This is a genomic window from Numidum massiliense (assembly GCF_001375555.1).
Taxonomy (GTDB): Bacteria; Bacillota; Bacilli; order Thermoactinomycetales; family Novibacillaceae; genus Numidum; species Numidum massiliense.
Genome location: NZ_CTDZ01000009.1, coordinates 862650 through 920320 on the forward strand (window position 1 = coordinate 862650; position 57671 = coordinate 920320).

A 57671-nucleotide genomic window follows, 5' to 3' on the forward strand; every position below is an offset into this window, starting at 1 on the left:
TTCAGTTTCACGTCGAACGCGTTTTACACGGCGAGGAAATCGGTATTCCGAGCAAGGCGGCGAAGATGTCGTTCATTTCCGCTGACGAGGCGGCGGCGTTCTTACATTGGTTAGGGATGTCGGAGTTACGTGGACCGGTAAACGCGGCGGCGCACACGCCGTTAACAGCGCAGGAAGTCGTCGACATTGTTGCTGGCGTCGTCGGCAAGGTGCCCGTCGTTAGCGACAGTGGTGCGGACGGGGTGCGTTCCCCGTACGATACGCCGGTTAACTTTACCTTAAATTTAGCGAAAGCGACAGCACATGGCTACCGTTTTTCGAGCAGTCGTGACTGGCTACCGGAAGTGACGGCGCGCGTCTTAGCTAATCTGCATACGTAAGTGAAACGAGTGCCCTCCTGTAAAGCGCAGGAGGGTTTTGTTCGCGTTTGTTTATTCGTTCTCGACCGTGCACAGCAAGTACAACTGGCAGCAAGCCACGGACGGAAGGCGTTTAATGCGGCTTGGAGAGTGAATAGTTGGGGCGGTCATGGTATGATAAGGAAAGCATTTGAACAGGGAGGAGCATGTGCAAGTGGCTAAAGAATCTTCATTCGATATCGTGTCAAAAGTTGACGTGAGTGAAGTCGACAACGCGGTAAACATCGCGAATAAAGAAATCCAAAACCGCTACGATTTCAAAAACAGCGTCAGTACGATTGAACTGCAAGATGAGGAGCTGGTGGTTCTCGCCGACGATGACTTTAAATTAGAGCAAGTGAAAGATATTTTAGCGAGCAAACTCATTCGGCGCGGCGTGTCGCTTAAAAGCGTACAGTACGGCAAAGTAGAGCCGGCGAGTGGCGGCAATGTCCGGCAGCGGGCGACACTCCTGCAAGGGATCGACCAAGACAACGCGAAAAAGATTAACAAAGCGATTCGCGACAGCAAGTTGAAGGTGAAAGGGCAAATTCAAGGTGATCAATTGCGCGTGAGCGGCAAAAGTAAGGACGACCTGCAAAAAGTGATTGCCCTCGTCAAAGAAATGGACTTGCCGATCGACGTGCAGTTCGTCAACATGCGTTAGGGAACATGCGCTAAGAATAGGAACGAAGGGCCGCGTACCGAGGTACGAAAAAAAGTAATACATACTATGTCATGCCACACGGCGGAAATGCGACGGAATAAGTGAGAAATTCAATAAAAAAACCGACTAGAACAGGAACTTTTTTATATGTGTGCCATATATTAAGACTGTGCGCAAGTCGAGCGCTATCACTTGTTTGGTAAGCACACAGCCGAAGGAGGCATGGTCATGAGTTTCCGTTCCGAAGCGAAAGTGCGTGCATCGATGCCGCGCATCGGGGATGCGGCGCCCTTGTTTCAAGCGAAAAGCACACACGGGGATCTGTATTTGTCCGATTACCGCGGCGAGTGGGTGTTGCTATTTTCCCACCCCGCCGACTTTACACCGGTCTGTACGACCGAATTTATCGCGCTTGCGAAGCGGTATGACGATTTTAAACAGCGCAACGTACAGCTCATCGGGCTAAGTATTGACAGTTTGTCCGCGCATTTAGCTTGGGTTCGCAACATCGAAGAAAAAATGGGCGTCACCATTCCGTTTCCAGTGATCGCCGATTTGACGGGAGAAGTCGCGCAGCAGTACGGGATGATCCACGCCCAAGCGAGTGACACGGCGACAGTGCGCTGCGTATTCCTCATCGATGACCGGCAAACGGTGCGCGCCGTCATTTATTACCCACTCAATGTCGGTCGCAATGTCGACGAACTGTTGCGCCTCATCGACGCTTTACAGACGGTGGACGCGTACAGTGTCGCTACGCCAGCAAATTGGCACCCTGGCGACAAAATTGTCGAACCGGCGCCACTAACGGTTGCTGCCCTAAATGAGCGGTTAGCGACTTGTGACTTAGAAGGTAGCGATTGGTACTTACAGCGGCGGCAGTTGTAGAAATCGTTCGAGAAAGTCCGTATTGCCTTTCGTCGCTCGATTAGCAACATTTATTTTCGACAGCCTCTAGCCAACTGTCGCCAGACAGAAGGTGGGGCTTTTTTTAAATCGGCGGCAACCGAATGTGCGACCGATTTTCGACAGAGAAAAAAACTAAAAAAACGACCATTTGGAAAAACTGCAACAAGTTATCGACGAACAGCGAAAAAAAAGGGCGCTCCCGTAAGCGACGAACTTCGCTCGGGAGCGCATTGGAGCCTCAACCGAGTTTGTGCCCAGATATTTTGTTGACGACGAGGGCGATCGCCCCGTCGCCAGTAACGTTGCAGGCGGTGCCAAAGCTGTCTTGCGCGATGTACAGCGCCATCATTAAGGCGAGCATCGTCTCGTCAAAATGGAGCATCGAGCCGATGATACCGAGCGCGGCCACGATCGCACCTCCGGGGACGCCAGGTGCGGCGACCATCGTCACCCCGAGGGCGAGAATGAACGGAAACATCGTCGCGAACGACGTCGACATGCCACCCAGCATCATGACAGCGAGCGAACAGCTGACGATCGTAATCGTACTGCCCGAGAGGTGGATGGTCGCCCCGAGCGGGATGACAAAGTCAGCTACCCTTTCGTTGACTCCCATTTTTTTCGTCCGCTCCAGCGTGACTGGAATGGTTGCTGCAGACGATTGCGTACCGATCGCGGTCACATAGGCGTGCACCATGTTTTTCAGCAGTTTAAAAGGGTTCGCCCCTGACAGACTGCCGCCGACGGTGTATTGCAGCAACAAGTAAAGTAAGTGTAAGCAAATGATGACGATGAACACTTTGGAAAACGTGACGAGAATGTCGGCGACTTGACCGGCATACGTCATATTGGCGAAAATTCCTAAAATGTGCAGCGGTAACAATGGAATAATAATGAACGTAATCGTCTTTTCTACGATTTGCTGGAAATCGCCCATCACGCGTTTCAGTGTATCTCCTTGAATGACTGCAATGCCGATCCCGATTGTAAACGCCAATAAAAGAGCGGTGAACACATCCATGAGCGGTGTGATTTCTATTTCAAAAAATGGCTTCACAAGCGCGCTTTCCGGGTTAGCAGCACTGTCGTTGAAGTTGTCCGTGTTTAACAACCGCGGGAATAAAGCCGAACCGGTGACGTAGGCGAGTGTCCCGGCGACGATCGTCGACAAATAGGCGATGCCGGTTGTCAATGCCAATAATTTACCGGCGCCCCGCCCTAATTCGCCGATACCTGGAGCGATAAACCCGAGAATGATCAGCGGAATCACAAAGCCGAGAAACGCACTGAACACGTTGTTAAAGCTAGCCAACACTTTAACGACTACTTCTGGGCTGAATGCTCCGATGAGGCACCCGAGTGCAATGGCCAACAGGAGCCTCGGCAACAGTCCAAACTTCTTCATACAATCCCTCCTGGGAAGTGTCAATAAGTAAAAATTAAGCCTTTTAGCTGTAGTAAATAAAAGTATATCTTGTTTGCCATAATAAGTACAGGTGATCTTCATGGAAATTATATTTCGTCGGCTAGCACGCTGTCGGTTAGCTACACAAAAAAAGCGGTGGCAACATCGCACACCGCGGAAGGGGAATGGGGAATTGAAACTGTACGCTTTCAGTCCGCCGTTTGTGTGACGATTTGCAAGGCGCGAAAGGCGTTAACGAGTCCGTGTCCTGCAGCTGTTTTGTCTCCAGCGAGTCGGTATGTGGTACGGATGAGGGCGTTTTTCACTTCGTCGGGGGTTAAGTTGGGGCGTTTTTGTAGCAGTTGTGCGGCGATCCCGGCAACGATCGGCGTGGCCATCGAGGTGCCAGACATACGGGTATAATAGTGATCGACGATGTTTTCTGCGGCGACCTCGTCTAAGTAACTGCCTTTGACGCGGAGTGAAACGATCGCCGTGCCGGGTGCGACGAGATCCGGTTTTGCGACGCCCTCGTGCGTCGGTCCTCTGCCCGAGAAGTTAGCGACCGCAACGTTCGCTCGTTTGGCTGTTTTGCCACTTTTGCGATTGTCCGCCCTTGTGCAACGATTGCAATCGTCCACAGCGCCAACGGTGATGATTTCTGGAACGATGCCCGGGCTGGCAATCGTACCGTGTTCGGGGCCGAAGTTACCGGCGGCAGCCACGACGACGAGGCCGCTGTGCCAAGCCTTTTGGACGACGCGCGCGAGTGGGTCGCTAGCGACTGGGGCTAGGGCATGTGTCCCTAATGACACGGATAAGATGCGGATGCGGTACTTGTTGCAGTTTTTAATGCACCAATCGATGCCTGCTACGAGATCGGATAACTTGCCGTCACCTATCTCATTGAGCACTTTTATCCCAATGAGGTGGGACTCGTACGCGGGTCCGCGACACTTTCCGGCGGACGCGTACCCGTTGCCTGCCGCGTCCCCGGCACAGTGTGTCCCGTGGCCGTTATCGTCGTACGGTGTGGTCTTATTGGCGACAAAGTCTTTAAATGCGACGATGCGGTTAGTTGGTAGCGTGAGGTCGGGGTGCGGTGCGATCCCTGTATCGATAATGGCGATGCCGATCCCTTTACCGGATGCACCGCCCTCCCACAGCAGCGGGCTACGGACGGCAGGGGTGGCGACGTCGAGGAATATTGTGACAGGTCGATCCACACGAAAGTTGGCAACGTGTCCAGGAGTAGCTGATTGGCGTAATAGGCGCGGTGACTTCACAGTTTGCTGCATCTTACACCCCTCCTACTAAGGCTTGCTCTATTTTATGAGCCGCCAATAGTAGGAGGAAGTGCGTGAAACTATGTGAGGGGCAATAATTTTAAATTGTTCTTAAAAAAATCGTTAAATATCCTGCTTAAAAAAGACCTACTGCTTTCCCGTCGTCCGTCACATCCATGTTTAACGCGGCGGGCTGCTTCGGCAAGCCAGGCATTGTCATGACGTCTCCGGTAAGGGCGACGATGAAGCCGGCACCGAGCGATGGACGCAATTCGCGCACCGTAATCGTAAACCCTTCCGGTCGCCCGAGCAATTTCGGATCGTCGGAGAGCGAGTACTGCGTTTTTGCCATACAAATCGGCAAGTTGTCCCACCCAGCGTCCGCGAATTCAGTCAGTTGACGCTCAGCTTTTGCAGTAAAGGCGACGTCTTTCGCCCCGTATACTTTTTGTGCGATACAAGTGATCTTTTCACGGATCGGCTCATTGAGTGCGTAAAGCGGGGTGAAACGACCTTCCGACTGTTCGACGAGCTGTACGACTTTTTCCGCGAGATCTTCGCCGCCGCGGCCACCCTTCTCCCACACTTCCGTTAACGATACGGGGATGCCTTGGCTTTCGCACCACTGTTCGACAAAGGCGAGTTCCCGTTCGCTGTCGTGGACGAAACGGTTAATCGCGACGACGAGCGGTAGCCCGAACGCTTGGATGGTTTCGATGTGCTTATTTAAGTTGGCGATTCCTTTGCGCAAAGCAGCGACGTTTTCTTCTGCTAGCTCGTTTTGCGGGAGACCGCCGTTCATTTTTAAGGCGCGAATCGTCGCCACGATCACGACGGCACTCGGCGCCGTGTTCGCCGTGCGCATTTTAATATGTAAAAACTTTTCTGCACCGAGATCCGCGCCGAACCCCGCCTCGGTGACGACGTAATCGGCTAGCTTGCTCGCCATTTTCGTCGCGATTAAACTGTTGCACCCGTGGGCAATGTTCGCAAACGGCCCGCCGTGAACGAGTGCAGGCGTATTTTCCAACGTTTGCACGAGATTGGGGCGAACGGCGTCTTTTAGCAATAAGGTGAGGGCGCCTTCCACACCGAGATCGCGCACCGTCACGGGTTGTTTGTCGAATGTGTAGCCGATGACCATGCGTGCGAGGCGTTTTTTAAGGTCGTCGATGCCGTCTGCGAGGCACAGGACGGCCATAATTTCTGACGCGACGGTAATGTCAAAGCCGTCTTCGCGCGGTACCCCGTGGGCAGGTCCGCCTAGTCCTACGACGATGTGGCGCAAGGCACGGTCGTTAAAGTCGAGGACGCGTTTCCAAATAATGCGCCGCGGGTCGATTTGCAAGTCATTTCCTTGGTGGATGTGGTTGTCGATTAAGGCGGCGAGGGCGTTGTGCGCCGTCGTAATCGCGTGCATGTCGCCAGTAAAGTGGAGATTAATGTCTTCCATCGGTACGACTTGCGCATAACCGCCGCCGGCAGCGCCGCCCTTTTTCCCCATGTTCGGCCCGAGCGACGGTTCGCGTACGGCGACGATCGCCTGTTTGCCAATGCGGTTCATCGCTTGTCCCAATCCGACGGTGACCGTTGACTTTCCTTCGCCAGCCGGCGTCGGGTTAATTGAAGTAACTAAAATAATTTTTCCGTCCGGTCTCGTTTGCCGCTTTTGAAAGACGTCTAGGGATATTTTCCCTTTGTAGCGGCCATAAGGCTCCCAATCGGCGGTGTCGAGCCCTAGGCCATCAGCAATTTGTTCAATCGGTTGCAATGTCGCCGCTTGGGCTATGTCAATGTCTGATTTCACGAGTGGTGCTTTCATCGTAGGCAGTGACCTCCGTGTTGTAATTTGGAAAAAGTGGTGTGTCGTATTGTGTGGAACTAATGATTCGTGCCGAAATTGGTTCGTTCTTTCAAACATAGCGAGGGTCGCCTTTGAATAAGGATGGTACATAAGAAGAATAACAAAATACGTGGGACAAAGCCAACCGCTCAAAGCGGCAAGTTGCCCTCGAGTATACAGGGGGTAACGGGCAATTGACTGTTACAAGAAAACGATAGGGGGAAGGACTCACGTGGAGCCCGAACAATATGTAGCGCAGCTCGTCGGGCAAGATGATCCGATATTGGCGCGCGTGCGCGAGCGCATGGCGGCGGCGAACATGCCGATGATTTCAGTAGCACCGGAGTGGGGAACGCTTTTGACGATGCTCGTGCGGATGGTGCGGGCGCAGCGCGTGTTGGAAATTGGCGCGCTTGGCGGGTACAGTGGGATCTGCCTAGCGCGTGGACTTGTGCCGTCCGGTAAGCTCGTATCGTTAGAAATTGAGCAGCGGTATGCGGACATTGCGCGCGACAGTTTGGCTGAAGCAGGATTCGCGCATCTCGTCGAATATCGCATCGGTCACGCACGGGACTCGCTCGCACAGCTGGCGCGTGAAGGTGTACTCTTCGATCTTATTTTTATCGATGCCGATAAAGAGAACTACCCACATTACTTGGAGGGAGCGATTGCCTTATCACATGCGGGGAGTGTGATTGTCGCCGATAATACGATGCTCGGCGGGCGCGTCTACGATTCGACCGACGTCAGTAGTGCCGCGCTAGCGATGCGAAAATTTAACGAAATGATCGTACACGATGGGCGTTTGGAGGGTATCGTCGTACCACACCGCGACGGGTTAGCCATCGCTTGCGTGAAATAGCATGAAAAAACATGTTGTCTTTTGCTCACATTTTCGGTAAAATAAAAGCAACCAAATAAGAACGATCCCACAAAAGGGGAGTAGCTTTAACAGCAGAGTCGTCATGACAGGAGACCGTTCTCCTCGGCTTTGTTGGCGGCCGCGGTTGCTAGCGAGACCTTTTGCCTATACTACCATAGGCAAAAGGTCTTTTTATTTGGAAACAGATACAGGAGGAATTAGCGAATGTTTGACCTAACGTTTTTCACAGGACTATTGTCGATCATAATGATTGATATCGTATTAGGGGGCGACAACGCTGTCGTCATTGCGATGGCGAGTCGTCGGCTGCCAAAAAAAAAGCGCAACCAGGCGATCTTTTGGGGGACGGGAGCGGCTATTATCGTGCGTGTCGGTCTGACGTTTCTCGCTGTCTATTTGCTAAAAATCCCCTTACTACACTTTTTAGGGGGATTGCTACTCATATGGATCGCTTATAAGCTGCTCGTCACTCACGACGAACACGCCGAGGTGAAGGAAGGCGACAGTTTGTTTCAAGCGATTCGTACGATTGTCGTCGCCGACGTCGTCATGGGGCTGGACAATGTGTTGGCGATCGCGGGCGCGGCGCGAGGAAATTTTGTCCTCGTCATCCTCGGTCTGTTAATTAGTGTGCCAGTGATCATTTGGGGTAGCAAAATCATTTTGTCACTCATTGACCGTTTTCCGATCATTACGTATATCGGTTCTGGGATCTTAGCGTGGACGGCGGGGACGATGATCGTAGAGGACCGGATCGTATACCCTTACTTGGCGGCAATTCCTTTTGTCGAGATTGTCTTGCCCATGGCGCTCATCGTTCTCATCTTAGGATTGGGAAAACTGCAGAACACTCGGGTTGCCAATAGTTAGAAACCGCAAATAAACAGCTGCGCTAGCGTTCCTTTGTTATAATAAGTAGATAGTATCCCCTAAGGTGTTTACGTGGAAACTATGTTATTTTTATTTTGGTGAAAACTTTTTGCTCAACGTTACGTCTATATATATAGGGGATACGAAAGATAAAAAGGTGTTTAAGATTTTATTTGGGGGGAGAATCGTACAATGAGATATAAATACAATATTCTCATTTCAACAGCGAATTACGGCGAAGGGCATAAACAAGCGGCACGTGCCTTACAACAGGCGTTTGGACAATACAAAGATACGTTCGACGTCGACGTGCTTGATTTTGCGAACATGGTGCATCCGGTGTTCAGTTCGGTCACGCAGTACTGTTATGAACAGAGTGTAAAAAAAGCACCGAAATTATACGGGTTGCTCTATAAACAGACGGAACGGTTTACGCCAACCTCCCGATTCCACCGACGCGTCAGCATGCTCGGCGTGGAAAAGATGAAAGCTTATTTGCGAGACAAGCAGCCGGATGCGATCGTCAACACATTTCCTTTTCCGGCGGGCTCTGCTTCTTTGTTGAAAGAACACGGGTTACTAGACGTACCGACGACGACGGTCATTACGGATCACGCGTTGCATCCGCAGTGGATTCATAAACGGACGGATTTTTATTTTGTCGGATCGGAACGCGTTAAACGCGGCTTGATCAACTACGGCATTCCCGCAGAAAACGTACAAATTACGGGCATTCCGATTAGGCAAGGTTTTCATGAAACGTATGATCGGCAAGCGTTGAAACAGAAATACGATCTCGACGAACGTCCGACCGTGTTAGTGATGGGCGGGTGGCACGGCGTGTTCAACGCTGCATTATGCGAATGGCTCGTAAAGGCGAGCGACCGCGTGCAAGTCATCTTTGTGTGTGGGCGCGATCAAAAGTTGCAACATAAACTGTGGCCGTTGCAAGTAAATTACGCAGATCGGGTGCGCGTCTTCGGGTTCGTAAACAACATTCCTGAACTGATGGCCGTGTCTGACTTTATAATGACGAAGGCGGGCGGACTGACGACGTCTGAAGCGCTGGCGATGGGACTGCCGATGCTCCTTTTCCGGCCGATTCCCGGTCAGGAGGAAGAGAACGCGCGCTACTTGATCGGCGAGGGCGCGGCGTACATTGCCCGTAACCAACAACAGTTAATGCGCACTTATTCTATGTTATGCAACAGCCCAGAGACTCTCGCAAGTATGAAAAAAAATGTGGAGCGTATTAAACCATTCAATTGCTCTGATAAAATTATACGCAGTACGCTCAAACTCATCCATGCGCGCGAAAAAGCTGCCGTTCCGTTCTAACGCGTCTTTAATCCCCATATCATGTCCTTAGGGACAAGATTGGGGGTTTTTATTTTGAAAACGGATTGGAAAACCGTGTTTAAAATTGCGTTTACGTACATCGGGACGGTCGTCGGTGCCGGCTTTGCTTCTGGGCAGGAGATCGTGCAATTTTTTACTTCCAAAGGTCCGTTTAGTTTCATCGCCATCGCGCTAGCGTCGGGTGGCTTCGCTTGGCTAGGGAACCGCATGATGTTGATCGGCGCGAGGCTTGAGGCAAGTTCATACGAAGCGTTTAACGATTATTTGTTCGGGAAGCGATTCGGGCGGATCATGAACGGGTTTGTGACGATCATTTTGTTTGGGGTAACGACGGCGATGATTTCCGGGACGGGGGCGATGGCAGAGGAGCAAGTCGGGGTGTCCTTTCACTTCGGTGTACTGTTCACGCTTTTGCTCGCATACATCACGATTGTACGCGGTTTGGACGGCATCCTTGCCGTCAATTCGCTCGTCGTACCGATGATGGTCGTTTTTTGCGCCGTGCTCGGCATTAGCAGTTTCCTCACGTGGAGCGAAACGACAGCACTACCCGCAACTCCGTCTGCGGCGGTCCCCCCTCTTGCGTGGCTCGTTTCCGCCGTCACCTATTTGTCCTACAATTTAGCGATGGCGCAATGTGTATTAGTGCCGATGGGCAGCGAAATTGCCGATGAACGTACGATCAAAAAAGGTGGGCTAATCGGCGGCATCGGTTTAGGGTTAATGTTATTGACGACTAATTTTGCGTTATCACTCGAAAATTCCGCGGTGACACAATTGGAAATTCCGCTCGCACCGATTATTGCCGAATTGGGCACGTTCGTGAAAGTGTTGTTTTTGGCGGTCATGTGGGCAGAGATTTTTACGACGTTAATTGGGAATGTGTACGGGTTAGCCGCCAATTTAGAGACCGTGTTTGTGCTTGGTCACAATAAAATGTTGCTGCTGTTATTCGCCCTCGGTTATGCGTGCTCGCTGATCGGTTTTTCTAATATGGTCGGTTACGCGTACCCGCTGTTCGGGTATACGGGCATTGCGACGATGGTTTTGCTCGCCTTTAGTCGGTTACCGCAGCACAAGTCACATTAAGTTATGGTGTTGCTCACGTTTAGCTGGTTCCCGCGGCGCATGTCGTGTAGTGCATGTCGTGTAGTGTATGTCGTGTAGTGTAAGTTGTTAAGCTGGTTTGTGACGCAGACACTGCAGTGGTCCGGGTGGAACAGAATAGAGTGGAGGCGAGGGCGTCAGTTGCTTTTATCGCCCCTAACGTATATACTCAGTTGTAGTAAATGATAACCATTATCATTACTTATAATTGATGCAGATATAACGATTATGTGGAGTGGAGTGTATACATATGGAAGTGTTGGATGCCATTTTTTCGCGTAAAAGTGTCGGTAAGGTGAAAACCGATCCGGTTGATCAAGAAACGGTAGAGAAACTGTTAGCAGCAGCTGTCGCTGCGCCAAACCATCGCCGAACTGAACCGTGGAAGTTTTTCGTGTTGAGCGGCGAAGGGAGGCGCCCGCTCGGACGGACGATGGCCGCCATTGCCGCCGAAGAGATGACGGATCCTCAGTCGGCAGAAAATGAAAAGCGCCTCGCGAAAATAGCGGAAAAGCCGTTTCGCGCGCCACTCGTCATCGCCGTCGCCGTATCTCCCGTATCTCAGCCCAACGTCTTTTGGCAGGAGGAATTAGCCGCCGTGAGTGCTGCGGTGGAAAATATGTTGTTAGCGGCGACTGGGTTAGGGTTAGGCGCGATATGGCGAACAGGGCGCGCGGCTTATCATGCGAAGATGAAAAAGCTGTTCGGTCTACAGGGAGAGGAGCAGATCGTCGGATTCGTCTATGTCGGTTATCCGGAGATCCCGCCGCAAGCGAAAGAAAAACCGACCTTTCAGGAAAAAACCGTGTGGGTTGACCACGATCAACCGTACGCGTGACGATAGGACTCGTCGCATAACGTCGCACTGTTTAACGTCGCACTTTTTAAGTCTAGCTGTTAAACGTCTCGCCGTATAACCTTAAACAAAGCGCTGTCTTACAGCGAATCGCAACGGGAAAGGCGTGTCGTAGTGAGGTGTGATGTAATAGTGGGATACGATGTAATAGTGGGGATATGATACAGTTGTAAGCAAACTAACAGTCGAACGACAAGTTGCCGACCGATGGATCGTCAGGTGTTCGTTGGCGGACGACGTCTTGTGGTGTACCTAAAAAAGTCATTGCATCGCTTTACTTTTTCCTGGATTGGACTAGCTACTTCCCGTTGTTTCCTTTAGAATATATACAAAGAGATGTTCGTTATAAGGGATGTGTCTAAGTGCCAGAATCCGGTTTTTTTGGTGCGATTTACCGCATCACAGACATCATTTACAAGTTAGCTTGGAGTAACGTGTTATGGTTTTTTACCGCGGGGTTCCCGTTCGTCTTTTTACTTCATCCAGAATTGCTTGAAGGGGCCTGGATCGTGCCGTTCGTGCTTAGCCTCGTTATTTTGCCGCCGGGGACAGCGGCGTTGTTCCACGTGATGCGCCGGTGGCAAGAAGACGAAGACATTTCTGTGTGGCGGGAGTATTGGCGCGGTTGGAAAGAAAATTGGAAACAAGCATACGCTGTCATCGACTTATACATTTTGATCGGGTTCGTCTTAGTGGTCGACGTATTCGTCGTTACGAACGTGAAAGACAGCGGGTTGCAATGGTTAAGTTTTGTATTTTTGCCGTTAGGGCTTCTTTACACGCTAACGGGGATTTCGTTATGTTCGGTGCTTGTGCACTTTCAGTTAAAAGTACGGCACATCTTCCGCAATGCCTTCGTTATGGCAGTGAGCCACCTGTTTTCTTCGCTAGCGATCCTCATCGTCCTCGGGATTGTCCTCTGGACGGCGCTATGGAAAATGCCGGCTCTGTTCTTCTTCTTTTTCGGCAGTGTGACGGCATGGGCATTCACGTGGCAGACGAGGCGTATCATCCATAAATTCCAGCAGATGGAGGCCGATCGGGCTGAGGAGGCTAAGGAAGCTGCAGAGGCTGGGGAAGCAGAAGAGTCGGCTAATCAGCGAGAGAAGGTAGCTGTGAGCGATCAGCGGAGGGATGATACTGCAGGCGATCAACGGGGAGAAGGTGCTGCAGGCGATCAACGGGGACAGGACCGTGCAAGTAATGAGCAAGTAGAAGCTGTTGAACGGCAAGGTAAGGCGGCGGAGCAGTAGGGCGGGGGTGCTGCTAAGCGGTTGAAGGGGACGCGAAAGGGATGAGTAACCCCTGTTGATTTTATGAAGTGTAATGAAAAAGATGCGTTAGCACGTCGCCAATACGTGGAAGTTATAATGTAAAGACGTAAAAAGGGACAGCCGACGACGACTGTCCTATTGAATTCGCACTTCGGCGTTTTGGGGATAAACCGAAGTAAGTGTGTTATACGAAGGCAGGTACGGATCCTTTTATTTTTCGTTTACGATTCTCTTTATGTGTGAACCTTCCGACGGGCTACCATTTCCGGCTAACGCCGTCAAGGGCATGACTAATAGGGCGACCGCGATGATTGAAAGGACGAGCTTTTTCACTGTATTACCTCCCGTTAATGATCGATTCTACTTGATACATATTTTTGGTTTCCCGCTGCAATGCGTCTTCGTTACCCACTTGTTCGTAGTAATTGGCTAACACGAGGTGAAACTCCTTTTTTTTGCTGTACAGCATGCTCTGTTCTGCGAGGCGAATACCTTCCTCGCAAATCGCTTTCACTTCGTCGGAGTTTTCCCCTAACGCGATTTTTGCACGAAGCAACAGAAGCGGTAAGTACTCCGACGTCAATTCCATCTGTTCTTTCAATGCAGCTGCTTTTTCCACATATTCCGTCGCTAGCCCCAATTGATTTGTCGCGAAGTACACCTCACCGTACGAAAAATAGATCGTGGCGAGAATATTTTTGTCTTTTGCCTTTTGACTCAATTCGTAGGCGAGGTCATAATAAGCTAGCGACTGCTCGTACGCTTTGTCGCGGTAATACGTATCCCCTAAATTAAGGTAGAGTAGGCTTCCGATACGCGGATCGGGAAAATGCTGACTAGAGAGATGGATCGCCTTCTGAAACACGTCAACCGCTTGTGCGTAAAGTTGTTGGTGGGCAACGATGATGCCTTCCAAGTTGTATCCGAGCAGCAACGTCTTGAAGTCCTGAGTCTGTTCGCATACCTGCTGCGTTTCGATTACGTGCTTGTACGCTTGCGCCTTGCGGTCGAGGTGGTAAAAACAGTTTGCCTTATGGTACGTAAGGCGTCCCGTAATTTGCGGGCACTCCCTTTCTGCTGATAGCGTCTCGAGTCCTAGATCAGCATATTCGATCGCTTTTTCGTAATCTTGTTCGCCGTAAAACACAGTAAGCGACTAGTGGTAGTACGCTTCAGCGGCTAATGCGTTTCCCGGATCGGCCACATCGGTTTCGCGTAGGAGACGCAACACTTGCTGGAAGGCGTTTTTGGCTCGTTCCCATTGGCCTTGCTTACGCAAGACGAAGCCCTTCAAAAGCTGGGTTTTCGTCGCCTCGAGGGGGAAAGAAGACAACGTGTCATCACTTTCTAAAGCGCTTACTCTTTTACGCGCTTCACCCAGCACATTCACCTCAATTAAGTGTCGCACGACGGCCAGCTGTTGCTGTAGCCGCTTCTGCTCGTCCTCTGTGCTTTGCAGCATTTGCTTGATCAGATCGTCGGACAGATCGAGTTGCTGGCGAATGTAATGCACCTTTTCACTCGCGAGGTTGTTCGTGATCCCGCGCTCGATGTTACTAATCGTCGGCACGGAAATGTGGTCATTAGCCAGATCGCTTAAGGTTAGTCCGAGCTCCTTTCGGCGCTGGCGAATGAGTGATCCGAGGCTGATCGGATCAAGATCCATAACTAAAACCCTCCATTCGTCGCGAAGTATATGCAGATATAGCTTCTATTCGACTATTCGACAAAAGCGGTCGAATTCCTTCTTCGGTTTCAAAAATTTTTTCGTATGTATAGCGGAGCCACTGTGACATTGTATGTGTAACATTTCTCTCGAAGGGTTTTAGCAGGAATTTGGAGGGAGAATATAGAAAAGGAAGACCTAAATAGTACTCCTAACCACCACGAAAGGAGAGGTCTTCCTTGAAAACCATTATACCAGAAATCGCTACTATCTTGGAACAGTCTACAGATATGTTGTCGTTTTGGGAAAGCTTACGTATTCGCCTGATGGAAGTGATGGCTGATCTGTTCGGAGAATTTTTGGAGCAGCTCGATCAGATGATGACGACGCATTACAAGGAAAAATACGGTTGGAAAAGTGAGCGATTGGACAGCCGGGAGTTCACCAGTTTTTTTGGGACAGTGTCCTATAAACGCCACTTGATGTACGACCGAAACGGAAACGCACATTACCCTGTCGATGAGGCAATCGGTTTAAAACGCCGTAAAAGATACAGCCCAGACCTTATGATGCTCGGAGCAGAGTTAGCTGCAGCGCCGGGAATGACCTACCGCCTCGCCTCAGAGGTCACGCAAAAACTTGCCGGTATAACGATCAGCCATACGACGTTTCAGCGCTTAGTAAAAGAAGCAGGTGAAGCTCAAGCTGTCATGGATGCTGAAAAAAGGGATCGAATTTTTGAGGATACGGTAATTCCTAACTCTCCGTCCGTTAAGCACTTATATTGCGAAGCAGATGGCTTATACGTCAAAGGGAGAGGCAAAGGAATAGAGATCAAAAATATGCTTGCCTATACCGGGTGGGAGCAAAACGGACAGCGTGTCTCGTTAACAGATCGTCACGTCTTTTCTACCGTTGAATCGGTGGATGACTTTTGGGAAATAGGTTATGCAGCGATTCGACATCGTTGGGATCTCTCACATACACATGTGGCGACTAATGCGGATGCGGCTTCATGGATCTCTGAGGAACGCGTTCAAAATACCTTTTCTGAAGCGACATCGGTTGTCCGCCAATTGGATCCTTTTCACGTAAAGAGGAGTATTCGTCGCGGGTTGAGCCGCCAGCCAAGGCTCATTCCTCAAATTGAAAAGGCAATATCCGAAAAAAATAAGGATAGGTTTAAAGCGGTGATTGATACGGCACAGGGAAATGCAGAGACGGAGCGAGAGGAAAAGCGTATCGAGAACATGCAGAAGTATCTTGAAGGGCACTGGGAGATCCTCTGCGACTGGCGTGAGGTTAGTCCAGACGTGCCAAAAAATGCTCGTAGGATGGGATGCATGGAATCGAACCAGAGACGTCTGGCATACCGCATGAAACGTCGTGGCATGTACTGGAGTGAAGAAGGGGCTCAAGCCATCGCCAAAGTACAACAAGGCGTTACCAATGGGACGTTGAGACAGGCATTATTAACTGTCTGGCCCAACCGCCAAGTGACACAAAAACTAAAACGCCATGCGAGGCGAATAGGTAAGTCGGATCACATTGGGGTTCAAGTTGGCAGGATCCAAGTAGGTGCCGCATCAGCTTCAAGTGCTATTGGGTATTTGGATAAGGTGGTTAATCGCCGTCCTTGAAGAGTTAACTCCTCAAGGGCGGACAACAAGTGAACGTTAGGGAATGACATATTTAGGTCTTTAAATCCTTGATCCTGTAAGGTCGTCGAGTAAAGCTTGACACATACTGTGACATTTCTTTCATGGAAACGAATACGCGTGTTGTGCTATACTAGATTTATTGAATTGAATACAACCTTCGGGGCATGGTGAGATTCCTGACCGGCGGTGATCGCCACAACGGTGGCGTAAGCCCGCGACTCACAGATCATAAGAGGCGTTTCGACGACTCGACATGCGGTTGACGACGCATTTTCCCCGCAGTTGTTATGCGAGGAAAAAAGGTTGTCGCCAGCAGGTGATCGTGACTGACTTAGTGTAACTCTAAGGCCGACGGTATAGTCCGGATGGTAGAAGGTGAACAAGGACTTTGCTATTTTTTTCAAGAAATTAATAGTAAGGTTTATTTCACTATGCCCAGATAATTGTGTCTGGGTATTTTTATTTGGGTTGCATTCAATTTCAAAAATCTAACCAAAAGGAGGATTTTTGGAATGGCGATATTTTTTGGTAGCGCTGGCGAAGGCGAACATGACGAACGAGCGGATCGCGCATACTTCACGGAGTACGCGGATCCTACGGACCGAGTATACCTTACGGAGCACGCGGACCCCATAGACCGCGCATACCTTACGGATCTCACGAACCGTGCGGACGGCCATACACGCTATATGTCACTCGCGCTACAGTTGGCGCGCGCGACGCAAGGGCAAACGTCGCCGAACCCGCCAGTCGGGGCTGTCGTCGTCAACGGCGGGAAAATCGTCGGCATCGGTGCTCATCTCGCCGCCGGTCAGCCACATGCCGAAGTGCACGCGCTACAGATGGCTGGGCAAGAGGCGAGCGGCGCCACGCTGTATGTGACGTTGGAACCGTGTAACCACCACGGTCGCACGCCACCTTGTACAGAGGCAATCATCACATCTGGGGTACGAAAAGTAGTCGTCGGTAGTACAGATGCCAACCCGGCCGTCAACGGCGCAGGCTTGGCGCGGTTGCGCGAGGCTGGCATCGACGTCGTAACTGGCGTACTGCAGCGAGAATGTGCCACATTGAACGAAGCATTTTTTCACTATATGACGACGAAGCGGCCCTTTGTGACCGTGAAGACGGCGAGTACGTTAGACGGAAAGATTGCGACGAAAACAGGCGACAGTCGCTGGGTGACTGGCGAGCAGGCGCGGGCTTACGTCCATCGGCTGCGGCATGTGCACGATGCGGTTATGGTCGGTATTGGCACGGTGTTGGCGGACAACCCCCTCTTAACGACCCGTTTGCCGGAAGGGGGACGAGACGCGGTGCGCGTCGTCGTCGACAGCCAGCTCCGTACGCCCTTAGAGGCATACGTTTGTGACACATCGCAGGCGCCGACGTGGATTTTTTGCACGGAGAGGCGCGACAGAGGGAAAGAGGCGGCGCTCGCGGCGCGCGGGGTGCGCGTATTCACGGCGGGCGCGGGTCCGCGGGTCGATTTAAGTGAACTATTCGCTATACTCGGTCGGGAACACATCGTGTCCGTACTCGTCGAAGGGGGCAGTGCGCTGAACGGTTCCTTGTTAGAGGGACGTTTCGTGAACAAGGTCGTAGCGATGATCGCTCCGAAGCTTATAGGAGGAAGGGACAGCATGACGTCTTACGGTGGCGTGGGAAGTGATCGTATGAACGACGCCTTGTCTCTATCCGCTGCCAGGGTGCATAAGTTAGGCAACGATTTGTGCGTTGAAGGATATGTGTCACGCCCGCGGGCAGGAGGGGATCGACATATTTACCGGGATAATTGAGGAAATGGGCTGTGTGCGTCGCCTCGTCCGAAAAGGGGGAGCACTTGTCCTAACGGTCGACTGTCAATCCGTGTTAACCGATTTGAAAATAGGAGATAGTGTTGCCGTTAACGGCAGTTGTTTAACGGCTACCCGCGTCGACGATTACAGTTTTACGGCGGACGTGAGCGGCGAGACCATTAAGCGTACGACATTAGGTAATTTACGCGTCGGCAGCCAAGTGAATTTGGAACGTGCACTCGCGGCGGGCGAGCGGTTCGGCGGTCATTTTGTCAGTGGGCACGTCGATGCGACCGCGGTCGTAACTGAACGAAGACAGATGACAAATGCCGTCTTGTTTCGATTCAAAACAGCGCCCGAGTGGGCAACTTATATGGTCGACAAAGGTTCAATAGCTGTGGATGGGATCAGTTTAACCATTTTCGACGTGGCAGAGAACGGTTTCTCCGTCACCGTCATTCCGCACACGTTGCGCGAGACGACTTTGTATGACTCTCATGTCGGGGATCGCGTCAACATCGAGTGTGACATGATCGGCAAGTACGTTGTCAAAGTGTGCCTGAACAAGGCAGAACATGCGGCGCCAGCAGGTGTGAGCATCGAATTATTGAATGAGAACGGTTTTATATAACGGATAAATATAGAGGAGGAATGGTTGTGACGTTTCACACAGTAAGTGAGGCAATTGACGATTTGCGGCAAGGGCGACCAGTGATCGTCGTCGACGACGAAGATCGCGAAAACGAAGGCGATTTGGTGGCACTAGCTGAACACGCGACGCCGGAAGTGATCAACTTCATGATTACACACGGACGGGGGTTAGTGTGTGCACCTCTGACGGAAGAACGGGCACGCACGTTAGACTTGCCGTTAATGGTCGAAAAGGAGCAAAACGTGGACCGCTACGGGACGGCTTTCACCGTGTCTGTCGACCACAAAACGACGACGACCGGCATCTCGGCCCACGAACGCGCCCGAACCGTCCAAGCGTTAATTCGCCCCGATGCCCGCGCGCACGACTTTCGGCGTCCGGGACATATTTTTCCACTCATTGCAAAAAAAGGTGGCGTCCTCAAGCGCGCCGGCCATACGGAGGCTGCGGTCGACTTGGCGCAACTCGCAGGTAGTGTACCTGCCGGTGTCATATGTGAAGTGGTCAAATCAGATGGGACGATGGCACGCGTCCCGGAATTAACGCGACTAGCGGAACAGCATGCGCTAAAGATGATCACCATTGAAGACTTAATCCGTTATCGGATCGTTGAGGAACACTTAGTGACGCGGGAAGCTTCCGTGCAAATGCCGACCGCATACGGCCGTTTCACGGCGATCGCGTATACGAACCCTGTCGACGATCAAGAAGTTGTCGCCCTCGTCAAAGGGGAAATGACCCCCGATGAACCGATCCTCGTGCGCATCCACTCCGAATGTTTGACAGGCGATGTGTTCGCTTCCCTCCGCTGCGACTGTGGGCCGCAGCTCCACGCTGCCTTGCGCCAGATTGAAGCGGCAGGCAAGGGCGTGCTCGTCTATATGCGACAGGAAGGTCGCGGGATTGGTCTGTTGAACAAATTGCGCGCCTACGAATTACAAGAGCAAGGTCTCGATACGGTGGAGGCGAACGAGCGCCTCGGTTTCCCGCCCGATTCGCGCGATTACGGGATCGGCGCACAAATTTTGCGTGACTTAGGTGTCGAGCGATTGAAACTAATGACGAACAACCCGCGCAAAATCAAAGGATTGACGGACTACGGCTTGGACATCGCGGAAGTTGTGCCGCTCCAAATGCCGGCCAATGCGGAGAACGAAAAGTATTTGACGACGAAAAAAAGCAAACTAGGACATTTATTAACGATTTAAGAGGAGGTCATCTGTTATGGTAAAAGTTTATGAAGGACATCTCATCGGCAAGGGACTTAAGGTTGGCATCGTCGTGAGTCGTTTTAATGAACTCATTACGAACAAGTTGCTCAGCGGAGCGATCGATGCGTTAAAACGACACGGTGTAGAAGAGGAAAACATAGCGGTCGCATGGGTGCCGGGGGCGTTTGAAATCCCTTTTGCCGCAGACAAAATGGCCGCGTCGAAAACGTATGACGCTGTCATTACGTTAGGAACGGTCATTCGAGGTGCGACGCCGCATTTCGATTTTGTCGCCAACGAAGTGGCGAAAGGGGTAGCGAACTTGAATGGTAAACACGGGCTGCCCGTCATTTTTGGCGTATTGACCGTGGAGACGATCGAGCAGGCGATCGAACGCGCCGGAACGAAGGCAGGCAACAAAGGGTACGAAGCGGCCGTCTCGGCGATCGAAATGGCCAATTTGCACGAGAGCCTGCACAATATAAGCGGAGCGCAAACCGTCTGATCTGCTTTGGCGGGAACTGCGTCGCGAACTCTGTCGGGAACTATTTTGCCCGCGGTTTTGCTTGCTTAAAAGGTTATATTGCGAGTGCTCGTTAGCGAAAGAAGTCGCTGCCTGCATAGGAGAGGCCGCTGTCTGCATACCGCAGATGGCGGCTTTCGTTTTTCAACAGGTTGTCCCGCGCCCGTTTCGGATTTTCATTCTTTACTTATAATCATTATTAAGTTATAATGAGTATATAAAAGTTTCCCGACCAACATTAGTTTGGGGTACAACAACATACGATTATTATTCTCACTGGACATCATGCTGCCTTCGGGCAGCATGTCTCTGTTTTAAGGAGTTTAATAATGAAAGTCGTTATCAACTACAAAAACGGGGAGGATGAATCACATGGAAGTCATTTCGAAGACGTCGGCTAATCTCAAACGCCGTCAACCGAAAAAACCGTCGAAATGGCGTAAGCTAATCGCCGAGAACGGCGAAATGGCTGCCGCGGCAATCAGTGGGGTACTTATTCTCGGGGGATGGGTGCTCAGTACGGTAGACTTGTCCGTAGCGTCTGTCATCTCGTACCTCGCCGCTTTTGTGATCGGAGGATATGCAAAGGCAAAAGAAGGTATTGAGGAGACCGTTGCGGAGAAATCGTTAAACGTCGAGTTGTTAATGGTTTTCGCCGCGATTGGTTCGGCGCTGATCGGCTATTGGGCCGAGGGGGCGATGCTCATCTTTATCTTTGCCGTCAGCGGTGCACTCGAGACGTATGCGATGAACCGCAGTCACAGTGAAGTATCGAAGTTAATGGCTTTGCAACCGGAAGAAGCGCGCCTGTACGAAAACGGCGTCGAGCGAAAAGTGCCGGTCAGCGAGTTGCGCATCGGGCAGACGATTATCGTTAAACCGGGCGATCTCGTGCCGGTTGACGGTACGGTCACCGACGGCTCGACCGCCATTGATCAGGCGGCAATTACTGGGGAATCTGTTCCGGTAGAGAAGAAGACTGGGGATGAGGTGCTCGCGGGGACATTAAACGTCAACGGCGGCATTTATGTCCGCGTCGACAAAGAGCAAGCAGATACACTGTTTCAGAAAATGATTAAGCTCGTGCAGCAAGCGCAGGCAGAAAAACCGCAAAAACAACTGTTTGTGGAACGGTTTGAAAAAATTTACGTAAACATTGTCATTGCCATGACCGCCCTCGTCGCTATCGTGCCGCCACTCGCCCTCGGTTGGACGTGGAACGATGCGATTTATCGGGCGATGGTCCTGCTCGTCGTCGCCTCGCCGTGTGCACTCGTCGCCTCAGTCATGCCGGCGCTGCTGTCGGCAATATCGAACGGGGCCCGTCGCGGGGTACTATTTAAAGGCGGTTCACATTTGCAGCAGTTAACGAACATCCGTGCCATCGCTTTTGACAAAACAGGCACGTTGACGCGCGGGGTTCCCGAAGTTCAGGAAGTGATTCCTTTTGCCGACTTTTCGGAGGAACAATTGTTAGCTAACGCGGCATCGATTGAACAATTGTCGACGCACCCGCTCGCCGAAGCGATTGTGCGCCAGGCACAAGTTGCCGGCGTATCGTTCGTCCAGCCACAAGGGATGATCTCGACGACTGGCTTCGGGGTGGAAGCAAAAATAGACGGGACGCTGTGGAAAATCGGGAAACGTGATTACATGGACGTTTCTTTTGGTGATGAAGTTGAGGAAGCACGGCACCGTTTGGCCAGCGAAGGAAAAACCGCTGTCTACATTCAGTGTGGGGAGCAGTTAGTCGGCATGCTCGCGATTCAAGATGCGATCCGTCCGAAAGCAGCTGCAGCAGTTGCTGCCTTGAAAAAGCTTGGGATTCATACAGTCATGATCACCGGCGATTCCGAAGAAACGGCGCGGGCGCTGGCCAAGCAGTGTGCCGTCGACCGCTATTACGCGAACTGCTTGCCCGACGAAAAAGTGAACATCGTCCGCGAATTGCAGCAAACGCACGGGCAAATCGCCATGGTCGGGGACGGTGTCAACGACGCACCGGCGCTCGCGACAGCTTCAGTCGGCATCGGCATGGGGGCAGGGACGGACGCCGCGCTGGAGACGGCCGATGTCGTGCTCGTCAACGACGAACTGAAGCGCCTGCCGTACGTGATCAAACTGGCCAAACGGTCCGATACGATTATTAAGCAAAACATTGTCTTCTCAATCGGCGTCATTCTCACGCTCATCGTCGCTAACTTCCTCGACTCGATGACGTTGCCGCTCGGGGTGATCGGGCACGAAGGTAGTACGATCCTCGTCATCCTCAACGGGCTGAGGCTGCTGAAGTATAAGGAGTGAGGGATGGTTGTACGCGTTTGGATGCAACAGGCCTACGTGCGCTGCATCGCCTTTAGCACATCTAACTTCGCCACCCACATCGCTGGTACGAGCGAGACGAGCAAACCGACGAGCGGACTGAGTAACAAGGTTACTAATAGCCAAGTCGTAGGGAAGACGTCGTGAGAAGCGTCCATCGCCCCGAGTATTTGATGGCCGAAGATTGTGCTACTTAGAACGCCGATGATGCCGCCTGCCGTTGCTACGAGCATTCCTTCGATTAGGATTAAACGCGTCAGTTGGCGCGGTTCACTGCCGATCGCACGTAGCACGGCCAACTCGCGGCTTCGTTCGCGGACGCTGCTGGCCATATTATTGAATAGCCCGAGCAAGGCGATGACCGTCATCATGGTGAAAGTGGCCATTAGGAGAAGCCAGCGTTGCAAAAACTGCTGCTTGATCATTTGCATTTCTTCGTCGCGGTCGTACAGGACGACGTCCGAGAACTCTGGCTGCTGCAGTAACGTTTCAATGCGCTCCTTGACCTTTCCTTTATGCGGAGAGGTCATTTTGACAGATAGTTGTTGAAGTGACACTTCGCCGAATTGTTCGCGGATATATCTAGCATCCGTGTATATGTGTTGCGAGTCATCTCGGCCTCGCGTCGGCATCCTATCGACAATACCGACTACTTTGAGCGCTATTTCCGGTGAGTTTTTAGCCACAGTTGGAATTGCGGGAGGTGGAACCGTGCGGTGGAAGGTAATCGTGTCCCCGACGCGGTAACCTAGATTTTCTGCATTGTATTGTGAAATGACGACACCTCCTCGCCGCAAAGCTTCGGCGTCAAACGTCCCGGCGAGAACTTTGATAGGTAGTAATTTCTTGATTTGCTCCGTTTCAATACCAAATAAACCGTACGAAAGCTGTCGTTTATCGTCTGGTCCTCGTACATATTGTACTTTGTCGCGATAGTTTGGATGAAGTTGATCAACGTTGAGATTAGTCGTCATAATAGAGATCGGGTTTTGAAAACCTATCACTTCTACGTCCGGTATCTTTTTTATTTGTTTGTACAGATCCGGGGAAAATCCACTGAATGATCCGTGAGCTGTGTCGAGTAATAGATCAAGTGGGTATTTCTCAGCTATCTCTTTCTCCATATTGTTATTAATAAACGTTAAGATCATTGAACCGACGAGCGCAAGCGTTATCGCGAGGGTCAAGATGCCGGCGATTAACGCATTGCGGCGCCCGTGCCGCAACACGTTGCGCCCGGCGAGTTTTCCTTCGCTACCCGAGAATGGACGGGTGAGAACTGTCATGATAGTAACGGTCGCTTGTAGCATCGGCGGTATGCCGAGAAACATCGCGACTAACACACCTAAACCGCAAAGAAGATAGACCCAATATGGCCCCTGAAATAAATAATTGCCGATCGATACCGCGATGGATAAGGTGAGCAGAATGAGAATAGCCCAACGCTTCCACTTGTTGTATCCGCTCGGTTGTGGCGCTTCAAGGCGGTACGCGTCGATCGGCGACAACTGACCGGCTAAGGTGGCGGGGATCAGGCCAGCGAGTAGGATGAGGACAATCGCACCGCCTCCGCTTAGGAGCAATTGTTTCCACGGAAAGACGATCGTGACTAATGGCATGTCTATCCATATTGCGGCAGCGCTTTTTAAGGCAAACGAACAGGCCATCCCAAGCCCCGTACCGACGAGTGTCGCCGCAAGACCAATCACGAGCGATTCTTGTAAGATCAATGTCCTAATTTGCTTCGGTTGGGCGCCGAGTAAGCGCAAGGTTGCTAAGTCGTGGTGACGCTCCTGCATACTAATGAACAACGTACTGACGACGATTAAAGCACTGGCGATGAGTGCGGCAATCGACAAACCGTGCACGATCGGTTTAAGGCCGCCTAAATTGTCGCGCGCCTTGTCTTGGGCTATGCGCAAATCGATGATGATGTCGGGATATGCGGCGCGTAGATGGCTAGATAAGCGTTGTTTATCGGTTCCTTTGCCCAGTTTCAGAAGGATCGCAGTCGTGTGCCCTTCGTTGTTTGTTATTTGTTGTAACCAGTCGTAGTTAAACAAGATGAAGTAATTGGCGCGTTCATCGCGTACAAATTCGCCAGCAACACGCACTTTCTGCTTGCCGTACGGCGGGAACGGAAGCTCTACTTCGGATCCGATGGACAAACCTTTAGCTTTTAGATATTTCGTTGAAAATACAGCTTCCCCTGCTTTAGGAAAGTGCCCTTTGGCTAGGCGTAAATGGGTCAGTTCTTTGGAAAGAGGGATGTCGCGCAAACCGACGTAGGTCGGTAGGCCTATGATGTCTTGCGCTAGCGGGTCATCGATCGCTGATTCTAAACCGATGTACGGATACAGTGTTGGCGCAATGTCCGCAACTCCTGGTTCGCGGGCAATTGACTCGACTTGTTTAGCGGTGAAATACTTTTCGTGTGACTGGTAACCGGCCATCACATCGTAGTTGCCGTGTTGTTGTTGAATCGATTGTTCGACGACGTGTTCCATGGACACAACTAAGATGTGCATCGTCGTCATGAGCATGATGCCGAGGGCGACACCGAGTACTGAAAAGAGCGCACGCCCTTTGCGTGCGGCAAAAAAGCGCCAGGTGAGTGAAAACAAATGGCGAAGCACGTCTTACACCTCCTCGACTCGGCGATGGCTTTCGGCGAGGGCGTCGGTGTGCGATTCTTGAAACGGTGCCATCTCCAGTTTTTCGGTCAGTTCGCCGTCGCGCATGTAGAGGATGCGGTCGGCGTAAGAGGCGACGTGGGCATCGTGCGTGACAACGATTAACGACTGGTTCAAACGGTTGCAGCACTCGCGCAAAAGGGACATAATGTCTTTCGTCGTCTTCGAATCTAAGTTGCCGGTCGGCTCGTCGGCGACGATGATTTGCGGGTTGGCGATGAGGGCGCGCGCGATCGCCACGCGCTGCTGCTGCCCGCCAGACATCTCCGACGGACGTGCGTCAATCTTCTGTTCAAGACCGACCGTTGTCAGAAGTTGTTTGGCGCGCTGTACGGTTGCTTTTTCCTGCTTTTTTGCCAGTAGCAGGGGGAGTGTTACATTTTCTAGGGCGCTCAGAACCGGGATGAGGTTGAAAAATTGAAAGATAAACCCGATATGTTCCCGACGCCGTTTGGTGAGTTCGCTCTCGGTGCATTCGTTCAAGTTGCGGCCGTTCCACACGACGTGCCCGGTCGTCGGGCGGTCGAGACCCGAGAGGATGTTGAGCAGTGTCGATTTTCCAGAGCCACTCGCCCCCATAATCGCTACGAATTCACCGCGTCGGAGTTGCAAGTTCACCTTTTTAAGTGCTTGAAACTGCGTTGCTCCTTCGCCATACACTTTGCCGATAGAGATTGCTTCTAAAACAACAGACATTTCTTGAGCTCCCTTAACAACAGACATTTCCTTATCTCCCTTTCCCAGTTATATGGTAAAAACTAATTAACGATCATTTTGGATCGTATCACCTAATTGGGCGATGGGGTCTTAACGATTTCATAATTATTTCTTAAATAAGCGTCGGCGCGTTTCGGGAGATTGGGTGGCCCTGACGTGGTCGGATTTTGCCCAACCACGTCACGACACAAGTTCGCGTTGCAAGGCAAGCGAGGAGGGAGGGCAGAAGGTCTATGTACACTTACAGGCATTCTCTCGGTAATTTTTTGGACAGAAGTCACATGACCGGTGCCTAATTGCTGTGCTGGAAATAGACGGTGAAAAGGCGATCATATGTTAGAGTTCTAAACGACTGTACAGTTTGGGAAAATTGCTTTTACTCAAGTAAAGAATATCTGAGACTGTTTTCAAGTAGATGAGGTATGTGTTTCCTGAGGGTTCGATTCTCCTAACTTGTCGGATGTTGACGATAAAACTTCTATGTGTCCGGATAAACAGGTTGGTGTTTAGTCTCCTTTCTATTTGTTTTAATGGCTCATTCGTTTTAATAGTCGTCTGTTCAGTGTCGACAACGCAAATCTTAGTTTCTTTAAGATCTGACGTTAAATAAGCAATTTTTTCTTGATCGATTAACTCAATCCCTCGACGGACTTTCACGGGTAGTGGATCCGGATTTTGTGCCACTTGGAGACCTTTGAGATAACGAATAGTCTTTTTTAAACTTAAAAGAAATCGCTCTTCAGTAAGCGGTTTGACTAAAAAATCAATCGCGTCAATCTCAAAGGCTGTGACGGCATGCTGGTCTAGTCTGGAAATGAGTACGATCGCCGAATAAGGGAAGGACGCACGAATCTGATTAGCAATAGAAGTGGGAGGAACATCAATGGTTAAATGATCAATATCAAGAAAAATAATTTGGGGGATGGTTTTTTTAATCACGTCGCCTAATTCGTCCAAGTTGTTAACCGTAGAAATCATGTCAATATTAGACCCGAAGAGGAGAGACTCTACTTTTGTCAGTGTGTCGTGACATTCCCCAACTATAATTGCAGAATATAGCTTTGAAGAAAACGACATGTTTAACTCCCTCTTTTCCTCTTTATAGGAGATATTATATATGTGTTTATCCTTTAATTCAAGTGTTTCTATACGTTCGAAAAGTGACTATAATTTCAACCCGCACGTCTATCGTTCTTTCTGTGATGATCGTGTCGCAAACTTAGCCGCGAAGCTTATTGGACTTCTTGGTAAGGTGTTAGAAAGTGATTAGAAACTAATAGGTTATCATTTAGATTTACCGTTCATCGTAAAAAAAAATAGCTTCATCCTAATAAAACACCTTTTCGTGCCAATATTATAGATTTAAAGTTATTAGCCCGTTATTATTTGTTTAACGTAACTTGTACCTTCACTAGCAAGGGCAAGAAAAAACCCTCCCGCATCGACATGGTGGTGAGCGGAGACAAACTGGATCGGGAAGTAGAAATATTGGCAAAAATGGCCGAATGGAAGAGGAGGAATGAACGAAATGGAAAAACTATCTTATAAGCAAAAGAGGAAACCCTTGACTCGAACGATCAAAGCGACCCTCGCCGCGATGGCGCTCACGATCGCTTTGGTAGGGGGAGCCGCAGTGCCGGCATATGCTTGGGTGAATCCGGGTTGGCACTCCCAGTACCCGTCGGAAGGAGGACATTGGAGGTACGGATTCGTGAACGCTGGGCTCCGTTCCGAGTACAATCACCCGACGAAGGTTCACGGCTCGACGGTGTATAAGCTCATCGACGGCAAGGTGGTAAAGAAAAACAGGAGCTTAGACACGGCTAAGGGGAGATACTCTCACGCCTATGTCGGAACCTTAAACTCGCCGGGTCTCAAGGGTCGTTACTTCTACCGTACCAATTGATCCAGGCGATACCGGTTGGGCTCGGTCGCCGTGGCTTAACATGGCGAGTTCCGATTTGTTCTTGTAGGTTAGAGTACCTGTCAAATTAGCTTGTCTTAACGCGCACCTACCATGTCGGTGCGGGAGCGGTTTTTTCCTCAGAAGCGGAATCTTTACCAGCTCGTAGTTTTTATCCCGGTGCTTTCGTTTAGAATCCTCAGGTAATGTTCAGGATGTACTGGCGATCTGATTGATGAAGGTTTTTTTGCGTCGATATATCAAAATCCTTCATGGTATATATCCAACGGAAAGGAAATATCTATTGATGTCCTGCCAGAGTACCACATCAAAAAAATGGTGCATATCTACGAAAAACAAAATGTGACCGTAGGATATTTTTTTTGAGGATCTAGGCCTCAAAAACTAAGAATCCTTGAACCTTTTTCCTGTTCAGTCGTCTCTATAGTAGATAAGTAAATATGGAAGGAGCAGGATATCAAAATCTGGATAAGCAACAAAGAAAAACACAACCCCCCTGGCCAGCTATGAGATGTTGGTACCGGTCATTTGAATGAGGAGGAATGAGTTAAATGAAACAACTTTTTTATAGGCAAAAGAGGGAGCCCTTGACTGGAACAATCAAAGCGACGTTTGACGCGTTGGCGATGTCCTCAGTAGACGTCGCATGTGATCGGTGGTGCAGATAGTGATTGAAGCCCAGGACATTTCAGTAGCAATTGGTGGGCGGACAGTGCTTGATGGTGAAACCCTTCGTTGCGCGCCTGGGATGATGACAGCCCTCATTGGTCCGAGTGGATGTGGGAAGACCACACTCTTGCACTGCCTCGGGCTGTTGCTCCCAGTGGAACAGGGGCGCATCTTGATCGACGGAGCCGATGTGACACGTTACGGTACTGCGGCACGACGTCGGTTCTGGCGTGATCGCGCGGCGTTCGTCCTACAGGATTACGGCATCATGGATGAGGAGTCGGTTGCCTTCAATGTCACCATGCAGGCGAGCGTCCTCGGACGACGCGTCACGGGAAACCGGGAGCGGTTGGCGCAGGCGCTCGAGCAGACAGGTCTCGAGGAGCGAGAAGGTGAGTTGGCCAGCCACCTGAGTGGAGGCGAGAAGCAGCGACTCGCACTGGCTCGTGCCATCTACAAGGACGCTGCGATCCTGTACGCCGACGAACCCACTGCCTCCCTTGACGCAACCAACCGGCGAAAGGTCATCGACCTGTTTGCGGACTTCGCCGCGCGTGGCCGCACGGTTATTGTGTCGACGCACGACTCCGAGATGATCAACGCGTGTGACGCCCGGCATGAAGTAGGTTCGAACAGCCCATCACACTATTCGTCGACGAGTGATCTCGCTAGCCTAGGAGGATCCTCATGAAGTTGACATCTAAGATTATTATCGGTGTCGTTGTCGTCTTACTACTGGTAGCGGGCGTTGCGTTCCTAAACGGCTGGATCCCAGTATCAACGAGGGACACGCATCCGCCGTGCGACAAGCTGCCGACCGTAGCGGAGGCCACTGCGGCGCTTGCCAGCCATCAAGGCCTCGCCGAGGAGATCAAAGCGCTAGGTGATGGTATTGCGGTCGAAGTGGGAAAGCCGTGTCCCGATGACCAGGACCGAGGCTTAGTCACGGTAAGCTATCGTTCGACATCAGAGCGCGACGCTATCTCCGACCTACTCAGCAACCGCGACGGGTTTGGGGTTCCGGTTCAGTTAGTGAAGCGCTAACGCGGATTTTCGCACATCCGGTTCGCGCAACCGTTGTCTGCCTCTTGTGTGCAGGGCTGGCTCGCCGATGGCGTCAAGCCGAACCTAGCGCCGACCACCTAAGCCAAGTACGAGGCGCTGTTTCGGCTATACATCATGGCGCCTTTGGCGAATGATCGGTGGGCGGCGACGCCGGGTCTCGGCGATACTCGTTGCCGTCGCCGGGGCTTAGCATGGTGAGTTCCAGATAAATATTGGAGGGTTCGCTTGTGTATAAGCGTATTATAGTAGCTGTCGCGGGCGCGTTGTTTGCACTACTTGCGCTGCTGGCAGCGATCATCACTGATCTATATGATCGAGACTTTCCGCAGGCTATTGGTGTCGAGAGCAGGCTTAGCCTCGACTTTAGCGAATCGGGCTTGTCCGTCACCGAAGCGTTTGCGAAGCTGGAGGAGCTCGATGCGCGCTGGGATCTCGGTCTGGTCAAGGTCGCGCCGGACCTTGATCGCGACGGCGATGGCCAGATCTTCGTCGCACTTAACGATGGCGATCTGCCCGCCGAATTTACGTGGTTCGGCGGCGATGGTGTCGGCAAGATCGTTGGCAAGGATCGACTTGCCAGCTCCTATCCCGATGGATTCTATCTTGTAACCGGCGAAAAAACCCACTTGGGCAAGTTCGCTGACACGCTAAAAAGTGCCGGTGTGAAGATTGGCCGGGGGGATGCGTCCATTTTTGACAGTCTTGAAATCGTGGTGTGGGAAAGAGGATTTGCTGCCGCCGTTCTTGCGGCGCTGGCGCTAATCGCTGCGCTGGCACTGTTCTGGTTGTCGCTGAGGGCGCGTGGGCGCGCCCTTCGAGTTCTCGGGGGGTGCCCGACCGTGCGGATCCAGGTGCAGGACTTGGCCGGGTTCGGGGGTGCGCTGCTCGTTTCGGCGGGCGTCGTGGCGCTGGCTGCGGCGGGCTATGTGGGGGTGTTTCATGGCTGGATGTACGTCGGTACCTTCCTCAAGGCGCTGGTCAGCCTAGAGGCCGCTGTCATCGCCGTATCTTTAATCACTGCGCTTATCATGTCAGCTTCAGCTTGGCCGAGCGCTACCATGCTCGCCACCAGACAACCCGCGGTAAAGAGCCTGCGTTCGGCGGCGATCGTGATCAAGGCGCTAACGTTCCTCTTAGTGGTGGCCGCGGCTGGGCCTGCTTGGTCTGCATACAAACACTCATCCGCGATGGCTGCTGAAATGGCGCAGTGGAAGCAACTCAAAGACCAGGTCGCCCTTGTGTTCGCGGTAGAAGGCGATGACGGGGGTGACGGGGATGGAGAGGATGACGGAATGGAGCGCGTAGAGTCGCAGATTGGCGAGCTAGTGAAGGATGCGGAATCGCGTGATGCGGCCGCGCTTTCCTACACTTACACTAAAGAAATGCAAACGCCGGTCGATTTTGGAAAGTATTCGGCCGTATCCTTCGTGAACCAGCGTTGGCTCGATCTGGTGACAAGGGGTGCACCACAGCCGGCGGTCACATCGGTGCCTGGCCACAGCATTCCAGAAGGGCTTGTTAGAATGGTTCGAGAAGAAGCTGAGCTCTTGTCCAGGGGAGAGCTTTCCGAGGAGCTGTTCGCACAGTTCCAGTTCTTGCAGCCGATCGACGGGTTCCAGATCCCGGTGGCCCAAGGAGGGGGGGGCACAAACCTTCACTTTGCGGACGATGTCCTGCTCGTCGTCGTCCCTTCGGTCTACGACACCTATGACGATTTTAACTTGACATCCTTAGCCTCGAGCAGCAACATCGTGTTCACCGATGTGACTGCTACGAAGCAATTGCTAAAACGACACGGTCTCGACGTGCCGGGGCTGCGCGATCGTGGCCTCAAAGGCGAACTAAATGTTGTCTACGTGGCCGAAGAGGGGATGCTCCTCGCGCAGTTCGCAGCGTACGTGGTGTGGTTGCAGAATCTTGCGCTAGTTGCATTAGTTGTTGCTTTCACTGTCGCTGCTGCAATCAGTGCGTTGATCACCGCGCTGCTGCAGGCGAAGCGTGACTTCCCACTGCGAGTGGCAGGCCGGTCATGGGTGCGGATCCTCCAGAGCCGCGTGGCCAAGGAATTGCTTGTCGGAGCCGGTATCGTAGGCGTCGTGGTGCTGTTCCAAAGGCCTGATGAGATGGGTGCCATACTCGTGGCCGCAGCGTATGGGTTGCTTGTTGTGCCGCTAAGCCATCTGTTTACTGCGCGTTGGTGTTTCGACGGCGTCAGTAGACGTCGCATTTGATTGGAAGTGCAGATGGTGATTGAAGTCTCGGATGTTTCAGTAGCAATTGGTGGGTATTGCGGTAGATGAGGTGCTGAAGTTTGCAAGTTTAACGATTCAGAAACTGACTATAGGTTTCTATAGGATATGAGGTATATTGTGCCTGTACCACAATAACTGACAGTCGTTGCTGGTAATCGCTAGCTACAGAGAGAGAAACGTATCTGCTGTTTCTCTCTCTTTTTTTTGAAAAACGTTATATTCAGTGAATTGTTGAGGCGTTTTCGTTAGTTTTCAGACAAGGTGAAGGAGGGATCATCTTGCATGTAGGAATCGCACTTGTAGGGCTATTGGTTTCGCGTTATTTACTACTCGAGAAGTGGCGAAAGGGGGCTGTGCTTATTTGTGTAACGGGTGGATGTGATCAAGAATGTTTAAGATATGCCATCTTCGTGTCTAGTACTCGATGTGATGAACAGGCCCGCGATCGAATGGCAACAGGTCAGCCAATAGCCAAATCGTCGGGAACACGGTGTGAAACGCCCATCGCCCTACCTTCACATAGTGCGCCTTCGAAAGATGGTATATAATACGGGTTGATTGAACGCATACAAATTTGGATAATCTCCAACACATAAGTACGAACAGATGAAAGGTGACCGTTACGATGTTTAACGAAGAGATCGTTACAGAGATTAGAGAGCAGTCGTTAAAAATGGAACAAGCCGGTGTGCTCACACCGCAAGTATTAGATTTTATTTACGAACAGGGATTATTTAAATTGTTTGTGCCGCGCGAACTCGGTGGGAAGATGACGGCACTACCAAAGGCGTTGCAGATTTTCGAGGAGGCCGCATGGATCGACGGCAGTTTTGGCTGGTTGGTCAACATCGGTTCCGGGGGAGGATACTTTACTTCTTGGATGTTGCCGTCTGTGTCGCAAAAACTATTTCAAGAAAAACAAGCTGTCATTGCCGGAAGTGGATACCCTTCGGGAACAGCGAAAAAAGTGGCAGGCGGTTATTTGGTCAGCGGGCGGTGGAAGTATTGCAGTGGTTCGACGCACGCCACACTCTTTACCGCGAATTGCCTCGTTGAAAATAGTGTACCATCGCCGCATCCAAGCATTCGTTCCTTTATCTTTTTACCGGAACAAGTGAACATCGTTAAAGATTGGAATGCGTTCGGGTTAAAAGCGACTGCGAGTCACACGATCACCGTGGAACATGTGTTTGTGCCCGACGACATGACCTTCGATATTTTGAGTGTGCACACATACTTTGACGATCCGATCTTTCGCTATCCGTTTGTGCTCTTTGCGGAGACGTCTTTTGCCACTGTAGCCATAGGCATTTGTCGTCACTTGATCGATGAAGCGAAAGTGATACTAGAACAAAAACGAGAGGCGTGGGACTCTATAGATACTAGTCGCTACCCATTTGTAATGGGCAAAGTAAAGGAAATGGAACGGTTCTTTCAGCAAACTGTGGCTGACTTTTACGAAATTGTGGACCGTTCATGGGAAATGAATGTGAACCGCCAGCTCACCTCAGAGACAGAGATCCAACGGCAAGTGAGTGAACAGTGTAAGAGAATGGCAAAAACCGCTTTGCACTGTGCAGAAGCTATTTTCCCCTATTTAGGCATGCCAGCGGTGATGGCACATACACCCGTTAATCGCATTTGGCGGGATTTACACACGGCCTGTCAACATACGATGCTCGTCCCGTTTTACGATTTAGCCCTTTGAACACGTGTTCTGGAGCCCACACGACATTGTGTGGGCTCCAATTGTTAACAATGGTTAACACTTCAATCCTCATAAAATCAAGGCGTCATCCACTCAACGCAAGATTAAGAATGTAACCTTTATGATTTGCGTTCCTCCGTATGGCGTTCGTGAACCGTGCGTATAACCTGTTTTTACAACATATTTTGCTTATATCTTATATACTTAAGAAGATGTCACTTAACAGGATATCTTCTTAACAAATAATAACCATTACTATTTACATCTCTCCGCCACTCGTTTATAATGACAATAACACATAATGAGCACTCAAAAACGATGGATAGGGGAGAAGCTGGTTGAACAATTTGACACGAAGCGTTTTTATGTTATGTTTAGTGGTGTTTTTAATGGCTATGCCGCTCGCCGCTTGCAGTCAACAAGCGTCAGGCGATCAGGGGAACGGCGATAAAAAAGGGACGGCGTCCGACAAAGACCTACTGCAAGTGTACGCGAGTGTTTACCCGTTATACGATTTTGCAACAAAAATTGGCGGCGAGTTTGTGGACGTGCACGCGATGATGCCGCCGGGAGTGGAAGGGCACGATTTTGAGCCGACGCCTAAAGATATGGCTGCCTTGCACGATGCCGATTTGTTCCTTTACAACGGCGCTGGCTACGAGGCGTGGGCGGAGAAGGCACTCGAATCGCTCGATAAAGAAAAAACGGCTGTCGTCGAAGCGACGGCAGGCGTGAAGTTAATGACGAACGAGGAGAGCGGTCACGTGCACGCGGAGGACGACCACGGTGACGATCACGATGAGCATGGCGATGATCATAAGCGCGATGGCGACCATGACGAGGATGGAGACGATCACAAGCACGATAGCGATCATGACGAGCATAGCGACGACGGTAAACATAGTGACGATCACGATGAGCATGGCGATGATCATAAGCATGATGGCAACCATGACGAGGACGACGACGCTCATGCGCACGCTCATGGGCACGATCACGACCACGATCACGGCGCGTACGATCCGCACGTGTGGCTTGATCCGGAGCTAGCAAAAGAACAGGCGCGCGCAATTAAAGATGCACTCGTGAAGCTGGACAAAAAGAACGAAAAAGTGTATGAAGCGAACTTCGACAAATTAGCAAAACAACTGGACGAGTTGGATAGTGAATTGCAACAGGTCGCCCAATCGGCTGAACGCAAACAAATTATCGTCTCCCATGCCGCGTTCGGCTACTTGACGCACAAATACGGGCTCGAACAGAAAGCGATCGCTGGACTTTCGCCGTCCGAAGAACCGGGACAGCAAAAAATGCGCGACATTATTGAGTTTGCAAAAGCTAACGATGTAAAGTACATTATGTTTGAAACGCTTGTCAGCTCGAAAGTGGCCGACGCAATTAAAAACGAACTCGGTGCAGAAGCGTTAACACTCAATCCGATCGAAAACGTCACGAAGGAGGAAAAGGAGCGGGGGGAAGATTTCCTTTCGATCATGAAGCGAAACATCGATAATTTGCGGACAGCTCTCGGCTCCAAAAAATAGCAGCTATGGAACAACGACCTGTACTCGACGTCCAACACGTTAGTTTTGCCTACGAAGGTGAGCCGGTGCTCGAAGAGGTCAATTTGACCTTATTTGCCGGGGACTTCCTCGGGTTGGTCGGACCGAACGGCTCTGGGAAAACGACGCTCATCAAATGCATTCTAGGGCTGGAGAAGCCGATGCGCGGCAACATTTCCTTATTCGGAAGCGAACCGGCGCAGGCGCGTACGGCAGCGAAAGTCGGTTACGTCTCGCAAAAGGCGAACAGTTTCAATACAAATTTTCCAGCGACTGTCTTCGAAGTCGTCTCGACCGGCCTTTACGGTCAGCTTGGTCTCTTTAAACGGTTATCGAAGCAAGATAAACAACGCGTACACGACGCAATCGATCGCGTCGGCTTGGCGCACTTTAGCAAACGCCCGATCGGAAAACTGTCCGGCGGGCAACAACAGCGGGCATTTATCGCCCGCGCTTTAGTGAGTGAGCCGAAACTGCTCATCCTCGATGAGCCGACCGTCGGTGTCGACGCGAAATCGGTCGAACAATTTTATGCACTTATCGCCGATTTGCGCCGCCAGTACGAACTGACTGTTTTACTCGTCAGTCACGACATCGGGGTGATGACGTCAAAAGTGAACCGCGTTGCTTGTTTAAACAAACGGTTGTACTTTCACGGTAATCCGGAAGAGTTCGAGCAGCGGCAGAACGACATTTTGTCGGCTGCGTACGGTCACGAGGTACGGCTGTTAGAGCACAGTCACTAAAAAGTTAGAAGGGGAACAAACGTGTTAGATGCTTTTTTTCAATATACGTTTTTACAACATGCGCTCTGGTCCGGCATAATCGTCGGCCTCGTTAGCCCGGTCGTCGGCGTCTTTCTCGTGACGCGGCGCTTATCGCTCATGGCCGACGCGTTGTCCCACGTCACACTATCCGGCGTCGCCGCCGGTTTGTTGTTGCGGGATGCGTCACCGTCACTCGCCTTCGTCAATCCCGTCTACGTCGGTATGGCTTTCTCAGTGGCAGGGTCGTTATTTGTGGAGAAGTTGCGCAAAGTGTACGACTCGTTTTCCGAATTGGCGATCCCGATTATGTTATCGACGGGGGTCGCGCTCGGCGTCGTCCTTATTAGTATTGCCAACGGTTTTAACGCCGACCTGTTCGGCTACTTGTTCGGGAGTGTCCTGTCGGTGACGTTTTCCGATCTGGTGACGATCGGCGTTGTCGGGGTGATCGTGTTAGGAGTCGTCGTCCTTTTTTACAAAGAGCTGTTTTACTTGTCCTTTGACGAAGAAAGTGCCGTCTTATCCGGTTTGCCGCAGAAGCGGCTTAACTTGCTTTTCATGGTCGTCGTTGCGCTCGTCATCGCCACGGCGATGCGCATCGTCGGCATTATGCTGGTCTCGGCGATGATGACGTTGCCGGTCGCTACCAGTTTGCAAGTGGCCAAGAGCTTTAAACAAACGTTTTTTTACGCCATCTTTTTTGCGGAGGCTGCTGTTGTCGGCGGGCTCATCTTGTCGTTTTACTTGGACTGGGCCTCCGGCGGCACGATCGTCTTACTGGCAGTAACGATGCTGCTCGCCGTTTTGGGTGGCAAGCGGATGCTGCGCAGACGTCAAGCGGCAGTCGCGAGCGAAGGGACTTGAAAGGCTTAAGGGGCATGAAGTTGCAAGGATCGCGCCTTAAGGTTTAAAATAAAGGTAAACCCTTTAACGTAGCAATTACGAATGGTCGTGCACAACGGTTGGAGGAGGTGCGTGCTTGTGAATGTGACGAAAGCTCTCGATCAATTAAAGGCGCAAGGTTATAAATATACGAGCAAGCGGGAGCTCATCCTAGAGATTTTTTACCGCGAAGGGCGTTACTTGAACGCGAAGTACGTGTTAGAACAGATGCAAAAAGAGCACCCGCAGCTTAGTTTTGACACGGTCTACCGCAATTTAACGTTACTTTCTGAGTTGGGCATTCTCGAAGTGACCGCCATGCACGGCGAACGGTATTACCGCATGGCGTGCAGCGGCGATGACCATCATCACCACCTCATCTGTACCGAGTGCGGCAAAGCGAAAAAAATCGACATCTGTCCCATGCAGGGCGTCTTTGGCGAACCGGAAGGGTTCCAAATTACCGGTCACAAGTTTGAAATATACGGTTTGTGCAGCGATTGCGGTGCAACCCACGCATAAAGCCGAACGAAGGAGAAAGTAAAGATCCACTTACGGGCGATTAGCTCGTAGGTGGATTTTTTTGCGTTTGGATGAGCAGACTCTCGTTCGGTTGTTCGGTCGATGCATACGTGACCAAAAAGTGTATCCTTCATCTAATTGGTGAATACATGGGCAAAAAAGTGTATACGATGGGAATACGAAAGTTAACGAGTGGTGAAACTATTTGATATATACTAACGTCTTGCGCTTGTATATGACAAAGAAGGGGAATGCCTAATGTTTAATTACAAACTGATCATTAGAATTTTTGGTATTAAAATATACAAAAACCTGAATGACGGGAAGTTGTACTACGAGCGAAAAGGGAAATTGAAGCGATTATACTTGTAACATGTAATGTAGAATTTAACTATAAATTTTATTGCAACTCTAAAGTGGAAATGTTTCTTTGCAAATAGTATTGACAATATATCTTTATTAATTTATTATAATCCGTAAATAACAAAGGTTAAGGGATCTGAATAACGTGATCAGGGGCACTCTTGATTTGCAAAAATAGTAAATATAGTAAAAAAGGGAAATACGAGTAAAAGAGGGGAATACGTGTCCATATTCGGAGTCATTACTACAATCGTCGTCGTCGTAGCGCTCGTCGGGCTTAAGAAGTATTATAAAAACAAAAAAGAAAACGCACTAATAAGAGGCTGTATTGTCTGGATGACACCTATTTTTATTTTACAAATCGTATTCATGTTTAATGATGCCTTTTGTTTATGGAACTTATTCCAGCATTACACACAAATACTGTTAATTTTTGGAGTAGCTATCGGCCTGTTTTTATTCATTCGATTTATCCTCCTGCACGGAACAGTGTCAACCGTTGTGGGGGCTAAAATGCTTCTTTTACTTGCTGTTTTCGTCTCCTTAATTTATACAGAATATTTTAACGGAAGCTATACTTTTAGCGACTATCGGGCGTTTAGCCAATACAACCTTCCGCTGAAAAAGTACTATTTTGTCCTACCGTATAAATTGTTGGCAGACGATGGCGCCAGCGTTTATAAGTTCCCTTGCTCTTTTTCGATACCGATCAAAAAGGTGGGAGAGCGCCTGTATTACTACGAACACACCGGGTTCGGCCGGCCGGGAAGGTGGTATGAATTCGGGATCCCACGCCGACAGCAAGGGGCGTGATGCCCCCGCTAATGGCTGGCGCAGTCTAACGTAACAGTTTTATTTAAACACGTAAAATCACGTGTAACATATGGCTCCGGAACACGCTAACTTAACGGTTCCGCCGTCCTTTTTTTTGCGGGTGCGCGGTTAGTCCGCTTTACCCATCCCCATAAAAAGCCGAGCGCACCGCCGACGAGTGCTGGGAGAAGCCAGCCCATCCCTTGGGTGTATAGCGGTAAGTGAATGTACACACCTGTGAGTGTGTCCGCCCCTGTCTGCAGCTTGTCCAACCCAATATTGAACCATTTCTCGACTACCGACGCCGCCGATTCCGTCGCGGCAGTCGGCCGTTCGATGGCGTTGAAGCCATCGACGAAGCTAATGGCACCCGTAAAAAGGAGTGCGCCGCGATACACGTGTGGGCAACTGCGAATCGCGCGTGGCGCAAGCCCTAAGATAATAATGACGATCGCCAGCGGGTAAATCGCCACTAAGACGGGATAAGAAATCGCAATAATATTCGTCAGTCCGAGGTTGGCGATGGCAAAGCCGACGAGTGTACACAGTATGGCCAGCCGTTTGTACGTCAATCGCGACGAAAATCGCGTAAAATACATACTTACTGCGGTGACGAGCCCGACTGACGTCGTCAAACAGGCGACCGTGACCGCCACCCCGAGTAACAGTAGGCCAGCCGTCCCAAATAGTTCGTAACAAATAGCAGCTAAAAGTTGTCCGCCGTTGTCCATCGCCCCAAGCGATTGGCTCGTCGCGCCGAGGTAGGCGAGCGCCAAATAGACGGCTGCCAGCGCGAGGCCGGCGACGACTCCCGCGCGAATCACTGCGCGGCGCGCCCCGTTGCTGTCAGTTACCCGGTAGGCGAGCGCCAAATAGACGGCTGCCAGCGCGAGGCCGGCGACGACTCCCGCGCGAATCACTGCGCGGCGCGCCCCGTTGCTGTCAGTTACCCCTTTTGCCTTGAACGCGTTTATAGCGACAATGCCGAAAGCGAGGCCAGCCAGTGCATCTAACGTTAAATAGCCTTCGGTAAATCCTTTAAAAAACGATGCCTCTAAGTAGTCGCCGCTCGCCGTGCCGGGGAGGCCGATCGGTTGCAGCCACCCTTTGACGAACAGGGCGAACACGACGAACAGTAAAGTGGGCGTCAATATTTTGCCAATTCGGTCTACAAGTTTCGTCGGATTTAAACTGAGCCACAGTGTTAAAGTAAAATAACCGATCGTATAAAGTAGTAACGGCCAGCTTTCCGCTTGCAAGCTGTCGGGCAAAAAGGGGATGACCCCGATCTCGTAGCCGACACTCGCCGTGCGCGGGATGGCGAATAATGGCCCAATCGCCAAGTAAGTGACGATTGAAAAGACGAGACCAAAGACGCGGTGGGCGCGCCCCGCAATGTCTTCCATACTCCCGTTGAGGACGACGGCAATGACGCCCATCATCGGCAGTCCGATGCCAGTTATTAAGAAGCCGAGCATCGCCGTCCACGTCTGTGTGCCTGCAGTTTGTGCGAGTGCAGGTGGAAAAATCAAGTTGCCCGCTCCGAAAAAAAGTGCAAATAACATGAAGCCGATCGTCACTATGTCTCGTGTGCGCAATGGTTGCATCTACTAGTACACCCTTTTTAAATCATTAAACAATTGTAGTTAAAGCTATTCGTGAAAAATAAAGACAATGGACAATGTACAATTCACGAGTATATTTTTGATCATGCTTTGATCATGTATAGCATTCTACTATAAAACTGAAGAATTTTAAAGTGTCCCCCACGCTGCTGCCGTTATGCGAAAGAAAGAAGAAAACATATTTAGTTCCATCGATCGTCATCATGTGACATAATTGTCATAGCGAGCCGACTTGTCTTATACAAGTGTCGATCAGACAGAAGGTTAGATGTGTTGTCGATCGGACAAGTTAGGTAGCGCGAAGAGAAGGAAAATTGACATGGGGGGAGAAGCGTGAATAACGAACAACGTCGTCGCAAGTTCATTCACTTATGGGTGACCGCTTTACTAGCCGTCGCACTGGCCATAACGCCACTGCCACTTAGCAGCTTTTTTGTCGTGCAAGCGGAAACAGCGGACGATCCGCCGCCGGAAATATGGCCGCGTGTGGAAAACGGCAAGAAAGTACTATTCGATAACACGCACGGTCAGACGGCAGGCGCCGCCGATTGGGTGATCGACGGCGGGTTTTCCGACTTTGCTAACGCCTTAGCGGACGATGGTTATTATGTGAAAGAACTGCGGCAGACGACAGCGATTACATACGACGATCTGCGCAACTACGACGTGTTTGTCATCGGCGAAGCGAACGTACCGTATAAAGCGTCGGAACAGCAGGCTATGCTCAAGTATGTGAAAAACGGTGGCAGTATCTTTTTTATCGCCGACCACTATAACGCGGATCGCAACAAAAACCGCTGGGACGCGTCGGAAGTGTTTAACGGCTACCGCCGCGGCGCGTTTTTCGATCCGGCCAAAGGGATGAGTGAGGAAGAAGCGGGATCTTCCGCGATGCAAGGGGTTGAAAGTTCGGATTGGCTGGCGGAACATTTCGGCGTCCGCTTCCGCTACAATGCGCTCGGCGACGTCATGGCCGACCACATCGTCGCACCGCAGCAAGCGTTCGGAATTACGGCTGGCGTTCGCGAAGTGGCGATGCACGCCGGCTCGACACTAGCGATTATCGATCCGACAAAAGCGAAAGGGATCGTCTATTTACCGCCAACGGAGGAAAAGTGGCCACACGCCGTCGACCAAGGAGTGTACGCTGGCGGCGGCATTGACGAAGGGCCGTTCGTCGCCGTCGCGAAAGTAGGAAAGGGGAAAGCGGCTTTTATCGGTGACTCTTCCCCGGTCGAAGATGCGACGCCAAAATACGTGCGCGAAGAAACGGGACAAAAAAAGGTGACGTACGACGGCTTTAAAGAGGTGGACGATGGGACGTTGCTCGTCAATACGGTCCGCTGGTTGGCGGAGCGAGAAAACTATACGAAGTTGACGCAAGTGAAAGGGTTAACGTTGGATGAGCCGACACCGCTGTTACCGTTCGAAGAACCGGAACAGTCGACCGAGCCACAGGAGGAACCGTGGGCGCCGCCAGCGCCGGGCTACAAATGGTGGGACACGGCGACGTTTAAACCAGGCGCTTACGGTTCGCCAGAACCGGCTCCACGCGAAGCTGAATACGACGTCGAGTACCAAGCCGTATTGCCTAATACCGGTGAATTTAATATCCGCGTCATCGGGCGTCACCTTAAGCCGGGACAAACAGTACCTGATTTCACATTCGGCATTTATCGCACTGGCGGAGAACAAGTGGCTAAAGTGCAGCGCGACGACGGCAGCTGGCCGAGCGGTTACGGGTACAGTGCGCCGTTTTCGCTGAAGGCGAACGCGCGTGGGGTGGCGGTTAAAGAGTTGACCGTTAAAATTAAGCCAGACGTCGCGGGGAACGCCAACTTACGCCTGCGACAAAACAAAAACAACTTACTCACAAAAGCGGTGACGATCGACAACGTGGCGCCGGAGCCATTGCCAGAAGACACACTCAGTAACGATTCCGAACCGCCTGCAACGGCTGTACAATTGGACGGTGAGCAGCTAAGTGACGGTTCGTACGTGCACAATGTACGCGTCGCTTTGACCGCAACGGACGACCGTTCCGGCGTCGACCGTAGCGAATACCGTTTAGGGGAGTCCCCGTCGTGGAACTTGTACGAAGAGCCGGTCGTCCTCGGATTTAGCGGCGAGCGGACCTTCCACTACCGCTCCCTCGACCGTGCGGGCAACGCGGAACAAGTGCAGGATGTAGACGTCCGCGTGACGAAAGCGACAGCCAAAGCCGTCGAACAGACGATTCGCGAGGCGCGTATTACGAATCCGGCCTTGAAAAAGGTGTGGCTCGCGCAAGCAAAACACGCCGATCGCTGGCTAAAGAAGGCTGAGCAAGCCCGTCTTAAAGGACAAAAGAAACAAGCGGAGGCCTTCGAAACATCTGGATTCTTATTGTTAAAACAGACGGCACGGGATATGAAACGCACTCCGGACCGCGTCGTGCCTCGCAGCGCGAAAGACGACGTGCAAATGCTCGTCGATTACGTGACGAAGGTGAAGCCGCAGCAGCGGGGTCAGGGGAAAGATGCGGCTTCTGCTAGTGAAGGAAGGGAAAAAGCGGCATAGACGGAGTCGTCAGGGACGAGATCGGCAAGGACTTCTCCGCTGGCTAATGGCTTTTCTTCACGAGTTTTTAACCGGATTTAACCAGATATGTTTGAAAAAAAGGCCAGTCGTATCTTATTATTCCTACTTTATTTTCACCGTAGCTTTCCGTGCCAAACCATGCTATATTAGTGTAATAACATTTGCTACAGTGTCATATACAGCAATGAACGCGATTTTGTGCAAGTGGCGCCGGATCACGTACACATTGTCACACCAAATAATGGTCAGAGGAAACAAAAATCTACATAGCCGACGTCCGTTAGGAGTTTTCATTCAAAATGAAGACTCCTATACCTTTTTCTAATGTTACACCCCGAAAGTAAGCATCCAACCATATGTGCCATGTATTCGTATGTTAGCGAGTAACTGCAAGCAAGGTAAGTAACTGTGTGCAAGTAGCTGTTTAGCTGTGTAGCTGTACAGCTGTACGTATGAAATGATACGCCGTGTTTAAAAAGTAATGTAAGTGCTGGATCGACGTGAGGAGAGGGTGTTTATTTATGTAAGATGCGTTTGCGCAAAAAAAAGGAGGGAACGGGTGATTTTCTAAACTTTTTATTGTGGATGACCTCGTTTGTCAGGCGTGACAATTCGGTGTAAACTGCTTAACCGTCAATAAAAAGGGTATATAAACAGTGACAAAGAGAAAAGAAGGTTGATATCGTGGAAGTTTTTAGGCGTCTTAAACATTATTACATGCCACACATAAAGTGGTTCATCCTTTCAGTCGTGACGCTCGTACTCGTAACTGCCCTCGGCCTTGTCTACCCTAAATTGCTACAATTTTTAATCGACGATATCGTCATCGCCGGCAAGTATGAATGGTTGCCTTACGCGTCGCTCGCTGTGTTGCTGGCAGCGGGGTTGCGTGCACTGTTCCGCTTTTACCACCAGTATACGGGGCACTTGTTCGGCATCGATTCGGTGTACGATCTGCGCATGGGGCTGTACAACAAACTGCAAAGTTTGTCCTTTACGTACTTTGACAACGCGAAGACAGGGGATTTAATGGCGCGTTTGACGGGCGACGTCGAGGCGTTTCGCATGTTTTTATCGTTCGGGGTTGTGCAGTTGCTCAACATTGTGCTCATGCTTTCCTTTGGCTTAGTCATGATGGCCTCGATCAACGTCGAGCTGACCGTCGTCACCTTCATCGTGACGATTCCGCTGCTCGCGTTCGTCAGTTTGCGCTTTGACAAGCAGGCGTTTTCCGGATTTATGCGCATCCGCCGCGCGATTGCAAAAATGACGACGCGGGCGCAAGAGAACATAACAGGTGTGCGGACGGTGAAGTCGTTTTCCCGTGAATCGCACGAAATTGAACGGTTTGCCGACACGAACGAACAATACTTACAAACGTATTTAAAAACAGCAGACGTCTGGGCGAAGTACTTCCCGATTATGGAGACGATCGCCAACTTAAGTATCGTCCTGTTGCTCGGGTACGGCGGCTTTCTCGTCATTCAAGGGAGGATGTCCCCCGGGGATTTAGCAGCTTTCTTTACGTTGATTTGGTATATAATCGGTCCGATTTGGTCGCTCGGATTTCAACTGAACAACTTGACCCAGGCGCGGGCTGCTGGTGAGCGGTTGCTAGAAATATTTGACGCTGAGCAGCACGTGCAAGAAAAAACGGATGCTCGGGAGCTGCCGCAAATCAAAGGACATGTGACGTTCGACAATGTGACGTTTAACTACGACGGCACCGAGCTGCCAGCGCTAACCGACATTAACATCGACGCGAAGCCGAATTCAGTTATCGCGCTCCTCGGCGCCACCGGTTCGGGGAAAACGAGTGTCGTGCAGCTGTTAATGCGAAGTTACGACGTCTCGGAAGGGAAAGTGACGATCGACGGCTACGACGTGCGCGATGTGACGCTAAAAAGTTTGCGCGAGCAAATCGGCATCGTGTTTCAGGAGACGTTTCTGTTTTCTGCGCGCATTCGCGATAACATCGCCTACGGCAATCCTGCGGCGACGGAAGAGCAAATTGTACGCGCGGCGAAAATTGCTCAGGCTCACGACTTTATTACCGAAATGCCAGACGGTTACGAAACGGTCGTCGGCGAACGGGGGATGGGCTTGTCCGGGGGGCAAAAGCAGCGCATTGCGATTGCTCGTTCGATTTTGACCGATCCGCGCATTCTCATTCTCGACGACGCGACGAGTGCCGTCGATATGGAGACAGAGATGGCGATTCAATCGTCGCTCCGCTCGGTGATGAAAGGGCGGACGACGTTCGTCATCGCCCACCGCATTTCGACGTTGAAAAGTGCGGATGAAATTATTGTGCTCGATGCGGGGCGCATCGTGCAGCGAGGGACGCACGACGAGTTGGTGAAACAGCCGGGTGCTTACCGCCGCGTGTTCGACGTACAATTTAAAGATCAGCTAGATGTTATGCGGGAGATGGAGAGGATGCAAGCATGAGTGAAAGTGCCAACAGGTCGCGTACGAACAGGGCTCAAGCCAACAGCGTGAGTTCCGAACGGTTTGTGTACGAAGATGACCGCAAAATGGAGAAACCGTTCGACTGGCAACAGTTCTTGCGGCTACTGAAATATTTAGCGCCATACAAGTCGAAGATGTGGATCGTCGCCGTAACAATGCTCATCGTCACGGCGAGCAAGCTAGCTGTTCCTTACTTGATCAGCGTGGCAATTGACGATGCGATCGTCGGCGCGGGCGGAAATGTGAGATTACTTTTGACGATCGTCGGCGTTATTCTCGCACTCTACTTAGCGGGGTGGGTCGCTAACTCCTTGCGCATTAAGTGGACGAATTGGATTGGGCAGAAAGTTATTTACGATTTGCGCATGGCGCTGTTTAAAAACATTCAGCGGCTGTCGTTCCGCTTTTTCGATCAGCGTCCGGCGGGATCGATTCTCGTCCGCATTACGAACGACATTAACTCGCTGCAAGACTTGTTTACGAACGGGATTATTAACTTGCTCACCGATCTGTTACTGCTGATCGGGATTACGGGTGTCTTGCTCAGCTTAAACGTCAAGCTAGCGTTGGCGCTGTTAGTGACGGTGCCGATGATGTTTTTCCTATCGACGAAGTTGCGCTTAAAAATTCGTCGTGGCTGGCAACAAGTGCGCGTCCAACAGTCGCGCATTAACTCCCACTTGAACGAGAGCATCCAAGGGATGCGTGTGACGCAGGCGTTTACGCAAGAGGGGCACAATACGAATTTTTTCGCGGGGATGAACGAGGAAAACAGCCGCGTGTGGCGCAATGCCGTGCGGCGCAATGACAAGTTTGGGCCGCTCGTCGACCTGACGTCCGCGATCGGCACGTGTATATTGTTTTGGTACGGCGCGTATTTGTTGCAGACGGAGCCGGAGTCGATGTCAATCGGGATTTTGCTCGCCTTTTCCTTTTATCTAGGGAACTTCTGGGAGCCGATCTCCCGTTTGGGGCAAATATATAGCCAACTGCTCGTGACGATGGCTTCCTCGGAGCGCATTTTTGAATTTCTCGATGAACAGCCGCTCGTCGCTGAACGGGAACAGGCGCGGGCATTGCCGCCGATCAAGGGAGATGTTGAATTTAAGAGCGTCGAATTTGCTTACGAAGAAGGGCGTCCTGCCTTGAACGGCATCGGACTGTCGGCCGCAGCAGGGGAGACGATCGCCCTCGTCGGTCACACAGGTTCCGGGAAAAGTACGATCATTAATTTGCTCTGCCGCTTTTACGATCCGAACAAAGGAAGTATTACGATCGACGGCATCGATTTGCGCGACGTGACGCTCGACAGTTTGCGCTCCCAGATCGGCATCGTACTGCAGGACACGTTTATTTTCTCTGGCACGATTCGCGAGAACATTCGCTTCGGGCAGTTGGACGCGACAGACGAAGAGGTCGAGGCGGCGGCTAAAGCGGTGCAAGCGCACGAGTTTATTAGCCGCTTGCCCGACGGGTATGAGACGGAAGTGGAGGAGCGCGGCAGTGTGTTGTCCGTCGGCGAACGGCAGCTCATTTCGTTCGCGCGGGCGATTTTGGCCGATCCACGCATTTTGATTCTCGACGAAGCGACGGCCTCGATCGATACGGAGACGGAAGTGCGCATTCAAGAGGCGTTACAGACGTTGCTGCAAGGCCGTACGTCATTCATTATCGCCCACCGCCTCTCGACGATCCGCCACGCCGACAAAATTATCGTGTTAGACCACGGGAACATCGTCGAATGTGGCACACACGAAAGCTTAATGGAACGGCGCGGCGTGTATTACGGACTAATGAAAGCCCAGTTTACGTTTTTTGAAGCAAGTTAAAAAAAGAATCGATTTCTGTCTATAAAAACGGAAAGGCTCACCCCGAGTTGATGAGGGGTGAACCCTTTTTCATACCGTACATTTGTACCGTATAGGTGATCGTTGAATGGTGTCATACGGCGCGGTTATTGCAGTTATAGATAACCTTGTTTAGTCTTGCCCTTTTTCAGACGGTTTCTTGTCCGACTTTTGCGGTTCGGTAGGGGGCTTGTTTTGCTGCTCCCATTTTTCCAGTAGCTCCTCCAACTGCTTAAGTGCGCGTCCCGCTTCTTCGTAGTTGCCGTCTTTGTTCGCTTGGCGGTAGCGGTTGAACGTCGATTGAATGTCTTTGACGAGTTCATCCGGTGTTTGCGGCAGGGCACGAGGGTCGTCCTTTTGTTGGCTATCCTTGCCCTTCGCTTTGTCCGACTCCTTCGAATCCTCCTCGTCTGAGTTGTCCCCGTCTTTGTCTGCTTTTCCGCTGTCGCCAGTCGCTTCGTCGAGTTCGGAGGGATCGACGCCAGCGTCGACGTAGCTGACGAGTTTCTCGATCGCCTCGCCGAGTGTCGGCTCCATGACGATATAATCCTGGTAGGCGACGATCACTTGTTTCACTTCTGGCAGCGACGTTTCGTTGCTCGATTCGATGTAGAGCGGTTCGACATACAGTAGCGTGTCTTCGATCGGGATGACGAGCAAATTGCCGCGAATGACGCGCGAGCCGCCTTGTGACCATAAGTTTAACTGTTGCGAGATGGTGGCGTCTTGGTTGATGCGGTTTTCGATTTGCTGCGGGCCGTAAATATTCCGCTGCTTCGTGTACTCGTACACGACCATGTCGCCGTAGCGGTCGCCGTCGTTACGCACTGCCATCCAGGCGATCATGTTTTGCTTCGTATTCGGAGTGAACGGAATTAACATGATGAATTCTTCTCGCTCCGAATCGTCTAACTTCATCGTCACGTAGTACGGTTCCATTTCGATATCTTTGTCCCCGTATTTTTCCGTCGGAAATTGCCACATGTCCTCCCGGTTGTAGAACAGCTCCAAGTTCGTCATATGGTAGACGCGGTACACGTCGGCTTCGATTTTAAACAAATCGAACGGGTAGCGGAAGTGGCTGCGGATGTCCTCCGGGATGTCTGTCGTAAACAAACGCGGGAACATGTTTTGATACGTCTTGGCGATCGGTTCGTCCGGATCGACTAAGTAAAACGTCACTTCCCCCGTATAGGCGTCAACGGCGATTTTGATCGGATTTTTAATGTAGTTGTACGGCTTTTCCATCGAGTCGGCGTACGGGTAACGGTTCGTTTTCGTATAGGCATCTAGGAGCCAAACGATACTACCGTCATCGCGCACGACCGGGTACGGGTCTTCACCGAGGTCTAAAAACGGCGCAATGCGCTTCACGCGGTCGACGATGTTACGCGTTTGCAGTAACTTGCTCTCTTTCGTAATTTGTTCCGAGACGAGATAGCGGAAGTTGCCTTCGTTCCACGCGAACAACACGCGGTTCAACATCGTCATCGGAATGCCGGAGTTCATTTCGTAGCGGTGCGATTTGTTTTCGTTCGACGAAGGGTAGTCAAATTCATCGACGGCAGTGTTGACGACAACGGTCCGGTAGTCGTTCTCTCCGAAGTAAATTTGCGGACGCTTAATGTCGAGCGGACCTTGCGGCGGCAAGTCTTTGACGACGTACTTCGGTTGTCCTTCCTTCGTTACTTCGTTCACATTGCTCATGGAGATGCCGTAACCGTGCGTGTAACGCAAGTTTTTGTTCACCCACGTCTGCGCTTGATCAGGTAGCTTGTTTTGCCTGAGCTCGCGTGCGGAAATGAACACTTGTCGGTACTCCCCGTCGATGACGTAACGGTCGACGTCGACGTCGAGAAAATCGTAGTACGGACGAAACGTCTGTAACTGGTTGTACACATTTTCCAGCGGCCGACTGTCGTTAATTCGAATGTTCTTTACCGTTAAGTCATTGCGCGCGAGCATTTTTTTCGACAGCGAATCATTAACTTCTTTACTCGTCACTTTCACTTCGTCTAAGCCGTAAGCTTTGCGCGTGTAGTCGAGGTTGTGCTGCAAATACGGTTTTTCCTTCGCGTATTCGTTTGGCGAGACGATAAAGCTTTGCACGGCCCACGAAGCGACTCCGCCGAGTAACGAGGTGCCGATAAACAGGGCGGCACCGATGACGGCAAAGCGGACGCGTCGTTTGACGATTGCTACGATGATGAGTGCAGCGGTGACGATCGCGAGTGCCGCCATGATGTAGTTGAGTGGGATATTGATCAAGTTGTCGGTGTAACTAATGCCGTACACGACAGAGTCTTTCAAGCCGCTGACGCTTTTCGTCAATGCCTTGTCATACGGGGCGAGCGCAAATTGGCAGGCGATGAGCAGGCCGAGCAAGCCAATGCTGACGAGGAAGTGGCGCTGCGCGCGGTTAGAGTGCAAGATGAGACCGCGCAACGAGTAAAAGACGAGTTTGACGACGATTGACCCGCCGACGATAAACAAGAAGACCGAGAGGGCGAACTTCCACATCGGCAGCGTATACACGAAGAAGGATACGTCGCGTCCGAAATAAGGGTCGGTCACGTTAAACGACGCCTGGTTTAAAAAAGTGAGAAACGGTTCCCATCCGAGTCCTTGCACGACGAAGCTACCCAACAATCCTACCAACAAAGAGAGGGCGATGTTGAGGCGGAAGAACCGTTTCCGATCGGTGATGAGTGAAATAAATGTTTCATTCGGGAATTCACGCATGTACGTGGCGCGAATGTTGACGAATAAACTATACGTACATGCGGAAAAAAGGACAAATCCGATCCCCCATAAACTGATTTTTGCCGTGTAAATGGTCGTAAAGACGGAGCCGTAGCCCAGGTTATCCATCCAGACGTAGTCGGCGAGCAATTTCACGCCGAACGTCGCAAACAAGATGACGGCGACGATCGCGCTGAGCCAGATCCCCAGCTTGATTAATGCACGAGGTGGTCGAAAGCGGATTGGCCGCTCGTTGCGAATGACTTTAAAATTCAACACAATTCTCCTCTCCGTCATTTAAACGGTATATATATAATCTCTTCATACGTGCACTTAAGTGATCCGTTTCACCTCGTGTCCACGTTCACAAAGGTGAAACAAAGGCGGAGCCACTTTGATTATAGCGAAACGCATCCGGCGTGCCAAGGGATGGCGGCGCTTGGCATGCGGGAAAATGTTTTTTACTGGCATAAAAAGAATTGGCCTAGCCACTGACGACTAAGCCAACAAAATAATCTGGCACAGAAGGTTATGCACACCGTTCTGAAGGACATGCCCCGTAATGAGTGCAAGCGAATCAATGGGTCACTTCGCGGTGCCGATACGCGCGTAAACCGAGAAAGGAGACGACGACGTAAACAGAGAGGGCAATGCCGCCACCGACAAATACCGTCTCAATCGACCACAAATCGACCAAGCGACCACCCAACAGCGGCCCGACGATGATCGCGACACCTTCTGACAGGTTGAATAGCGAATAGACCGCACCGTAGGAGCCGATACCGGTGCGGTCGACAATTTTGCCGAGCGTCGACAGCGTCGGAGCGAGTGCAAAACCGAGGCTCGTGCCGACGAGGGCGATGGCGGCGACTTCTTGCCACACGGTGCGGGCAAGGGTGAGTAGCGGCAAACCGACGACGAGCACACTTAAGCCGATCAGCATGAGCGCATAAGGGTTGTAACGGTCAGCTAATGCGCCCGCTACCGGAGAGATTGCGGCATAGCCTACGGTGGCGGCGCCGAACATCATCCCGATGAGGGCGGCGGAAGAAGTAAATCGTTGCTCTAAAAACATCGGCAAGATCGGTTCCAACGCACACAAGATGATTTGTCCGGCAACGATGACACTTGCGACGAAAAGGATTGCCGGATTGCGCAGCAGCGACAAGGCTCCGCCTTCTTTGTTATCGTTTTTCTTTATCGGAGCCGTCGGGAGAAATAACAGGACGACGATTAAAATGACAACCGAGAGAATCGCGCTAAAGATGAATGGCGCGAGGAATCCGCCGATTTCCATTAGCCAGCCGCCTACAGGTGCCCCGAGCAACGTACCAGTCGAAATGCCGGTGAGCGCCGTGCCCATCGCTGCCCCGCGCATGTGTGTTGGAAATAAGTCGGCGAGTAGGGCGAGGGAGGCGACCCAAGCGGACGCTCCCGCGACTCCTTGCACGAACCGGGCGGCGATTAGCCAATACATGTCGAAGGCGAAAGCAAACATCACGGTGGATAAAGCCATGCCGATCAAACCGAACACAATCGGTTTTTTTCGGCCGATGCGATCCGTCAGTGAACCGAGAAACGGTGTTGTCACCATTAGCCCAACTGCATAACTGCTGAACAGCACCCCGATCATCGTCGGCGACAGCTTAAAGTTTTCTTCTAAAAACGGAACTAACGGAATGAGCAAGCTATACAGCATCATATCGAGAAACAAAATAGAAACAACTAAGATCAAACCGATTTTTTGCTTTTTGTTCATTTTTAATTGACTAATCTTTGGTCACCTCAATATTATTGTAAAGAAGAACGCCTTTCCGTTTGTCGCGTGAGTTCGGGAAGTATGCCAGCAGATCCGAAATGAAGAAAACTATTTTCGTTTCATTAGTTTCAGCAAAAAAAAGAGCTAGCGTTTCTGTTCCGGGATCAATCCATACATTAAAATGTCGACGATGGACGTGAGCGCTTCGTCGACCGTGATATGGTTTTCGGCGAAAAAGCGCTGGTCGAGAATCGTATTCGTCGCGTCGATCGCCAGTTTGATCACTAACGGTACGTTGACGTCGACAATCTCGCCCTCCCGGATGCCTTGCTCGATCAACAGTTGCAGCTGATCCCACTCGGCTCTTAGGGCGGTGTCGACTTTATGCCACTGCTCGGGATAGTAACGCTTCATCTGTTCGAGGTTGCGCAAATCGTAAAACTCGAAGTGAGACGGCAGCACCATCATGACTGCTTTTATTTTTTCTACTAGCGACAAACGGTCGTCTTGCATAATGTGCATCGTCTTTTGATCCATGTGTTCGAGGGAGCGTTCGATGATTGTGTCCAAAATGCTTACTTTAGACGAAAAATGCTCGTAAAGCGTCCGTTTGCTGATGCCGATTTTTTTACTTAAATCGTCCATCGTAAATTTCATGCCGTGCAAGCGTACTTCGTCGATAAACGCGTCCATAATCCGCTCTTTCACATCAATCCTCCTCGTACGTAAGCCGTATTGCGGGTAGTTTTTACGGTAAGGTACTTCACAAACGGTGTGATCCCACCTGTCACAACAAGCATATAGGCGGATGGAAACTAATAAAACTGTAATAGTTTACATTATAACATGTGCGTTCGGGGTTAAGCAACAGTGACCATTTGTGTCTGTATTTGTCATCGTTTATGAAGCGGAGGCGTGTCATTGCGAGCGGATTTCCAAGAGAAAAAGCAAAGGTCTTCAACCTAAGCGTAAAGGTTAACTGCCCAAGCGATTAGAGGGGGCGTTCTTTATCCACAAGTGGATAAAGGGAAATGCAATCGTTTATAGTTATTATAAGGGACGACCGCTGTGATAACGATGGTACGGAAGGGAAGACGAGGGTAAACATATGGCGCACATTCAATTGAAACGCGTGTATACAGCAGCACAGAGAGAGGACGGCGTTCGCGTGTTAGTTGATCGCCTGTGGCCGCGCGGCGTGGTGAAGGGAGATGGGCGCGTCTCGTGCTGGTTAAAAGAAGTGGCGCCGACGCACGAACTACGCCGTACCTTTCATCGCGATCACGACTTTGCCGCCTTTGCGCGCAACTACCGCACCGAGCTCTCCGAACGGGAAGAGGCAAAGGAGGCGCTCAGGCAGTTGTGCGCACTGGCAAAGACAGTTGAACGCGTTACACTCGTCTTTGCCAGTAAGGATGAGCAGCACAACAATGCCGTCGTTTTGCGGAATGTACTATTCAAGACGTGTCACTTGTAAAAACCGTGGTAATGGGCGTGCAGCAGGTATTGCTCCTCTTTACCGGCTTTAAAATCACTCAAATGCTTAAACGTGAGCGATCCGGGGTTGGGGATCATTGCGACATAGAAGCGGTCGCTCCCTGATTGTTTAATCGTCTCGTGCGGAACGGGGATAAACAAGTCTTTGTCTTTCGGTTGCTGTAGAGTGAGGGAAGGCTGACCGTCTAAAGGAATCAAGTTACCGTTCCAATCGAACAGAATGACTTCTTGAACAAGTTGTTTCGGCGTTTGGTCAATGGCAATGTAAGCCCCCTTGGCTAGGGAGCGTTCTGCCTCTAGTTCAACGAATGATTGATCGCTTATGAAAACGAATGGAAACCCTGGTTCCTCCGAGATGCTTTTGTGCGTTTGCACTGATGTCGTTTCGGTTAAAGCTGGTTTGGTGTCAATGCGGAATGGGTCTTCCATTGTCGTCAGTAAGCGGCGGCTTGCTGGAGAAATTGAATCTTTATAATGTTTGTCGATTAAGAAAACGACTAGTGACGATGTACCGTTAGCAACTTCCGGTTCGACAGTAAGCGGCAGTTTGAGCGACGCTTCACCCGGCATCTTAAAGTCTAAGTATGGTACTTGCTTCCCGGCGACAGTGAACGGAAGGAAGCGTTTGCCTTCGTATAGGAATAGGCGGAAGTGACGTTGTTTGACGTCTTTCAAGCTGTCTACGACGAACTCCAAGTTGAGCGTTTTATTGTTTGGATCGAGCTGGGCATACGGCACGGATTCACCTGCGATGACGACTTCTTTTTGCTGCTTCTTATCTATGAGCAGTTCGTCAACTGTATCGGGCATAAAACCGATCTTCTCTTCTAAGTCTTCCTCGATAAGCAAATGCGTGTCTTTTTGAATGTAGCGCTGTATGTCGACGTGAGTAGAAGACGCTGTTTTTGATTGATTAGGCTTATCTTGCTGGGCAACTGGCGCCGTCCTGCCTTTATTGCTACTTTCCGTCGGTGTAGACGGGGAACAGCTTACTAATAGCAACGCGCTGAATATACTAATGAAGACTGTATGTAATCGCATCAAGTTACCACCTTTCGTTCACAGTCCCCCTCCGAATGAGAGGAGAGGGACTGTGTCAAATTAAAAACTGACGCAATTGTCTTGCCGACCCATTTCATTTTCATACCTTAGCAACTCCTTTACAAGTTATTTTATTGACAATATATGAATTCGCGACATTCTCGCATTAGCCTGCTATTTTCGTCAAATTTATGTGGCGCATTTGTGACAATTGGCTCTTATAATGCGAATCATCATACTAGGGAAGGCGGAAGAAGTGCTCAGTCTCGACCCGGATGAGGATATGTTCATGTTTGGGGATCTCATTTAAAAATAAAAACTGGCCCTTCCACTTCTGCACTTCCGTTGCAGTAGGGCGGGCCAGTTATTTGTGTCTCCCGGCTTATTCTCGTCTTCCACTAACTACGTAAAAGTACCAACGTCAGGTCAGTGAAAACATAAGCCGTCATTTCGTCACCGTCGGAATGACGGTCAGCCGCGGTTTTTCGGGCTGCTTATTTTTTGGCGCTCGTTTTTGCACTTGCTTCGTCGCGCGGTGGCGCGAAATGTTGAGCAAAATGCCGCCGATTGCCGCGTTAATGACGAGTGACGTCCCGCCGTAACTAATAAAAGGCAGCGTCACGCCGGTTACTGGAACGAGGGCGGTGGCGACGGCGATGTTAAGCACGACTTGCACGCCGACTAACGTCACTAAACCGACGGCGAGCAATAAGCCGAACTGATCAGGTGCGCGCAAGGCGATCACGAAGCCGCGATAGAACAAGGCGAAGTAAAATAGAATGAGTAAACAGCTGCCAAAAAACCCTAGCTCTTCCGCAATGATCGAAAAAATAAAGTCGGTGTGCGCCTCTGGCAAGTAGAGCATTTTTTGGATGCTGTTGCCGAGTCCGACTCCGGTCCAGCCGCCGGGGGCAATCGCGTACAGCGACTGCACCGTTTGAAACCCTTGGTCACTCGACGTGGCAAACGGATCGAGAAACGTATGTAGGCGGGTCACCCGATACCCTTTCAATAATAAGAAGCCGATTAGGATCGGGACGGAAGCAGCGCCTAAAAAGAACAAGTGCTGTTTTTTCACTCCCGCACTAAAAACGATTGCGGTGCACGCGCAAAACAAAATAAGCGCCGAACTGAAGTGTGGCTCAAACACAATAAGTAAAAACAACAGACCGATCACGATGAGCGGTGGCAGCAGACCGCGCCAAAAATCTTGCAGCCGGTGTTGTTTTTTGGAAAAAATATGCGCGGCGTACATGACGGCTGTGACCCGTGCGATCTCCGAAGGTTGGAAAGAGAAACTGCCGAGGTAGATCCAACGGCGCGCCCCATTTGTTGGGGGCATGAAAAAAACGGTGATCAACAAAATAACCGTCAGGAAAAACAACAGCCCGAGTAGTTTTCGATACGCTTTATAGTTAATGTTCATACAGACGACGAGTGCGATGACGGCTAACACTGCGTACGCGAGCTGACGTTTGAAATAGTAGTAGCTATCGCCCTTTTCCGATAGGCCGAAATAAAAACTAGAACTAAAAACCATCACGAGGCCGAAGCCGATCAGTGAAAGTAGTATGAACATCAAAATAAAATCTGGTTTTCCGCGGCTCATGCGCATCTCTCCAATTGTAGCCGTAGATTTTCCGTTTTATATCGAGTGATTATATGATAGCATGTTATAGCAGAGGAATCACGCGGAAGGGTGTCATGATGAAAGAAAAACGTGAGCAACCGATGTTGCGCTACTTTGATTTCCCGCTAATTATTATTCTTTTAGGGCTAATGGCGGTAAGCATTTTAGCAATTTCGAGTGCGAAATTTAACGAGCCTTCGTTTGTACAAAAACAACTTATTTTTTACGGATTAGGCTTTGCCGCGATCATTGTCATACAGTTTTTTGACTACCGACATTTAAAACGGTTTTCTTTCTGGTTATATGGGATTGGCGTCGTTTTGCTCGTCCTCGTTAGAGTGATCGGAAGGGAGGAAAAAGGGGAGACCCGTTGGCTCGGTATCGGTGGCTTTCAGTTTCAACCGTCTGACCTAATGAAAATTTTCCTTATTATTGCACTAGCCAAAGTGATGGCCGACTTGAACGAAGCGCCGATCCGCAGTTGGAAATCGCTAGGGAAAATTTTCGGCCTCTTTATCGTGCCATTCGCTTTTGTCGTGCAAGGCGATTTAGGGACGGCGATTATTATGATGGCAATCTTTGCCAGTATGTTGCTCGTGGCTGGTTTAGATTGGCGCATATTAGTCACTTGCGTCTTAATCGTCGTGCTTGCGATCGGAAGCGTATTTTACGTGTACTTTAATCACACAGATATGTTGGAAAAAGTACTAAAGCCACACCAGTTTCAGCGAATTCAAACGTTCGTCGAGCCGACAGCGGACATTTCCGCCAAGGGCTATCAAGTGTATCAAGGAACAGTAGCGATCGGTTCCGGGGGGTTAATGGGTAAAGGGTTCCGTGAAGGCACGCAAGTTCAAGGTCGGTGGGTCCCAGAATCGCACAACGACTTCGTCTTTACTGTGATTGGCGAAGAGTATGGCTTTATTGGCGTGAGTGTACTAATCTGTCTGTTTATTTTTCTCATTTACCGCATGGTGCTCATTGCGCTCAGCTCCAATGACTTTTTCGGGAGTTATATCGTTGCTGGAGTTATCGGGATGCTTGTGTTTCAAGTGTTTCAAAATATCGGGATGACGATCGGCTTAATGCCTGTAACGGGCATCAACTTACCATTTATTAGTTATGGGGGAACTTCGTTGCTATCGGTTATGATCGCGGTCGGTCTCGTGATCAATGTCGGCATGCGGCGCAACAAACCGTTTTATTACGACGCGGTCGACAAATAGCGACCGTATAATTGTCCGTTTGCTGCCGATGCTATGAGCAGGAGGTGATCTCGTTGCCCGAAGTGCGCTGCAGTGTCGCCAACTGCTTTTTTTGGAATGAAGGTAACCTTTGCGGGGCAGATGCGATCATGGTTGAAATCGACAAAAACGCCCAACAGACGTTTGACGAGGAAATTGGCGGGGAAATGATTAACACGTCTCGCGCCTACCCGAATGGCGCCAGTCGTTCCGAAGACACGTGTTGTCATACGTTTCGCCCCCGCCCAAAAGCTTAGATCTACCGCAGATCTACCGCAATCATCCAGTCGGTGATTAGTGGCTCTATGTTTTGTTGACGAAGTTTTAGGGGTTGCACAAGGCGCTGCTTCCAGTCGGATGCGCACCAGGCAGCCCCCCTTTTTTTTGCGGAAAATGTGTACATTGTTTTTCATAAAAGCATACTAAGTTCACGTACGTTATGCTATAATATAATTAAAATAGTATTCGTTTCCGAAAAAGCGAATAGAGGATGCACATTCGTTAGAAAAGTCGCCAAATAAAACTTTAAAGCGGCGACATTCACCCAAACTTGACGTTTGACGAATGAGGGAGGATGAATGCGTAAATGCCTTTGATGGGACTTAT

At 50.8% G+C, this 57671-nt stretch carries 47 protein-coding genes and 1 riboswitch (2 of these 48 cut by a window edge); of the genes, 32 read left to right on the forward strand and 15 right to left on the reverse strand.

Annotation, left to right across the window (positions count from 1 at the left end; all coding sequences use genetic code 11):
• The 3 genes from BN1247_RS04625 to BN1247_RS04635 form a co-directional block, all read left to right on the forward strand.
• A protein-coding gene (locus BN1247_RS04625) for an NAD-dependent epimerase/dehydratase family protein (protein WP_054949344.1) crosses the window boundary here: on the forward strand, positions 1 to 380 show its 3' portion. Its footprint begins 502 nt before the window's first position; the window shows 380 of its 882 coding nt (coding positions 503-882); its start codon lies beyond the left edge, outside the window; its stop codon occupies positions 378 to 380.
• Between the two features lie 193 nt (positions 381 to 573).
• Positions 574 to 1065, forward strand: coding sequence for a YajQ family cyclic di-GMP-binding protein (locus BN1247_RS04630; RefSeq protein WP_054951492.1), 492 nt, complete (start codon positions 574 to 576; stop codon positions 1063 to 1065).
• Between the two features lie 228 nt (positions 1066 to 1293).
• Positions 1294 to 1953 carry a peroxiredoxin gene (locus BN1247_RS04635; protein WP_054949345.1) on the forward strand — a complete coding sequence of 220 codons (660 nt, stop codon included), beginning with the start codon at positions 1294 to 1296 and terminating at the stop codon, positions 1951 to 1953.
• Between the two features lie 259 nt (positions 1954 to 2212).
• Here BN1247_RS04635 and BN1247_RS04640 read toward each other — a convergent pair whose 3' ends face one another.
• From BN1247_RS04640 to BN1247_RS04650, 3 genes are all read right to left on the reverse strand, one after another.
• On the reverse strand, positions 2213 to 3379 hold the full coding sequence (locus tag BN1247_RS04640) for a dicarboxylate/amino acid:cation symporter (RefSeq protein WP_054949346.1): 1167 nt from the start codon (positions 3377 to 3379) through the stop codon (positions 2213 to 2215).
• Between the two features lie 209 nt (positions 3380 to 3588).
• A complete protein-coding gene (locus tag BN1247_RS04645; RefSeq protein WP_054949347.1) occupies positions 3589 to 4677 on the reverse strand; it encodes a S8 family peptidase in 1089 nt (362 codons plus the stop codon).
• Between the two features lie 124 nt (positions 4678 to 4801).
• Positions 4802 to 6487, reverse strand: a complete 1686-nt coding sequence (locus BN1247_RS04650; RefSeq protein ID WP_054949348.1) for a formate--tetrahydrofolate ligase — start codon at positions 6485 to 6487, stop codon at positions 4802 to 4804.
• Positions 6488 to 6740: 253 nt separating this feature from the next.
• On the opposite strand from BN1247_RS04650, the gene BN1247_RS04655 reads away from it, so the two are divergent.
• The 6 genes from BN1247_RS04655 (at position 6741) to BN1247_RS04680 (ending at position 12836) form a co-directional block, all read left to right on the forward strand.
• A complete protein-coding gene (locus BN1247_RS04655; RefSeq protein WP_054949349.1) occupies positions 6741 to 7370 on the forward strand; it encodes an O-methyltransferase in 630 nt (209 codons plus the stop codon).
• A gap of 225 nt (positions 7371 to 7595) precedes the next feature.
• A complete protein-coding gene (locus tag BN1247_RS04660; RefSeq protein ID WP_054949350.1) occupies positions 7596 to 8261 on the forward strand; it encodes a TerC family protein in 666 nt (221 codons plus the stop codon).
• Positions 8262 to 8453: 192 nt separating this feature from the next.
• Positions 8454 to 9599 carry an MGDG synthase family glycosyltransferase gene (locus BN1247_RS04665; RefSeq protein WP_054949351.1) on the forward strand — a complete coding sequence of 382 codons (1146 nt, stop codon included), beginning with the start codon at positions 8454 to 8456 and terminating at the stop codon, positions 9597 to 9599.
• A 54-nt stretch (positions 9600 to 9653) separates the two neighbouring features.
• Positions 9654 to 10709 (forward strand): YkvI family membrane protein, encoded by a 1056-nt coding sequence (locus BN1247_RS04670; RefSeq protein WP_054949352.1) that lies wholly within the window; start codon positions 9654 to 9656, stop codon positions 10707 to 10709.
• A 268-nt stretch (positions 10710 to 10977) separates the two neighbouring features.
• Entirely contained in the window at positions 10978 to 11565 is a 588-nt protein-coding gene (locus BN1247_RS04675; RefSeq protein WP_054949353.1) for a nitroreductase family protein, read from the forward strand.
• A gap of 380 nt (positions 11566 to 11945) precedes the next feature.
• Positions 11946 to 12836 (forward strand): YesL family protein, encoded by an 891-nt coding sequence (locus tag BN1247_RS04680; RefSeq protein WP_054949354.1) that lies wholly within the window; start codon positions 11946 to 11948, stop codon positions 12834 to 12836.
• A gap of 231 nt (positions 12837 to 13067) precedes the next feature.
• Here BN1247_RS04680 and BN1247_RS18375 read toward each other — a convergent pair whose 3' ends face one another.
• Genes BN1247_RS18375 through BN1247_RS04690 form a run of 3 tightly spaced genes read right to left on the reverse strand, consistent with a single transcriptional unit; the run spans position 13068 to position 14523 of the window.
• Positions 13068 to 13190: a hypothetical protein gene (locus BN1247_RS18375; RefSeq protein ID WP_261796029.1), complete on the reverse strand. Its 123-nt coding sequence runs from the start codon at positions 13188 to 13190 to the stop codon at positions 13068 to 13070.
• 4 nt (positions 13191 to 13194) lie between these two features.
• Positions 13195 to 14004: a tetratricopeptide repeat protein gene (locus tag BN1247_RS04685; protein ID WP_054949355.1), complete on the reverse strand. Its 810-nt coding sequence runs from the start codon at positions 14002 to 14004 to the stop codon at positions 13195 to 13197.
• 9 nt (positions 14005 to 14013) lie between these two features.
• On the reverse strand, positions 14014 to 14523 hold the full coding sequence (locus tag BN1247_RS04690) for a helix-turn-helix domain-containing protein (protein WP_054949356.1): 510 nt from the start codon (positions 14521 to 14523) through the stop codon (positions 14014 to 14016).
• 290 nt (positions 14524 to 14813) lie between these two features.
• On the opposite strand from BN1247_RS04690, the gene BN1247_RS04695 reads away from it, so the two are divergent.
• The 6 genes from BN1247_RS04695 to BN1247_RS04720 all read left to right on the forward strand — a co-directional run bounded on the left by BN1247_RS04695 (position 14814) and on the right by BN1247_RS04720 (position 22673).
• Positions 14814 to 16163, forward strand: coding sequence for an ISLre2 family transposase (locus BN1247_RS04695; RefSeq protein WP_187119684.1), 1350 nt, complete (start codon positions 14814 to 14816; stop codon positions 16161 to 16163).
• Between the two features lie 170 nt (positions 16164 to 16333).
• A riboswitch (FMN riboswitch) is annotated at positions 16334 to 16565 on the forward strand.
• Between the two features lie 308 nt (positions 16566 to 16873).
• Positions 16874 to 17983 carry a bifunctional diaminohydroxyphosphoribosylaminopyrimidine deaminase/5-amino-6-(5-phosphoribosylamino)uracil reductase RibD gene (ribD, locus tag BN1247_RS04700; RefSeq protein ID WP_054951493.1) on the forward strand — a complete coding sequence of 370 codons (1110 nt, stop codon included), beginning with the start codon at positions 16874 to 16876 and terminating at the stop codon, positions 17981 to 17983.
• Positions 17931 to 18614, forward strand: coding sequence for a riboflavin synthase (ribE, locus tag BN1247_RS04705; RefSeq protein WP_231633385.1), 684 nt, complete (start codon positions 17931 to 17933; stop codon positions 18612 to 18614). The genes ribD and ribE overlap by 53 nt, the downstream gene beginning before the upstream one ends.
• A 20-nt stretch (positions 18615 to 18634) precedes the next feature.
• Positions 18635 to 19843 (forward strand): bifunctional 3,4-dihydroxy-2-butanone-4-phosphate synthase/GTP cyclohydrolase II, encoded by a 1209-nt coding sequence (locus BN1247_RS04710; protein ID WP_054949357.1) that lies wholly within the window; start codon positions 18635 to 18637, stop codon positions 19841 to 19843.
• Between the two features lie 16 nt (positions 19844 to 19859).
• The gene (ribH, locus tag BN1247_RS04715; RefSeq protein WP_054949358.1) at positions 19860 to 20351 is read left to right on the forward strand and encodes a 6,7-dimethyl-8-ribityllumazine synthase; all 492 of its coding nucleotides are present in this window, start codon (positions 19860 to 19862) and stop codon (positions 20349 to 20351) included.
• A 390-nt stretch (positions 20352 to 20741) separates the two neighbouring features.
• Complete coding sequence (locus tag BN1247_RS04720; protein WP_082415789.1) at positions 20742 to 22673, forward strand: heavy metal translocating P-type ATPase; 1932 nt, start codon at positions 20742 to 20744, stop codon at positions 22671 to 22673.
• Positions 22674 to 22705: 32 nt separating this feature from the next.
• Here the strand turns inward: BN1247_RS04720 and BN1247_RS04725 are convergent, their stop codons facing one another.
• From BN1247_RS04725 to BN1247_RS04735, 3 genes are all read right to left on the reverse strand, one after another.
• Positions 22706 to 25327, reverse strand: a complete 2622-nt coding sequence (locus BN1247_RS04725; protein WP_054949359.1) for an ABC transporter permease — start codon at positions 25325 to 25327, stop codon at positions 22706 to 22708.
• Between the two features lie 3 nt (positions 25328 to 25330).
• The gene (locus BN1247_RS04730; RefSeq protein WP_390622026.1) at positions 25331 to 26107 is read right to left on the reverse strand and encodes an ABC transporter ATP-binding protein; all 777 of its coding nucleotides are present in this window, start codon (positions 26105 to 26107) and stop codon (positions 25331 to 25333) included.
• Positions 26108 to 26437: 330 nt separating this feature from the next.
• On the reverse strand, positions 26438 to 27058 hold the full coding sequence (locus tag BN1247_RS04735) for a LytR/AlgR family response regulator transcription factor (protein WP_187119724.1): 621 nt from the start codon (positions 27056 to 27058) through the stop codon (positions 26438 to 26440).
• A 571-nt stretch (positions 27059 to 27629) separates the two neighbouring features.
• Here BN1247_RS04735 and BN1247_RS04740 point away from each other — a divergent pair.
• The 10 genes from BN1247_RS04740 (at position 27630) to BN1247_RS04785 (ending at position 38628) form a co-directional block, all read left to right on the forward strand.
• Entirely contained in the window at positions 27630 to 28007 is a 378-nt protein-coding gene (locus BN1247_RS04740; protein WP_054949361.1) for a lactococcin 972 family bacteriocin, read from the forward strand.
• Between the two features lie 682 nt (positions 28008 to 28689).
• Positions 28690 to 29385 carry an ABC transporter ATP-binding protein gene (locus tag BN1247_RS04745; protein WP_054951497.1) on the forward strand — a complete coding sequence of 232 codons (696 nt, stop codon included), beginning with the start codon at positions 28690 to 28692 and terminating at the stop codon, positions 29383 to 29385.
• Positions 29382 to 29738, forward strand: a complete 357-nt coding sequence (locus BN1247_RS04750; protein ID WP_054949362.1) for a hypothetical protein — start codon at positions 29382 to 29384, stop codon at positions 29736 to 29738. Before BN1247_RS04745 ends, BN1247_RS04750 begins: the two co-directional genes overlap by 4 nt.
• A 248-nt stretch (positions 29739 to 29986) precedes the next feature.
• Positions 29987 to 31990, forward strand: coding sequence for a hypothetical protein (locus tag BN1247_RS04755; RefSeq protein ID WP_054949363.1), 2004 nt, complete (start codon positions 29987 to 29989; stop codon positions 31988 to 31990).
• A gap of 646 nt (positions 31991 to 32636) precedes the next feature.
• Positions 32637 to 33719, forward strand: a complete 1083-nt coding sequence (locus BN1247_RS04760) for an acyl-CoA dehydrogenase family protein (protein WP_054949364.1) — start codon at positions 32637 to 32639, stop codon at positions 33717 to 33719.
• A gap of 365 nt (positions 33720 to 34084) precedes the next feature.
• Complete coding sequence (locus BN1247_RS04765; protein ID WP_074011250.1) at positions 34085 to 35263, forward strand: metal ABC transporter solute-binding protein, Zn/Mn family; 1179 nt, start codon at positions 34085 to 34087, stop codon at positions 35261 to 35263.
• Between the two features lie 5 nt (positions 35264 to 35268).
• Complete coding sequence (locus BN1247_RS04770; RefSeq protein WP_054949366.1) at positions 35269 to 36027, forward strand: metal ABC transporter ATP-binding protein; 759 nt, start codon at positions 35269 to 35271, stop codon at positions 36025 to 36027.
• Between the two features lie 21 nt (positions 36028 to 36048).
• A complete protein-coding gene (locus BN1247_RS04775; protein WP_054949367.1) occupies positions 36049 to 36912 on the forward strand; it encodes a metal ABC transporter permease in 864 nt (287 codons plus the stop codon).
• A 117-nt stretch (positions 36913 to 37029) separates the two neighbouring features.
• Positions 37030 to 37452: a Fur family transcriptional regulator gene (locus BN1247_RS04780; protein WP_054949368.1), complete on the forward strand. Its 423-nt coding sequence runs from the start codon at positions 37030 to 37032 to the stop codon at positions 37450 to 37452.
• 585 nt (positions 37453 to 38037) lie between these two features.
• Positions 38038 to 38628: a hypothetical protein gene (locus BN1247_RS04785; RefSeq protein WP_054949369.1), complete on the forward strand. Its 591-nt coding sequence runs from the start codon at positions 38038 to 38040 to the stop codon at positions 38626 to 38628.
• A gap of 86 nt (positions 38629 to 38714) precedes the next feature.
• On the opposite strand, the gene brnQ is transcribed toward BN1247_RS04785, so the two are convergent.
• Positions 38715 to 40235 carry a branched-chain amino acid transport system II carrier protein gene (gene brnQ, locus BN1247_RS04790; RefSeq protein WP_054949370.1) on the reverse strand — a complete coding sequence of 507 codons (1521 nt, stop codon included), beginning with the start codon at positions 40233 to 40235 and terminating at the stop codon, positions 38715 to 38717.
• 417 nt (positions 40236 to 40652) lie between these two features.
• Here brnQ and BN1247_RS04795 point away from each other — a divergent pair, with 417 nt between their 5' ends.
• The 3 genes from BN1247_RS04795 (at position 40653) to BN1247_RS04805 (ending at position 47134) form a co-directional block, all read left to right on the forward strand.
• The gene (locus tag BN1247_RS04795) at positions 40653 to 42812 is read left to right on the forward strand and encodes an OmpL47-type beta-barrel domain-containing protein (protein ID WP_390622059.1); all 2160 of its coding nucleotides are present in this window, start codon (positions 40653 to 40655) and stop codon (positions 42810 to 42812) included.
• 705 nt (positions 42813 to 43517) lie between these two features.
• Entirely contained in the window at positions 43518 to 45284 is a 1767-nt protein-coding gene (locus BN1247_RS04800; RefSeq protein WP_054949371.1) for an ABC transporter ATP-binding protein, read from the forward strand.
• Complete coding sequence (locus BN1247_RS04805; protein WP_054949372.1) at positions 45281 to 47134, forward strand: ABC transporter ATP-binding protein; 1854 nt, start codon at positions 45281 to 45283, stop codon at positions 47132 to 47134. Before BN1247_RS04800 ends, BN1247_RS04805 begins: the two co-directional genes overlap by 4 nt.
• A gap of 150 nt (positions 47135 to 47284) precedes the next feature.
• Here the strand turns inward: BN1247_RS04805 and BN1247_RS04810 are convergent, their stop codons facing one another.
• From BN1247_RS04810 to BN1247_RS04820, 3 genes are all read right to left on the reverse strand, one after another.
• Positions 47285 to 50170, reverse strand: a complete 2886-nt coding sequence (locus BN1247_RS04810) for a UPF0182 family membrane protein (RefSeq protein ID WP_054949373.1) — start codon at positions 50168 to 50170, stop codon at positions 47285 to 47287.
• 301 nt (positions 50171 to 50471) lie between these two features.
• Entirely contained in the window at positions 50472 to 51653 is a 1182-nt protein-coding gene (locus BN1247_RS04815) for an MFS transporter (protein ID WP_054949374.1), read from the reverse strand.
• Between the two features lie 144 nt (positions 51654 to 51797).
• The gene (locus BN1247_RS04820) at positions 51798 to 52361 is read right to left on the reverse strand and encodes a TetR/AcrR family transcriptional regulator (protein WP_054949375.1); all 564 of its coding nucleotides are present in this window, start codon (positions 52359 to 52361) and stop codon (positions 51798 to 51800) included.
• Between the two features lie 400 nt (positions 52362 to 52761).
• Between BN1247_RS04820 and BN1247_RS04825 the strand changes: the two genes are divergently transcribed.
• Complete coding sequence (locus BN1247_RS04825; RefSeq protein ID WP_054949376.1) at positions 52762 to 53130, forward strand: DUF488 domain-containing protein; 369 nt, start codon at positions 52762 to 52764, stop codon at positions 53128 to 53130.
• On the opposite strand, the gene BN1247_RS04830 is transcribed toward BN1247_RS04825, so the two are convergent.
• The gene (locus tag BN1247_RS04830; RefSeq protein WP_054949377.1) at positions 53121 to 54191 is read right to left on the reverse strand and encodes a hypothetical protein; all 1071 of its coding nucleotides are present in this window, start codon (positions 54189 to 54191) and stop codon (positions 53121 to 53123) included. The genes BN1247_RS04825 and BN1247_RS04830 overlap by 10 nt on opposite strands.
• 445 nt (positions 54192 to 54636) lie before the next feature.
• On the reverse strand, positions 54637 to 55800 hold the full coding sequence (gene ftsW, locus BN1247_RS04835; RefSeq protein WP_054949378.1) for a putative lipid II flippase FtsW: 1164 nt from the start codon (positions 55798 to 55800) through the stop codon (positions 54637 to 54639).
• A gap of 98 nt (positions 55801 to 55898) precedes the next feature.
• On the opposite strand from ftsW, the gene rodA reads away from it, so the two are divergent.
• From rodA to BN1247_RS04850, 3 genes are all read left to right on the forward strand, one after another.
• Complete coding sequence (rodA, locus tag BN1247_RS04840; protein WP_187119725.1) at positions 55899 to 57047, forward strand: rod shape-determining protein RodA; 1149 nt, start codon at positions 55899 to 55901, stop codon at positions 57045 to 57047.
• A 62-nt stretch (positions 57048 to 57109) separates the two neighbouring features.
• Positions 57110 to 57322, forward strand: a complete 213-nt coding sequence (locus BN1247_RS04845; protein WP_315969686.1) for a DUF1540 domain-containing protein — start codon at positions 57110 to 57112, stop codon at positions 57320 to 57322.
• A gap of 329 nt (positions 57323 to 57651) precedes the next feature.
• Positions 57652 to 57671, forward strand: the start of a protein-coding gene (locus BN1247_RS04850) for a zinc metallopeptidase (protein WP_054949381.1). The gene runs 667 nt beyond the window's last position; 20 of the gene's 687 nt are visible here — the first part of the coding sequence; it begins with the start codon at positions 57652 to 57654; its stop codon lies off the right edge, out of view.

Excerpts from the sequence above, each read along its gene's own strand:
- BN1247_RS04635 (WP_054949345.1), top strand. The coding sequence starts at position 1,294 with ATGAGTTTCCGTTCCGAAGCGAAAGTGCGTGCATCGATGCCGCGCATC.
- BN1247_RS04640 (WP_054949346.1), bottom strand. The coding sequence starts at position 3,379 with ATGAAGAAGTTTGGACTGTTGCCGAGGCTCCTGTTGGCCATTGCACTC.
- BN1247_RS04645 (WP_054949347.1), bottom strand. The coding sequence starts at position 4,677 with ATGCAGCAAACTGTGAAGTCACCGCGCCTATTACGCCAATCAGCTACT.
- BN1247_RS04650 (WP_054949348.1), bottom strand. The coding sequence starts at position 6,487 with ATGAAAGCACCACTCGTGAAATCAGACATTGACATAGCCCAAGCGGCG.
- BN1247_RS04660 (WP_054949350.1), top strand. The coding sequence starts at position 7,596 with ATGTTTGACCTAACGTTTTTCACAGGACTATTGTCGATCATAATGATT.
- BN1247_RS04665 (WP_054949351.1), top strand. The coding sequence starts at position 8,454 with ATGAGATATAAATACAATATTCTCATTTCAACAGCGAATTACGGCGAA.
- BN1247_RS04675 (WP_054949353.1), top strand. The coding sequence starts at position 10,978 with ATGGAAGTGTTGGATGCCATTTTTTCGCGTAAAAGTGTCGGTAAGGTG.
- BN1247_RS04690 (WP_054949356.1), bottom strand. The coding sequence starts at position 14,523 with ATGGATCTTGATCCGATCAGCCTCGGATCACTCATTCGCCAGCGCCGA.
- BN1247_RS04695 (WP_187119684.1), top strand. The coding sequence starts at position 14,814 with ATGTTGTCGTTTTGGGAAAGCTTACGTATTCGCCTGATGGAAGTGATG.
- ribD (WP_054951493.1), top strand. The coding sequence starts at position 16,874 with ATGTCACTCGCGCTACAGTTGGCGCGCGCGACGCAAGGGCAAACGTCG.
- ribE (WP_231633385.1), top strand. The coding sequence starts at position 17,931 with ATGTGTCACGCCCGCGGGCAGGAGGGGATCGACATATTTACCGGGATA.
- BN1247_RS04710 (WP_054949357.1), top strand. The coding sequence starts at position 18,635 with ATGGTTGTGACGTTTCACACAGTAAGTGAGGCAATTGACGATTTGCGG.
- ribH (WP_054949358.1), top strand. The coding sequence starts at position 19,860 with ATGGTAAAAGTTTATGAAGGACATCTCATCGGCAAGGGACTTAAGGTT.
- BN1247_RS04720 (WP_082415789.1), top strand. The coding sequence starts at position 20,742 with ATGGAAGTCATTTCGAAGACGTCGGCTAATCTCAAACGCCGTCAACCG.
- BN1247_RS04730 (WP_390622026.1), bottom strand. The coding sequence starts at position 26,107 with ATGTCTGTTGTTAAGGGAGCTCAAGAAATGTCTGTTGTTTTAGAAGCA.
- BN1247_RS04740 (WP_054949361.1), top strand. The coding sequence starts at position 27,630 with ATGGAAAAACTATCTTATAAGCAAAAGAGGAAACCCTTGACTCGAACG.
- BN1247_RS04750 (WP_054949362.1), top strand. The coding sequence starts at position 29,382 with ATGAAGTTGACATCTAAGATTATTATCGGTGTCGTTGTCGTCTTACTA.
- BN1247_RS04760 (WP_054949364.1), top strand. The coding sequence starts at position 32,637 with ATGTTTAACGAAGAGATCGTTACAGAGATTAGAGAGCAGTCGTTAAAA.
- BN1247_RS04765 (WP_074011250.1), top strand. The coding sequence starts at position 34,085 with ATGTTATGTTTAGTGGTGTTTTTAATGGCTATGCCGCTCGCCGCTTGC.
- BN1247_RS04770 (WP_054949366.1), top strand. The coding sequence starts at position 35,269 with ATGGAACAACGACCTGTACTCGACGTCCAACACGTTAGTTTTGCCTAC.
- brnQ (WP_054949370.1), bottom strand. The coding sequence starts at position 40,235 with ATGCAACCATTGCGCACACGAGACATAGTGACGATCGGCTTCATGTTA.
- BN1247_RS04805 (WP_054949372.1), top strand. The coding sequence starts at position 45,281 with ATGAGTGAAAGTGCCAACAGGTCGCGTACGAACAGGGCTCAAGCCAAC.
- BN1247_RS04815 (WP_054949374.1), bottom strand. The coding sequence starts at position 51,653 with ATGAACAAAAAGCAAAAAATCGGTTTGATCTTAGTTGTTTCTATTTTG.
- BN1247_RS04825 (WP_054949376.1), top strand. The coding sequence starts at position 52,762 with ATGGCGCACATTCAATTGAAACGCGTGTATACAGCAGCACAGAGAGAG.
- BN1247_RS04830 (WP_054949377.1), bottom strand. The coding sequence starts at position 54,191 with ATGCGATTACATACAGTCTTCATTAGTATATTCAGCGCGTTGCTATTA.
- ftsW (WP_054949378.1), bottom strand. The coding sequence starts at position 55,800 with ATGAGCCGCGGAAAACCAGATTTTATTTTGATGTTCATACTACTTTCA.
- rodA (WP_187119725.1), top strand. The coding sequence starts at position 55,899 with ATGAAAGAAAAACGTGAGCAACCGATGTTGCGCTACTTTGATTTCCCG.